This is a genomic window from Mesorhizobium sp. AR10 (assembly GCF_024746795.1).
Lineage (GTDB): Bacteria > Pseudomonadota > Alphaproteobacteria > Rhizobiales > Rhizobiaceae > Mesorhizobium.
Genome location: NZ_CP080524.1, coordinates 6,047,778 through 6,104,513, shown reverse-complemented (window position 1 = coordinate 6,104,513; position 56,736 = coordinate 6,047,778). Strand labels below are relative to the sequence as shown.

The 56,736-nt window shown below is 61.4% G+C and carries 47 protein-coding genes, 2 tRNA genes and 2 pseudogenes (2 of these 51 running past the window's edge); 30 read left to right on the top strand and 21 right to left on the bottom strand.

Going from position 1 to position 56,736, the window contains the following annotated elements; genetic code table 11:
- The 4 genes from LHFGNBLO_RS33275 to LHFGNBLO_RS33260 form a co-directional block, all read left to right on the top strand.
- A protein-coding gene (locus LHFGNBLO_RS33275) for a GumC family protein (RefSeq protein WP_258604388.1) crosses the window boundary here: on the top strand, positions 1 to 737 show its end. 1,597 nt of this gene lie to the left of the window's left edge; 737 of the gene's 2,334 nt are visible here — the last part of the coding sequence; its start codon lies off the left edge, out of view; the stop codon is at positions 735 to 737.
- A gap of 126 nt (positions 738 to 863) precedes the next feature.
- Positions 864 to 1,763, top strand: coding sequence for a bifunctional methylenetetrahydrofolate dehydrogenase/methenyltetrahydrofolate cyclohydrolase FolD (gene folD / locus LHFGNBLO_RS33270; protein ID WP_258604386.1), 900 nt, complete (start codon positions 864 to 866; stop codon positions 1,761 to 1,763).
- 53 nt (positions 1,764 to 1,816) lie between these two features.
- Positions 1,817 to 2,779 carry a GlxA family transcriptional regulator gene (locus tag LHFGNBLO_RS33265; protein ID WP_258604385.1) on the top strand — a complete coding sequence of 321 codons (963 nt, stop codon included), beginning with the start codon at positions 1,817 to 1,819 and terminating at the stop codon, positions 2,777 to 2,779.
- A 112-nt stretch (positions 2,780 to 2,891) separates the two neighbouring features.
- Positions 2,892 to 4,550 carry a vWA domain-containing protein gene (locus LHFGNBLO_RS33260; protein ID WP_258604383.1) on the top strand — a complete coding sequence of 553 codons (1,659 nt, stop codon included), beginning with the start codon at positions 2,892 to 2,894 and terminating at the stop codon, positions 4,548 to 4,550.
- 65 nt (positions 4,551 to 4,615) lie between these two features.
- Here the strand turns inward: LHFGNBLO_RS33260 and edd are convergent, their stop codons facing one another.
- The 3 genes from edd to zwf all read right to left on the bottom strand — a co-directional run bounded on the left by edd (position 4,616) and on the right by zwf (position 8,677).
- On the bottom strand, positions 4,616 to 6,439 hold the full coding sequence (gene edd, locus LHFGNBLO_RS33255; protein WP_258604381.1) for a phosphogluconate dehydratase: 1,824 nt from the start codon (positions 6,437 to 6,439) through the stop codon (positions 4,616 to 4,618).
- 70 nt (positions 6,440 to 6,509) lie between these two features.
- Positions 6,510 to 7,226 carry a 6-phosphogluconolactonase gene (gene pgl / locus LHFGNBLO_RS33250; RefSeq protein ID WP_258604376.1) on the bottom strand — a complete coding sequence of 239 codons (717 nt, stop codon included), beginning with the start codon at positions 7,224 to 7,226 and terminating at the stop codon, positions 6,510 to 6,512.
- Complete coding sequence (zwf, locus tag LHFGNBLO_RS33245; RefSeq protein WP_258604375.1) at positions 7,208 to 8,677, bottom strand: glucose-6-phosphate dehydrogenase; 1,470 nt, start codon at positions 8,675 to 8,677, stop codon at positions 7,208 to 7,210. Before zwf ends, pgl begins: the two co-directional genes overlap by 19 nt.
- 326 nt (positions 8,678 to 9,003) lie before the next feature.
- On the opposite strand from zwf, the gene LHFGNBLO_RS33240 reads away from it, so the two are divergent.
- Positions 9,004 to 9,750: an SDR family oxidoreductase gene (locus LHFGNBLO_RS33240; protein WP_258604374.1), complete on the top strand. Its 747-nt coding sequence runs from the start codon at positions 9,004 to 9,006 to the stop codon at positions 9,748 to 9,750.
- Positions 9,751 to 9,875: 125 nt separating this feature from the next.
- Here the strand turns inward: LHFGNBLO_RS33240 and LHFGNBLO_RS33235 are convergent, their stop codons facing one another.
- The 4 genes and pseudogenes from LHFGNBLO_RS33235 to LHFGNBLO_RS33220 form a co-directional block, all read right to left on the bottom strand.
- On the bottom strand, positions 9,876 to 10,724 hold the full coding sequence (locus tag LHFGNBLO_RS33235; RefSeq protein WP_258610024.1) for an SH3 domain-containing protein: 849 nt from the start codon (positions 10,722 to 10,724) through the stop codon (positions 9,876 to 9,878).
- 249 nt (positions 10,725 to 10,973) lie between these two features.
- A complete protein-coding gene (locus LHFGNBLO_RS33230) occupies positions 10,974 to 12,260 on the bottom strand; it encodes an NAD(P)/FAD-dependent oxidoreductase (protein ID WP_258604372.1) in 1,287 nt (428 codons plus the stop codon).
- Between the two features lie 41 nt (positions 12,261 to 12,301).
- Positions 12,302 to 12,670: a four helix bundle protein gene (locus LHFGNBLO_RS33225; protein WP_258604370.1), complete on the bottom strand. Its 369-nt coding sequence runs from the start codon at positions 12,668 to 12,670 to the stop codon at positions 12,302 to 12,304.
- A 21-nt stretch (positions 12,671 to 12,691) separates the two neighbouring features.
- Positions 12,692 to 14,129, bottom strand: a pseudogene (locus LHFGNBLO_RS33220) (glutamine synthetase family protein).
- A 154-nt stretch (positions 14,130 to 14,283) separates the two neighbouring features.
- On the opposite strand from LHFGNBLO_RS33220, the gene LHFGNBLO_RS33215 reads away from it, so the two are divergent.
- A complete protein-coding gene (locus LHFGNBLO_RS33215) occupies positions 14,284 to 15,000 on the top strand; it encodes an HAD family hydrolase (protein WP_258604369.1) in 717 nt (238 codons plus the stop codon).
- Positions 15,001 to 15,035: 35 nt separating this feature from the next.
- Here the strand turns inward: LHFGNBLO_RS33215 and LHFGNBLO_RS33210 are convergent, their stop codons facing one another.
- From LHFGNBLO_RS33210 to aceA, 3 genes are all read right to left on the bottom strand, one after another.
- On the bottom strand, positions 15,036 to 15,431 hold the full coding sequence (locus LHFGNBLO_RS33210; RefSeq protein ID WP_258604368.1) for a response regulator: 396 nt from the start codon (positions 15,429 to 15,431) through the stop codon (positions 15,036 to 15,038).
- Positions 15,432 to 15,767: 336 nt separating this feature from the next.
- Positions 15,768 to 16,010 (bottom strand): hypothetical protein, encoded by a 243-nt coding sequence (locus tag LHFGNBLO_RS33205; RefSeq protein WP_006202762.1) that lies wholly within the window; start codon positions 16,008 to 16,010, stop codon positions 15,768 to 15,770.
- 62 nt (positions 16,011 to 16,072) lie between these two features.
- Complete coding sequence (gene aceA, locus LHFGNBLO_RS33200) at positions 16,073 to 17,362, bottom strand: isocitrate lyase (protein ID WP_258604367.1); 1,290 nt, start codon at positions 17,360 to 17,362, stop codon at positions 16,073 to 16,075.
- Positions 17,363 to 17,611: 249 nt separating this feature from the next.
- On the opposite strand from aceA, the gene LHFGNBLO_RS33195 reads away from it, so the two are divergent.
- From LHFGNBLO_RS33195 to LHFGNBLO_RS33170, 6 genes are all read left to right on the top strand, one after another.
- A complete protein-coding gene (locus tag LHFGNBLO_RS33195) occupies positions 17,612 to 19,066 on the top strand; it encodes a helix-turn-helix domain-containing protein (RefSeq protein ID WP_258604366.1) in 1,455 nt (484 codons plus the stop codon).
- Between the two features lie 148 nt (positions 19,067 to 19,214).
- A complete protein-coding gene (locus LHFGNBLO_RS33190; protein WP_258604365.1) occupies positions 19,215 to 20,153 on the top strand; it encodes a DMT family transporter in 939 nt (312 codons plus the stop codon).
- Positions 20,154 to 20,503: 350 nt separating this feature from the next.
- Positions 20,504 to 21,601, top strand: coding sequence for a polyamine ABC transporter substrate-binding protein (locus LHFGNBLO_RS33185; protein WP_258604363.1), 1,098 nt, complete (start codon positions 20,504 to 20,506; stop codon positions 21,599 to 21,601).
- A gap of 87 nt (positions 21,602 to 21,688) precedes the next feature.
- Entirely contained in the window at positions 21,689 to 22,828 is a 1,140-nt protein-coding gene (locus tag LHFGNBLO_RS33180) for an ABC transporter ATP-binding protein (RefSeq protein ID WP_258604362.1), read from the top strand.
- Between the two features lie 9 nt (positions 22,829 to 22,837).
- Positions 22,838 to 23,806, top strand: a complete 969-nt coding sequence (locus LHFGNBLO_RS33175; RefSeq protein ID WP_258604361.1) for an ABC transporter permease subunit — start codon at positions 22,838 to 22,840, stop codon at positions 23,804 to 23,806.
- The gene (locus LHFGNBLO_RS33170; RefSeq protein ID WP_258604360.1) at positions 23,803 to 24,621 is read left to right on the top strand and encodes an ABC transporter permease subunit; all 819 of its coding nucleotides are present in this window, start codon (positions 23,803 to 23,805) and stop codon (positions 24,619 to 24,621) included. Before LHFGNBLO_RS33175 ends, LHFGNBLO_RS33170 begins: the two co-directional genes overlap by 4 nt.
- A 36-nt stretch (positions 24,622 to 24,657) precedes the next feature.
- On the opposite strand, the gene LHFGNBLO_RS33165 is transcribed toward LHFGNBLO_RS33170, so the two are convergent.
- Positions 24,658 to 26,508 carry an AsmA family protein gene (locus tag LHFGNBLO_RS33165; protein ID WP_258604359.1) on the bottom strand — a complete coding sequence of 617 codons (1,851 nt, stop codon included), beginning with the start codon at positions 26,506 to 26,508 and terminating at the stop codon, positions 24,658 to 24,660.
- 298 nt (positions 26,509 to 26,806) lie between these two features.
- Here LHFGNBLO_RS33165 and LHFGNBLO_RS33160 point away from each other — a divergent pair, with 298 nt between their 5' ends.
- Entirely contained in the window at positions 26,807 to 28,765 is a 1,959-nt protein-coding gene (locus LHFGNBLO_RS33160) for an acetoacetate--CoA ligase (protein WP_258604355.1), read from the top strand.
- A gap of 367 nt (positions 28,766 to 29,132) precedes the next feature.
- Here LHFGNBLO_RS33160 and LHFGNBLO_RS33155 read toward each other — a convergent pair whose 3' ends face one another.
- Positions 29,133 to 33,002 (bottom strand): PAS domain S-box protein, encoded by a 3,870-nt coding sequence (locus LHFGNBLO_RS33155; protein WP_258604354.1) that lies wholly within the window; start codon positions 33,000 to 33,002, stop codon positions 29,133 to 29,135.
- Positions 33,003 to 33,248: 246 nt separating this feature from the next.
- On the opposite strand from LHFGNBLO_RS33155, the gene LHFGNBLO_RS33150 reads away from it, so the two are divergent.
- The 4 genes from LHFGNBLO_RS33150 (at position 33,249) to LHFGNBLO_RS33135 (ending at position 36,220) form a co-directional block, all read left to right on the top strand.
- Positions 33,249 to 33,704 (top strand): phasin, encoded by a 456-nt coding sequence (locus LHFGNBLO_RS33150; protein WP_258604353.1) that lies wholly within the window; start codon positions 33,249 to 33,251, stop codon positions 33,702 to 33,704.
- 448 nt (positions 33,705 to 34,152) lie between these two features.
- Positions 34,153 to 34,229 (top strand) — tRNA-His (locus tag LHFGNBLO_RS33145).
- A 129-nt stretch (positions 34,230 to 34,358) separates the two neighbouring features.
- Positions 34,359 to 35,720: an integrase gene (locus tag LHFGNBLO_RS33140; RefSeq protein WP_258604351.1), complete on the top strand. Its 1,362-nt coding sequence runs from the start codon at positions 34,359 to 34,361 to the stop codon at positions 35,718 to 35,720.
- A 400-nt stretch (positions 35,721 to 36,120) separates the two neighbouring features.
- Positions 36,121 to 36,220 (top strand) — tRNA-Arg (locus tag LHFGNBLO_RS33135).
- Positions 36,221 to 36,686: 466 nt separating this feature from the next.
- On the opposite strand, the gene LHFGNBLO_RS33130 is transcribed toward LHFGNBLO_RS33135, so the two are convergent.
- From LHFGNBLO_RS33130 to LHFGNBLO_RS33120, 3 genes are all read right to left on the bottom strand, one after another.
- Entirely contained in the window at positions 36,687 to 36,914 is a 228-nt protein-coding gene (locus LHFGNBLO_RS33130) for a hypothetical protein (protein ID WP_258604350.1), read from the bottom strand.
- 951 nt (positions 36,915 to 37,865) lie between these two features.
- Positions 37,866 to 38,411, bottom strand: a complete 546-nt coding sequence (locus tag LHFGNBLO_RS33125) for a hypothetical protein (protein ID WP_258604349.1) — start codon at positions 38,409 to 38,411, stop codon at positions 37,866 to 37,868.
- 352 nt (positions 38,412 to 38,763) lie between these two features.
- The gene (locus LHFGNBLO_RS33120; RefSeq protein WP_258604348.1) at positions 38,764 to 39,294 is read right to left on the bottom strand and encodes a MucR family transcriptional regulator; all 531 of its coding nucleotides are present in this window, start codon (positions 39,292 to 39,294) and stop codon (positions 38,764 to 38,766) included.
- Positions 39,295 to 39,540: 246 nt separating this feature from the next.
- On the opposite strand from LHFGNBLO_RS33120, the pseudogene LHFGNBLO_RS33745 reads away from it, so the two are divergent.
- Positions 39,541 to 39,748: pseudogene (locus LHFGNBLO_RS33745) on the top strand (DUF932 domain-containing protein); the annotation flags it as partial.
- 92 nt (positions 39,749 to 39,840) lie between these two features.
- Here the strand turns inward: LHFGNBLO_RS33745 and LHFGNBLO_RS33110 are convergent.
- Together LHFGNBLO_RS33110 and LHFGNBLO_RS33105 are read right to left on the bottom strand one after the other, a co-directional pair.
- The gene (locus LHFGNBLO_RS33110; RefSeq protein WP_258604347.1) at positions 39,841 to 40,089 is read right to left on the bottom strand and encodes a conjugal transfer protein TraD; all 249 of its coding nucleotides are present in this window, start codon (positions 40,087 to 40,089) and stop codon (positions 39,841 to 39,843) included.
- A 1-nt stretch (position 40,090) separates the two neighbouring features.
- Positions 40,091 to 40,417, bottom strand: coding sequence for a conjugal transfer protein TraD (locus LHFGNBLO_RS33105; RefSeq protein ID WP_258604346.1), 327 nt, complete (start codon positions 40,415 to 40,417; stop codon positions 40,091 to 40,093).
- Positions 40,418 to 40,589: 172 nt separating this feature from the next.
- On the opposite strand from LHFGNBLO_RS33105, the gene traA reads away from it, so the two are divergent.
- From traA to LHFGNBLO_RS33085, 4 genes are all read left to right on the top strand, one after another.
- Positions 40,590 to 43,637 (top strand): Ti-type conjugative transfer relaxase TraA, encoded by a 3,048-nt coding sequence (traA, locus tag LHFGNBLO_RS33100; RefSeq protein WP_258604345.1) that lies wholly within the window; start codon positions 40,590 to 40,592, stop codon positions 43,635 to 43,637.
- 129 nt (positions 43,638 to 43,766) lie between these two features.
- Positions 43,767 to 43,982, top strand: coding sequence for a helix-turn-helix transcriptional regulator (locus tag LHFGNBLO_RS33095; protein ID WP_172225089.1), 216 nt, complete (start codon positions 43,767 to 43,769; stop codon positions 43,980 to 43,982).
- A gap of 425 nt (positions 43,983 to 44,407) precedes the next feature.
- Positions 44,408 to 45,508 carry a sensor histidine kinase gene (locus LHFGNBLO_RS33090; protein ID WP_258604344.1) on the top strand — a complete coding sequence of 367 codons (1,101 nt, stop codon included), beginning with the start codon at positions 44,408 to 44,410 and terminating at the stop codon, positions 45,506 to 45,508.
- A 17-nt stretch (positions 45,509 to 45,525) separates the two neighbouring features.
- Entirely contained in the window at positions 45,526 to 45,984 is a 459-nt protein-coding gene (locus LHFGNBLO_RS33085; RefSeq protein ID WP_258604343.1) for a response regulator, read from the top strand.
- A 116-nt stretch (positions 45,985 to 46,100) separates the two neighbouring features.
- On the opposite strand, the gene LHFGNBLO_RS33080 is transcribed toward LHFGNBLO_RS33085, so the two are convergent.
- On the bottom strand, positions 46,101 to 47,333 hold the full coding sequence (locus tag LHFGNBLO_RS33080) for a GH3 auxin-responsive promoter family protein (RefSeq protein ID WP_258604340.1): 1,233 nt from the start codon (positions 47,331 to 47,333) through the stop codon (positions 46,101 to 46,103).
- Positions 47,323 to 48,066 (bottom strand): hypothetical protein, encoded by a 744-nt coding sequence (locus LHFGNBLO_RS33075; protein WP_258604339.1) that lies wholly within the window; start codon positions 48,064 to 48,066, stop codon positions 47,323 to 47,325. The genes LHFGNBLO_RS33080 and LHFGNBLO_RS33075 overlap by 11 nt, the downstream gene beginning before the upstream one ends.
- Positions 48,067 to 48,448: 382 nt before the next feature.
- Here LHFGNBLO_RS33075 and LHFGNBLO_RS33070 point away from each other — a divergent pair, with 382 nt between their 5' ends.
- A complete protein-coding gene (locus LHFGNBLO_RS33070; protein WP_258604337.1) occupies positions 48,449 to 49,279 on the top strand; it encodes a universal stress protein in 831 nt (276 codons plus the stop codon).
- 640 nt (positions 49,280 to 49,919) lie between these two features.
- On the top strand, positions 49,920 to 50,396 hold the full coding sequence (locus LHFGNBLO_RS33065; RefSeq protein WP_258604335.1) for an Hsp20 family protein: 477 nt from the start codon (positions 49,920 to 49,922) through the stop codon (positions 50,394 to 50,396).
- Positions 50,397 to 51,091: 695 nt separating this feature from the next.
- On the opposite strand, the gene LHFGNBLO_RS33060 is transcribed toward LHFGNBLO_RS33065, so the two are convergent.
- Positions 51,092 to 51,400 (bottom strand): DUF982 domain-containing protein, encoded by a 309-nt coding sequence (locus LHFGNBLO_RS33060; RefSeq protein WP_258604334.1) that lies wholly within the window; start codon positions 51,398 to 51,400, stop codon positions 51,092 to 51,094.
- An 11-nt stretch (positions 51,401 to 51,411) separates the two neighbouring features.
- Positions 51,412 to 51,708, bottom strand: a complete 297-nt coding sequence (locus LHFGNBLO_RS33055) for a DUF982 domain-containing protein (RefSeq protein WP_258604333.1) — start codon at positions 51,706 to 51,708, stop codon at positions 51,412 to 51,414.
- A 421-nt stretch (positions 51,709 to 52,129) separates the two neighbouring features.
- On the opposite strand from LHFGNBLO_RS33055, the gene LHFGNBLO_RS33050 reads away from it, so the two are divergent.
- The 6 genes from LHFGNBLO_RS33050 to ctaD form a co-directional block, all read left to right on the top strand.
- Entirely contained in the window at positions 52,130 to 52,465 is a 336-nt protein-coding gene (locus LHFGNBLO_RS33050) for a hypothetical protein (RefSeq protein WP_258610050.1), read from the top strand.
- A gap of 568 nt (positions 52,466 to 53,033) precedes the next feature.
- The gene (locus tag LHFGNBLO_RS33045; RefSeq protein WP_319944201.1) at positions 53,034 to 53,396 is read left to right on the top strand and encodes a DUF427 domain-containing protein; all 363 of its coding nucleotides are present in this window, start codon (positions 53,034 to 53,036) and stop codon (positions 53,394 to 53,396) included.
- 314 nt (positions 53,397 to 53,710) lie between these two features.
- Complete coding sequence (locus tag LHFGNBLO_RS33040) at positions 53,711 to 54,007, top strand: hypothetical protein (protein WP_258604332.1); 297 nt, start codon at positions 53,711 to 53,713, stop codon at positions 54,005 to 54,007.
- A 228-nt stretch (positions 54,008 to 54,235) separates the two neighbouring features.
- Positions 54,236 to 54,874 carry a DUF6766 family protein gene (locus LHFGNBLO_RS33035; protein ID WP_258604331.1) on the top strand — a complete coding sequence of 213 codons (639 nt, stop codon included), beginning with the start codon at positions 54,236 to 54,238 and terminating at the stop codon, positions 54,872 to 54,874.
- 177 nt (positions 54,875 to 55,051) lie between these two features.
- A complete protein-coding gene (gene coxB, locus LHFGNBLO_RS33030) occupies positions 55,052 to 55,999 on the top strand; it encodes a cytochrome c oxidase subunit II (protein ID WP_258604330.1) in 948 nt (315 codons plus the stop codon).
- A protein-coding gene (gene ctaD / locus LHFGNBLO_RS33025; protein WP_258604329.1) for a cytochrome c oxidase subunit I crosses the window boundary here: on the top strand, positions 55,996 to 56,736 show its beginning. The gene runs 1,791 nt beyond the window's last position; the window shows 741 of its 2,532 coding nt (coding positions 1–741); it begins with the start codon at positions 55,996 to 55,998; the stop codon falls past the right edge of the window. The genes coxB and ctaD overlap by 4 nt, the downstream gene beginning before the upstream one ends.

Below are 56,736 nucleotides of genomic sequence, written 5' to 3'. Positions count from 1 at the left end.
AACGCTATCTTCTGCGCGCCAAGGAGACCGGCGAACAGGAGAACATCAACACGACCAACATCAATCTGATGACCGAGGCTCGACCCCCACTCGAACCAAACGGGCCGTCGCGCGCCGTGGTGGCGCTTGCCGGCCTGCTGCTCGGCTTTGCCTCCGGTGTCGGCCTCGGTGCCATGCGCGGCATCTATGAAAGCCTGCGGGAAACCGCCAATTCCCGGTCGCGCCGCAGGATGGACGAGCGGCGGATACCCTTCGAGGACGAGGCTTATCGGGTGCCCGCACCACCCGCCGCGCCAGTCGAGGCCACCCGCACCGAACGTTCAGGTCCGCTTGGTGCGCTGTTCTCAGCGGTGGGCAAGATCATGCCTGGCAAGGCGCCCAGTGAAAAGCCAGCACCTACGCAGGCCATCCAGCCGCCATTGCCCTCTCACACGCCGCCGCCACAGCCAATACACCCGGCCTCGCACACGCAGCCATATCCCCATGGGCAGGATCCGGGCTATCCGCTGGTGCAGACTGGGCAGATGCAGCCGCCGGCCGGCTACCCCTATCCGCAGCCGACGGCACCCTATGTTGGGCAGGCAGCTTATTCCCGAGCCCCGATGGCCGCAGCACCGCCTCTCCCGAACCCCGCCGAACAGCAGGGCCAGATCGACGAAATCCGCGCCAGCCTGCGCGAATTCCGCGAAGCGGTCCGCGAACTCACCGAAAGCCGCTCGCGCCGCCGCTATTTCTGAGGCCCTCGGCACAGAATAAAACATGCCGGTTTCGAGTTTACGGCATATGACGGCGCATTGGCGGGATTGCCCAATCGATTTTTCGTGAAAATGCCGCTCCAATGGAACGGTGTTGAAGGATAGTTTATGGCCGAACTGATTGACGGAAAGAGTGTGGCCGAAGACGTGGTGCGCACGGTCAAGGCGTTGACCGCCGAATTGACGGCCAAGGGGGCGCAGAAGCCTGGTCTTGCGGTGGTCATCGTCGGCGAGGATCCGGCGAGCCAGGTCTACGTCGCCTCCAAATCCCGTACCGCCAAGGAATGCGGTTTTCATTCGGTCCAGCACACGCTGTCGGCAGAGACTTCCGAACAGGAACTGCTGAAGATCATCGGCGACCTCAACGCCGATCCGGCCATCAACGGCATCCTGGTGCAGCTTCCGCTTCCAGCCCATATCGATGCCGGCAAGGTCATCCAGACGATTGCGCCGGAAAAGGATGTCGATGGCTTCCACTTCATCAATGTCGGCAAGCTCGGCACCGGCGAACTCGAGACTGCCTTCGTTCCTTGTACGCCGGCCGGCTCGATGCTGCTGATCGAGCGCGTGCGCGGCAAGGATCTGTCCGGTCTCAATGCGGTGGTCGTCGGTCGCTCCAACATCGTCGGCAAGCCGATGGCCAACCTTCTGCTCGCCGCCAACTGCACCGTCACCATCGCGCACAGCCGCACGAAGGACTTGGCTGCGCTCGCCCGCACCGCGGACATTTTGGTGGCCGCCGTCGGCCGGCCCGAAATGGTCAAGGGGGACTGGGTCAAATCAGGCGCCACCGTCATTGATGTCGGCATCAACCGTATCGCCGCACCTGAAAAGGGCGAAGGCAAGACCCGCCTCGTCGGCGACGTCGCCTTTGCCGAGGCAGCGAAGGCTGCCGGCGCCATCACGCCGGTGCCTGGCGGCGTCGGGCCGATGACCATTGCCATGCTGATGGCCAACACGGTAGCCTCCGCCTATCTTGCGGCCGGATTGAAACGGCCTTCCTTCTGACCAGAAAGCCGCCAACTTTGCCGAACCTCACTGTCCCTGTAGAACGGCCGGTCATGAATGATCCCGTTCAAGGCGGCCGGCAGTTTGCGTTCCTGCTGGTCGACAAGTTTTCCATGTTTTCATTGGCCGCGGCGATCGATACGTTCCGCTCGGCGAACCGGCTGCTCGGCCACGATTTCTATGGCTGGACGACGGTGTCGGCCGATGGCGATCCCGTCATGGCCTCCAACGGCCTGCCGCTCAAGATCGACTACGCTGTTGCCGATCTGCCGCCGGTCGACATCCTGTTTGTCTCGGTCGGGCTGACGACGGAGTTTCCCGGCAAGAGCAAGGTGCTGGCGGCACTGCGCAGCTGGGGCCGGCGCGGCAACGCGCTTGGCGCACTGTCGGTCGGCTCCTATCTGCTCGCCGAGGCAGGCCAGCTCGAAGGCTATCGCTGCACCATCCATTGGGAAAACCGCGCCGGCTTCGTCGAGCGCTTTCCTGACATCAACTGCACCGGCAACGTCTTCGAGATCGACCGCAAGCGCTATACCTGCGCCGGCGGCACCACCTCGATCGACCTGATGCTTGAGATCGTGCGCAGCGATTTCGGCTCGAACCTCGCCAATGGCGTCGCCAACCAGTTCCAGCACGAGCGCATCCGCTCCGCTGGAGACCGCCAGCGCGTCGGACCGGAACGCGACCTGACCGGCAAGTCGGAAAAGTTACGGCGCATTGTCGAGCTGATGGCCGACCACCTCGACGAGCCGCTGTCGGCGGTACAGCTCGCCAAGTCGGCGGGCCTGTCGGTACGCCAGGTCGAACGCCTGTTCCTGCGCCACCTCAGTGTGACGCCCGGCCGTTACTACATGCGGCTCAGGCTCGAGCGGGCGCGTGAATTGCTGCGCCAGACCAACATGCCTATCCTCGACGTGGCGATCGCCACCGGCTTCACCTCGCATTCCTATTTTGCCCAGAGCTATCGGCTGCAATTTGGCCGGCCACCCTCCGAAGAGCGGCGCACGACCTACTAATTTTCGCGCTCGCTCAGAAGTTTGCCATTGGGCCCCTCACACCGGGCTTGTGCCCTGACGCGGCGTCAAATAGCTTTCCCGCCCAAACCAGGGCGGACTTGAGGAGATTTCCATGGCGGGACTTGCACGGAGCGTCGCTGCGGCGATCCTCCTTTTGTCGATGACGACGCTCGGCTTTGCTGCCGACCGGGTCATCATCGTTCTCGATGCCTCCGGCTCGATGTGGGCGCAGATCGATGGCAAGCCCAAGCTCGAAATCGCCCGCGAATCGCTCAGAACCGTGTTGCAGTCGGTCCCCGCCGACAAGGAAATCGGCTTCATGGCCTATGGCCATCGCGAGAAAGGCAGTTGTGACGACATCGAGCTGATCGTGCCGCCGCAGGCAGGGTCGGCGGGTGCTATTGCCACCACCGCCGACAGCCTGAAGTTCCTCGGCAAGACGCCGCTGACCGCTGCCGTCAAGCAGGCGGCCGAGGCGTTGAAATACACCGAGGACAAGGCCACCGTCGTTCTGATCACCGACGGGCTTGAAACATGCGGCGGCGACCCTTGTGCGCTGGGCAAGGAACTGGAGGCGTCCGGCATCGATTTCACCGCCGACGTCGTCGGCTTTGGTCTGACCGCTGACGAGGGAAAACAGATCGCCTGCCTGGCCGACAATACCGGCGGCAAATACATCCAGGCCTCGGACGAGAAAGCGCTGCAAGAGGCCTTGGTCGAAACTGTCGCTGCACCGGCGCCTGCGCCCGAACCGGTACCGGCTCCCGCACCGGCGCCTGAGCCTGCGAAGCCGGAATTCAATTTCCTGCCGACAGTGGTGCTTGCCGAGGGCGACGATCCCATCACCGAGGGCAATGCTTGGGAAATCTACAAGGCGAAATCCGATGGTGCGCGCGGCGATTCGGTCAGCACCGAATACGGCGCCTACAAGGGCAACCTGGAGCCGGGCGACTACATTGTCGTCGCGATCGACGGCGAGGCCAAGGTGGAACAGAAGATCAAGATCGAGGCAGGCCAGGTCTACCAGCCGCTCTTCACCTTGAACGCCGGCACGCTGATCATTCATCCGCGACCAAGCGAGGGGGCGGATGTCGTCGATGGCGCGGCTGTCGTGATCGACTTTCCGGGCGCCGACATGCCCGCGACCTACTATGGAAACACGAAAGTCGTGTTGCCGGCCGGCGATGAGAAAGTGACTGTCACGATCGGCCAGGGCGTGGCGACCGAGACGATTCCGCTCGCTGCCGGCAAGACGGTCGAAAAGGACATAATCGTTGGCGTCGGACATGTCGTTGCCAACGCCTACTATACTGCCGGCGGCGACAAGGCTGACGGTTCGGGCATCGGCTTCAGGGTAGTCAAAGCCAAAAAGAAGATCGACGGAACGCGCGAAGAGGTGACCTATTCCTATGGTCCCGACAGCAAGTTCGATCTGCCGCCCGATGACTATGTGTTGGTCGCCACGGTCGATCTGGCCGTCGTCGAGCAGCCGTTCACCGTCAAGGTCGGCGAATTCCAGGATGTGAAGGTCGCCATGAATGCCGGCGTGCTGGCAATCACCGCCCCCGGCGCCTCGAAGATCGAGGTTTTCGAGGCCAAGAAGGATATCAACGGCAAACGCAAGTCGCTTGGCTATGCCTACGACCAGAAGTATCAGGCGGCGATACCGGCCGGTGACTACGCGGTTGTATCGGAGAAATCGGACAACAGCTCGAAGGAAGGCACCGTGACGGTCAAGGCCGGCGAGCGAGCCGAGCTGACTGTGCAATAGGATCGCCTGAGCAACGCAAAAAGGGCGGCCACGAGCCGCCCTTTTTCATGGAGAAGGCAATACAGTCACGCCGTTCCGAATGCGCTCGCGCCATGGTCGGCGCGCCCCACCAATTGCCTGAAGCCGGCGAAAAGCTCGCGGCCGAAACCAAATTCATTGCCGATCAGGTCGGCGTCCGCCGTCCGGCGCAGTGCAAAATCTCCGGCCGGCACCAGCACTTCCAGCGTCCCTGCTTCGGCGTCGAGCCTGACGATATCGCCGTCATGGATCCTGGCGATCGGCCCGTCCTCGACCGCCTCCGGTGTCACATGGATCGCCGCCGGCACCTTGCCGGAAGCGCCCGACATGCGCCCGTCGGTCACCAGCGCCACGCGCTGGCCGCGATCCTGTAGAATGCCGAGCACGGTGGTCAGCTTGTGCAGTTCAGGCATGCCGTTGGCTTTCGGACCCTGGAAGCGGATCACGGCGATGAAATCGCCGGTCAGCGTACCGGCCTTGAACGCCTCGTTCAGCCCTTGCTGGCTGTCGAAAACCTTGGCCGGCGCTTCGACGATGCGCCGCTCCGGCTTCACCGCCGAGGTCTTGATCACGGCGTGGCCGAGATTGCCCGAAAGCACTTTGAGCCCGCCTGTCGGCTGGAACGCCTTCTTGAACGGCGCCAGCACCTTCTCGTCGCCGCTTGTCCGTGGAGAGGCCTCGCGCACCACGCCGCCATCGGCCCCGAGCTTGGCCTCGACCGCGTAGGGACGCAACCCTTCACCCCACACTGTCTGCACGTCTTCATGCAGGATGCCTTCGTCGAGCAGTTCCCGGATCAGGAAGCCGAGCCCGCCGGCGGCGTGGAAATGGTTCACGTCGGCGAGACCGTTCGGATAGACCCGCGCCAGCAGTGGCACGGCCTCCGACAAGTCCGAAATATCCTGCCAGGTGATGGCAATGCCGGCCGCGGCGGCCATGGCAATGAGGTGGATGGTGTGGTTGGTCGAGCCGCCGGTGGCATGCAGGCCGACGATGCCGTTGACGATCGAGCGCTCGTCAATCATCCGGCCAGCCGGCGTGTAGGCGTTGCCGAGCGCGGTGATCGCCAGCGCGCGCTTCGTCGCCTCCCGGGTCAGCGCCTCGCGCAGCGGCGTGCCGGGGTTGACGAAGGAGGCGCCCGGCGTGTGCAGGCCCATGATCTCCATCAGCATCTGGTTGGAGTTTGCGGTGCCGTAGAAGGTGCAGGTTCCCGGTCCGTGATAGGATTTGGACTCGGCCTCGAGCAGTTCGGCCCGTCCCGCCTTGCCCTCGGCATAGAGCTGGCGGATCTTGGCCTTTTCGTCGTTGGGCAGGCCCGTTGTCATCGGCCCGGCCGGGATGAACACCGCCGGCAGATGGCCGAAGGTGAGCGCGGCGATCACCAGCCCGGGCACGATCTTGTCGCAGACTCCGAGATAGACGGCGGCGTCGAACATGTTGTGCGACAGACCGATCGCGGCGGCCATGGCGATCACATCGCGCGAAAACAGCGACAGCTCCATGCCCGGTTGGCCCTGGGTAACGCCGTCACACATCGCCGGCACGCCGCCTGCCACCTGCGCGATGCCGCCGGCTTCGCGCGCTGCGTCCTTGATCAGCGCGGGAAATGTCTCGAACGGCTGATGCGCCGACAGCATGTCGTTGTAGGAGGTGATGATGCCGAGGTTCGGCACCCGGTCGCCGCCGAGCGCCACCTTTTCCGACGGGCTGCAGACCGCAAAACCGTGGGCAAGATTGCCGCAGGACAGCACCGCCCGGTTGGCGGTGCGGTTCGACGCCTCGGCGATGCGGCCGAGATAGCGCTCGCGGCCTGGTTTGGAGCGCTGGCGGATCCGCTCGGTGATGGCTTCGATATCGCGTCTGGCGGTCATGTTACAGGTCCTTTCAGGCGAGGTCCCGGAAACCTTCCGGCTATCAGCCGGGACCATCAGCAAGTTGAAATCAGGGTGCCCAGAAGACCTCTACGGGCCTCTCGGCTGCGTCGAACACGGCGCGAATGGGCTTTCGCGTTCCCGGCCCCATCGCGTTCTCGAATGCGGTGCGCTTGTCCTCGCCTTCGATGTGCAGAGCGACGAAGCCGGCACTGACCAGCCGCGCCAGCGATAGCGTCAGGCGTGGCTCACCGGCGCTTGCCGCGTGAACCGGCAGCACGACCCTTGTCGAGGACGGATCGAGCAGTTTCTCCAGGTCGTCAGCGTCTGGAAAGAACGATGCGGTATGGCCATCGGTTCCCATGCCAAGCACGACGACATCGAGCGGCCAGTGCAGCGACCGCAACATCCTGCTGTCGGACGCCGCCGCATCCTCGATGCTGGTGGCGTCCTGGTAGAGCGGCACGAAACGCGCGGCCGCGGCCGCGTCCTGCAACAGATTGGCGGCAACCAGTCCGGCGTTGGAGCGCGGCGAGGTGGCCGGCACGCAACGTTCGTCGACCAGCGTCACCGTGACCTTGTTCCAGGCGATCGGGATGTTCGACAGCGCTGCGAAAAATTTCGCCGGTGTCGTACCGCCGGAAACGGCCAGAACGGCTGCGTCGCGCTCCTCGATCGCCTTTGTCAGGCGGCCGGCAACGTGACCGGCAAGTGCTGCCGCCAGGTCCTGGCGTGCGGCAAACGCATGCCAGTTGTAGGCGGCGTGGTTCAATTGCTCTCGTGCCATGTCCGCCCGTCGCGTTCGATCAGCGCAATGGAGGCCGAGGGGCCCCATGTGCCGGCGGTATACCCTTGCGCCTCCTGCCTCGCGCTTTCCCAGGCGTGCTGGATCGGATCGATCCATTTCCATGCCGCCTCGACTTCGTCGCGGCGCATGAACAGCGTTTGGTTGCCGCGGATCACATCCATGATCAACCGTTCATAGGCATCCGGCGCGCGGCCGTCGAAGGACTGCGCGAAGCTCATGTCGAGCGGGATCTGGCGCAGCCGCATGCCGCCTGGTCCTGGATCCTTGATCATAATGAACTGCTTGACGCCCTCGTCGGGCTGCAGCCGGATGACCAGCTGATTGGCGAAGATCGGCCCGGCGCTGTCGCCGAAGATCGAATGCGGGATCGGCCTGAACTCGATGACGATTTCCGAAACCCGGGTCGCCAGCCGCTTGCCGGTCCGCAGGTAGAACGGAACACCCGCCCAGCGCCAATTGCCGATCTCGGCCTTGATGGCGACGAAGGTCTCGGTGTTGCTGTCCTTGCCGAGTTCCTCGACATAGCCTTTCACCGGCCCGCCGGCGGAGGCGCCGGCGCGATACTGGCCGCGCACCGTATGCTTCGGCGCTTCGTTGCCGTTGATGCGCTTCAACGCCCGCAGCACCTTCAGCTTTTCGTCGCGCACCGCGTCGGCGTCCATCGACGACGGCGCCTCCATGGCGACGAGGCAGAGAAGCTGCAGCATATGGTTCTGCACCATGTCGCGCAGCGCGCCGGCCTTGTCGTAGTAGGTGACGCGATCTTCCAGGCCGACGGTCTCGGCCACGGTGATCTGCACATGGTCGACATTGGCGGAATTCCAGAGCGGCTCGTAGAGCGCATTGGCAAAGCGCAGCGCCATCAGGTTCTGCACCGTTTCCTTGCCGAGATAGTGATCGATGCGGAAAATCTGGCTTTCATGGAAATCGTCGCCAACCAGATCATTGAGCGCGCGCGCCGAGGCGAGGTCGCGCCCGATCGGCTTCTCCAGCACGATGCGCGAATTCGGTGTGATCAGCTTGTGCTCTTTGAGCTTGTGCGAAATATCGCCGAACAGTGCCGGTGCCACCGCCAGATAGAAGGCGCGGATGCGGTCGCTGTCGCCGATCGCCTTCTTCAGCTTGTCGAAGCCCGCGCCTGTGGTCGCGTCCGCGGAGACGTAGGAAAGGCGGGCAAGGAACGTCTTCAGTTCCTTGGTGTCGATATCGGCCGGTTTGACATGGTCGGAAATCGCCTGCCTGGCGAAAGCCTGGAATTCCTCGTCGGTCATTTTCGAACGCGACGTGCCGATGATCCGCGTCGGTTCGGAAAACTGATGGTCGCGCTGGCGATGGTAGAGCGACGGCAGGAGCTTGCGTTCCGACAGATCGCCGGTGCCGCCGAAAATGATGAAGTCGAAAGGATCGACGGGGATGATCTGGCTGGTCATGGTCTGTCCGCTCTGGCACCGGTCGCTGTGACGCGGCTGATATAATCTAATCGATTTAAATTTGCCAGTGCCATGGTGTCACATCTTGGTGTCGGAACCTGCCTCTTGACACTGGCACAACCCGGAGGCTTGTCGGCGGGCGATGGTTCCGGGAAGCCTTCGCAGCTGCAACATAGAGCGGGATCGGAGCGAAAGCCAAAGGAGAAATCGAGGATGGATGGAGATCTTTCGACGACCTTGGCCGAATACGGCGTCTTGATGCCCGCGGGAGCTCGGGGCCATGTCGCTGCCGGGACGATTGTCCTTAAGTCATGAGTGAGAAAAGCATGCGTCTGGAAAACAAGGTGGCCATCCTCACCGGCGCCGCGTCAGGTTTCGGCGAGGGCATGGCCAAGCGCTTTGCCGAGGAGGGCGCCAGGGTGGTCGTCGCCGACCTCAACGCCAAGGGCGCCGAACGTGTGGCCAACGAGATCGGCGAGGCGGCGATCTGGACCCAGACGGACGTCTCGTTGCGTTCCGAATTCGACGAGATGGTCTATGCCGCAAGAAGCGCCTTTGGCCGCATCGACATCATGGTCAACAATGCGGGCTACACCCATCGCAACGGCGACATGCTCGACATCGACGAGACGACGTTCGACCTGATCACTGCCGTCAACATGAAGGCGATCTACCACGCCGCACGCGCTGTGGTGCCGATCATGGACCGGCAAGGCGGCGGCGTCATCCTGACCACCGCTTCCACTGCCGGGCTCCGGCCACGGCCCGGCCTCACCTGGTACAACGCCTCGAAAGGCTGGGCAATCACGGCGACCAAGTCGATGGCGGTGGAGCTCGCGCCCAAGAACATCCGCGTCAACTGTCTCTGTCCGGTCGCCGGCGAGACCGGCATGTTGGAGAAATTCATGGGAGCCGATACACCCGAGATCCGCGAGAAATTCCGCGCATCGATCCCGCTTGGCCGGCTTTCGACCCCGCTCGATATCGCCAACGCCGCGCTCTGGCTTGCTTCGGACGAGGCCGCCTTCATCACCGGTGTAGCGTTGGAGGTCGATGGCGGGCGATGCATCTAGAGCATGATCGCTAACCTCCGGTTCGGAAAAGATCGTGCTGCTCTGACCCGGCCGGGCCACGCATGGCATGCCAGCGCAAACGGTCTTTTTGACCGGGCTCCGGAGCCCGGTGTGGCAGAACAGTTCTAGGCGCCGGTCTTGATGAAGCTCTTGTAGACCCAGCCGCGTTTGCCATTGTAGACGATCTGGCACCATTTCTTGCAGCTCATCACCTGCACCGACGTCTTGGCGGGCACAGTGACCATGGCGGTCGCATTCTTCTTCGGGCTGGCTCGCATGGTTACAGCCTTGAGGATGCGTCCGGTGCTGACCGCGCTCACTTTTTGGGGCTGCGCCTGGGCCTGACTGCCATCGCCCTCGGTCGCAGTCGACAGTTGCGGCTTCGGGGTGGGGATGGCGGCAGTTTGCGCGCCATCAGGATTGTCGTCCGTAGCCGCGTTTTTGGCAGCAGCGACTTTGGAAAGCAGTGTCGTGCCATCGGTCTGCGCTGCCGGTTCGGCGAACGCCGCGGACGGCGTCTCCTGAGTGACCTGGTCTGTCGCCTGATCGGATGACGTTGCTTCGGGGCTGGACGCGGTCTTCGAGTCCGGTGCGGTCCAGCGGGGATCGTTCGGCGCCAGCGCCGCTATCTCGGCTGCTTTGGCAGCCACCGTCGGGGAAACCGCGTCGCTCTTGCGCGCGGCTTGCGGCGCCGCCACAGCGGCAACCGTCGCGGCAGGAATAATTTTCGTCGTTTTCACCGGAATGGTCGGAACGGTCTGCTCGGGGCTTGCAATCGCTTGCCTGTCATTGGCCGGCAATGCCAGCCATAGCGCCACCGCCGCCACGCTGAGCAGCGCTGCGGTGCCGACCGCGGCGATCACCAGATGCGAGTTCGACCGGACTTCCTGCCAGAAAGAGGGCCGCATGTCGTAGCCGAACTGCATGGCAAAGCGCCGTCGTTCCGGCGCACCGAAACTGAAGGGCTCGTTCACTCTTGCCACCTCCATATGCGGGCCGACGTTCTTACGATCAGTGCCGGAAAGCCGGCATTCGATCGGCGTCAGTCCCAAAATTCGCGCGGGCATGCCCGCAGAAATCCCCGTCGACTCGCCCAGAACCGGCATCCTTCGCCGGAGATTGTGGCATCACTGCGCCCTAAGGCGAGGATTCTGCACACTTGTTTACGATTCAGCAATGTGTCGCCCGAGCAACGAATGTTTCAGGCGGTATCATTCGTTGCACTAGATCCGGTCCCGCAGGGCAAACCAGTTGAGCGCCAGGAAGAGCAATGGCGTGCGAAAACGCCGGCCGCCGGGAAAGGCCGGGATGTTCAGGTCCTCGATCAGCTTCAGCCGATCGCGGTTGCCGGCAACGGTCTCGGCATAGAGTTTGCCGAAGAAATTAGACAGCATGACGCCGTGACCGGAATAGCCGCCGGCCGAGATCACATTGGGCATCACCTCGCGCACGAACGGTTTTCGCGGCACCGTGATGCCGACATAACCGCCCCAGCCATGGGTGATCTCGACATCCCTGAGGTCCGGATAGAGCTCGGAAATCTGCCGGCGGATGTGGATGTGGATGTCCTTCGGATCGTTGACGCCATAGATCTCACGTCCGCCGAACAGCAGCCGTCCGTCTTTCGATTTGCGGAAATAGCGCACCACGAAGCGTGAATCGTCGACTGCTTCGCCGCCCGGCAGCACCCTGGAATCCGCGCCCAGCGGCACGGTCGCGCCGATGAAGGAGCCGATCGGCATGATATGCGCGGCGCTCACCGGCTCGAGCGTGCCGCCATAGGCATTGACGCCGATCAGGCATTTCTCGGCGGATATCGTGCCTCTCGGCGTCGTAACCCTGACCTTGCCGCCGCCGGAGGTGATGCCGGTCGATGGCGTCTGCTCGAACAGCTGCGCACCCGCCTGTGCTGCCACCTTTGCCGTTCCGATCACCAGCTTCAGCGGCTGGATGTGTCCGGTGCCGGTGTCGCGGGTGCCGCCGAAGTAATGCGTAGAGCCCAACCGCTCCGCCGTCTCGCTTGCGTCCATGAAGGCGATGTGCGGATAGCCGAAACGGTTGGCCATGATCTCGGCATGCGCCTTGTAGTCGTCGACATAGCGCTGCTTGTGCGCCACCGACATCTGGCCGGGCATGTAGTCGATCTCTATTTTGTTGACGGCGGCGAATTCGAGGAGATGCGCCTTTGCCTCTTCGGCCAGGTCGAACAGCGCCTTGGCGCGCGAGAAGCCGTATTCCGCTTCCAGTTCCTCGGCCCAGGCGCGCTGGCCGGTGCCTAGCTGGCCGCCATTGCGACCCGATGCGCCGTCGCCGAGGCGGTGCGCCTCGACGAGCACGACATTTGCGCCTGCCTTGGCGAGGTGAGCCGCCGCCGACAGGCCGGTGAAACCACCCCCGACGATGACGACGTCGCATGTCCGGTCGCCATCGAGAGCCGGATATTCGGGCCGGGGGCCGGCCGTGTCCTCATACCAGGAGCGGCCGGGGGAAATGGGGGATTGGTAGGGCATGATGCTCAGTAGGGGAGTAGGGGAGTAGGGGAGTAGGTACGCTAGTCGTCTGAGAGTTTCCGGATTAGAAGTCGAAGAAGCTTTCCCGCACTTTCGGCACTCGCCAGTAATGAAGCCGCCGTCGCTTTCGGTGCGATGCCGATACGCTCAGCGATCAGAAGCTGGGTTTCCAGTTCCTTCAGTGATCCTTGGGCTATACGGAGAAATTGCTGATAGGAACCTCGGATCTCTCTGCCATAGCCTTCCGCTATGTTCGACGGCACCGAACTTGCGGCACGCCGCACTTGGCTGGTCAGTCCATAAAGCTCCTCCTTGGGCCAGGATTTCGTCGCGCCGTAAACCGCCACCGCAAGATCCATTGCTTGCTGCCACACGATCAGGTCCTTGTAAGAACCCGTTTTTTCAGCCATTCGCCCTACTCCCCTACTCCCCTACACATTCAGCAGCAGATACTCCCGCTCCCACGGGCTGATCACTTCCATGAAGGTCTCGAACTACCGCGCGCTTGATCGCGGCGTAGGTCGCAGCAAACGACTTGCCCAGCAGCGCGCAGAGTTCCTCGTCAGCCTCGAACAGATCGACGGCTTCAAGCAGGCCACGCGGCAGATCGATCTCGTCCTCGTTGGCGGTGGTCAGCACCGGCGGTTCGGCCTTGATCTTGTTGGTCATGCCGATCAGCCCGCAGGCGAGCGATGCGGCCAGCGCCAGGTAGGGATTGGCGTCAGAGGAGGGGATGCGGTTTTCGACGCGCCGCGCCGCTGGATCGGAGCGCGGCACCCGGAAGGCCGTGGTACGGTTGTCGTAGCCCCATTTGTTGTTGACCGGCGCCGAGGCTGCCTGCGTCAGCCGGCGGTAGGAATTGACGTAGGGGGCGAACATCACCAGCGCGTTGGGCACATGCTTCTGCATGCCACCGATGAAATGGAAGAAGGCGTCGGTTTCCGAGCCGTCTTCGGCTGAAAAGACGTTCTTGCCGGTCTTCTTGTCGATGATCGACTGGTGGATATGCATCGCCGAACCGGGCTGCCCCTGGATCGGCTTGGCCATGAAGGTGGCGTAGATCTCGTGCTTCAGCGCCGCCTCGCGGATGGTGCGCTTGAACATGAACACCTGGTCGGCGAGTTCGACCGGATCGCCGTGGCGCAGATTGATCTCGAGCTGGCCGGCACCTTCCTCGTGGATCAGCGTGTCGATCTCCAGGCCCTGGCTCTCGGAGAAATGGTAGATGTCGTCGATCAGTTCGTCGAATTCGTTGACGCCGGCGATCGAATAGCCGGCGCCGCCGCCGATCGCCCGTCCCGAACGCCCGACCGGCGGCGTCAGAGGATAGTCCGGATCGGGGTTCTTGCGCACGAGGTAGAATTCGATCTCTGGCGCCACAACCGGCTTCAGCCCGCGCCTGTCATAAGCCGCGACCACGCGCTTGAGCACGTTGCGCGGCGTGAACTCCACCGAGCGGCCGTCCTGGTGGACGAGATCGCAGATGACCGCCGCCGTCGGGTCTTCTTCCCATGGCACCACGGTCAGTGTCGAAAGGTCCGGCATCAGCTTGAGGTCGCCGTCGTCTTCCGGGTAGTGGAAGCCATTGCCGTCCTCCGGATAGCCGCCGGAAATCGTCGTCATGAATACCGCCGAAGGCAGCGCCAGCGAGGTGTTCGAGGTGAACTTCTTCGACGGCATCATCTTGCCGCGCGCGACGCCCGCCTGGTCGGGCGTAATGCATTCGATGTCCTCGATGCCGCGCCATTCCAGCCAGGCGCTGACTTCCTTCCAGTTTTTCACGCCACGTTGATTTTTCACGAAAGCAGGCGTGCGGACGCGTCCTCCGCGGCTCGACGGACGGACTTCCTTTTTTGCAGGCGGCATCATTCACCAGATTGGGTTGCGGATTTTGGAGTATAGCCGTGCGCGGTGATGGAAGGGAAGGGGAGCCGGGTTGCGTTCGCTCCACAGTTGAAAATCGTTCCAGAAAGGCTCTAGTTTCGATCTCCCTTAAACTCAGTACCTCGGTTGAATACATCGAATGCAAGACAGCAGCAAATTGACGACGATCGGCTTCGATGCCGATGACACGCTGTGGCAGAACGAGCAGTTCTTCCGCATGACCGAGAAGCGCTTTGCCGCGCTGCTCGGCGAGCATGCCGAGGAGGCGCACATTTCGGCAAGATTGCTGGAGGCCGAGAAGCGCAACCTCGCAATCTATGGTTTCGGCATCAAGGGATTTACCCTGTCGATGATCGAGACGGCGATCGAGGTCACCGAAGGCCGCGTCCCGGCCTCGACCATCGCCGAGATCCTTGCCGCGGGCCGCGACATGCTTGGCCATCCGATCGAGGCGTTGCCTCATGCGCGCGAGACGGTGGAAAAACTCGCCGGCGCCTATCGCCTGCTACTGATCACCAAAGGCGACCTCTTCGACCAGGAACGCAAGCTGGCCGGGTCCGGCCTGGGCGATCTGTTCGATGCCGTCGAGATTGTCAGCGACAAGAGCGCCGCCACCTATAGCAGGATCTTCAGCCGCCACGGCGACGGCCCCGAGAAGGGCATGATGGTAGGCAACTCGCTCAAGTCCGACGTGGTGCCGGCCATCGAGGCCGGCAGTTGGGGCGTCCACGTGCCGCATGATCTGACCTGGGTGCTGGAACATGTCGAGCCGCCGCTCGACGCTCCACGTTTCCGCCAGATCTCCGACCTTGGGGAGTTGCCTGCGCTGATCGAAAGCATCGGCAAAATCGGTTGATGGCGCGTCTCGACGTTTCGGCCAACTCGAGCGGACTACGAACAGCTACGCCCCAGTCCGATCAGCCGATCGATCACCGGCTGTAGTCTTTCGGTGGTGATTGGTTTGGTGACCACCACATCGACCACGCTCGACAGGCCCAGGCTCTCCGCTGTGCCATTCTTGGTTGAAAGCAAGATCACCGAGGGAAGCGACTTGCCCGACATCCGCCGCAGCGCGTCGATGCCGGCCATCAGGGCGTCGCAGTCCTTGTTGTCGACGCCGCCATCGAGGACAACAGCCCCCGGAATCATAGACCGCAATGTCTTTGCCGCCATTTCAGGCGACTCTGAGATCGGCTTGAGCCCGGACTTTTCGACGATCTTCGACACCACAACCCGGTTGATCGGCGATTTTCCGACGACGAGCACATGGGAGAAATCCATGATCATCTCGGCGTTTGCGTTCCGGTCCCTCACATTCGGGTGTGTTACAGTCTCTGTCTGGCGATCTGCTGGACACATGGGCAGGGCTGGCCGCTCGTCTCGGGTTTCAATGCAGGGTTGAAATCTGAGAGCCAATTGGCGTGAGATCGCCACCTGTGTCAAGCAGAAATGGCAGTCTTCTAGAATATAGCGGCAAGCATTAAAATTTAAGGCAAGTTTTGTTCTTGGCAGTAGTGAATTGGTCGTGCAAAGGCAAAGTCACCCGCGCAAAAGCCGCGCGGGTGAACCCAAATTTTGCCATGCGCAAAGTGCCCAAAGAGCGCTCGGCGCCGTAGGGTGCGTTCAGCCGTGGCTCTGCTGGGTGACGATAACCGGGATCAGCAGGTCGCCCCAATTTCCGTCGCCGCCATGGTGGCGTGCCGAGCGCACGAGCTCCACCGAGACGCCCGCCTCGACCGCTTTCATTACCGACTGGTTCAGCCTGTGCAGATCGTTGGCCAGCATGCGGATGGTCGCCTGCTGATCGACGCTCATTGTGGTCGACTGCTCTTCGGCTCGTTCCTTGACGCGGCTTATCGAAGCCATTGGTCTTCTCCCTGTTCTATGCCCCTTGGGGCGTTTCCTCAGTCTGTGTATTCGTGTCGCTTCTATTCCGCTGCTGGCTTGAACTGGGCGTGCTCGGTCGATTCACACATGGCCGTGGTCGAAGACTGGCCGCCGGTGATCGCCATCGACACAGCATCGAAATAGCCGGTGCCAACCTCGCGCTGGTGCTTGGTCGCGGTGTAGCCGTTGGCTTCCGCCGCGAATTCGGCTTCCTGCAACTCGGAATAGGCCGTCATCTGCCGCTCCTTGTAGCCGCGTGCGAGTTCGAACATGCCGAAGTTGAGCTGGTGGAACCCGGCCAGCGTGATGAACTGGAACTTGTATCCCATGGCGCCAAGTTCCCTCTGGAACTTCGCGATCGTCGCGTCGTCAAGATTCTTCTTCCAGTTGAACGACGGCGAGCAATTATAGGCGAGAAGCTTGTCCGGGTGATGCCTGCGCACGCCCTCGGCGAACTTCCGGGCTTGTGCTAGATCGGGCTTCGAGGTCTCGCACCAGATCAGGTCGGCATAGGGTGCGTAGGCGGCCGCCCGCGCGATGCACGGCTCGATGCCGTTCCTGACCTGATAGAAGCCTTCCACCGTGCGGCCTGCGTCATAGTCGACGAAGGGCTGGTCGCGCTCGTCGATGTCTGAGGTCAGCAGCTTTGCCGCTTCCGCATCGGTGCGCGCGACGACCAGCGTCGGCGTGCCCATCACGTCTGCCGCCAGACGTGCGGCGTTGAGGTTGCGGATGTGTGCGGCGGTCGGGATCAGCACCTTGCCGCCAAGATGGCCGCACTTCTTTTCCGACGCTAGCTGGTCCTCGTAGTGGACGCCGGCCGCACCCGCCTCGATGAAGGCCTTCATGATCTCGAAAGCGTTGAGCGGTCCGCCGAAGCCGGCTTCCGCATCGGCAACGATCGGCGCGAACCAGGTGTCGACCGAAAGCCCGTTGCCTTCGGAGGTCTCGATCTGGTCGGCGCGCTGCAAGGTGCGGTTGATCCGCTTGACCAGTTCAGGCGCCGCGTTGGCGGGATAGAGCGACTGGTCCGGATACATGGCCGATGCGGTGTTGGCGTCGGCGGCGACCTGCCAGCCGGACAAATAGATCGCCTTCAGTCCGGCGCGGACCTGCTGCATGGCTTGGTTGCCCGACATGGCGCCGAGCGCGTTGACGAAATCCTCCTCGTGGATGAGCTTCCACAGCCGGTTCGCACCCATCTCGGCGAGACTCTGGCGGATCTGAACCGACCCCCGCAGCCGCTTCACGTCAGCCGGCGAGTAAGGCCGTTCGATGCCGTCGAAGCGACCTTCCGGTGCCGAGGGGACGAGGTTGTAAAAATCGGTCATTGGTCACTCCAGAATTTTCGATAGCCGTTTTCGAAGCGGCAGCTTCAAGGGAGGTTTTACACCGCTTGTGTGTGACATCATTTACATTGCGCCGCGAAGAGAGCGAGAGAAACCGCGAGATTTGCCGGAAAATAAGAGAAAACCTGTGTTGTGTTTGACCGTAAAGCCTTGTAAATTTGTCAAGGTTGTAAAAGACCGACATAGGGGTGTCGTTCCGGAATTGTGTAAATTCCTGTCAAGGATAGTCGATTGGCCGACCAGAAGATCTTCGCGGGGCCGCGCATCCGCCGCATCCGCAACGCCAAGGGCCTGACCCAGACGGCGATGGCCGAAGGGCTCGGCATCTCGCCGTCCTATCTCAACCTGATCGAGCGCAACCAGCGGCCGCTGACGGTCCAGCTGATCCTGAAACTGGCATCCGTCTACAAGATCGACCCGCACGAGTTGCAGGGCGAGGCGAGGGGGTCGATATCAGCCTTGAAGGAAGTGTTTGCCGACCCGCTGCTGATCGGCGAACTGCCGGGTGACCAGGAATTGATCGAGCTTGCCGAGGCGGCGCCCAACGCGTCCGCCGCGATGATAAAGCTGTTTCGCGCCTATCGCGAGCAGGCTGAACGCCTATCCGATCTCAACGAACTTCTGGCGCGCGAAGGCCGGGCCACCGCACTCTCCGGCGCGCGGCTGCCGATCGACGAGGTGCACGAGATTTTCGAGCGCCGGCCGAACCATTTTGCGGCACTCGAGGAGGAGGCCGAGGCGTTCACGTCGGTGCTCGATCCCGGCGACGATCTGTTCGCTGCCCTGAAGGGTTGGCTGAAGCGCGAATACGGTATCGTGGTCAAGGTGCTGCCGGTCGCCACCATGCCGAACTGGCGCCGCCGCTACGACCGCCACTCGCAGCGTCTGTTTCTGTCCGAGCGCCTGTCGCCATTCGACCAGTTGCGCGAAGTGGCGATGGAGGCTTGCCTGATCCGCATGACGGTCGCGGTGGCCGGCGAGATTCAGGCGCTGAAGCTGACCACGGACGAGGCGCGTCGGCTCGCCCGCTTCGAGCTCGGCCGCTATGCCGCCCACGCGCTGATGATGCCCTATCAATCCTTTCATGCGGCAGCACATCGCGCGCGCTATGACATCGACGTGCTGCGTTCGCGCTTCAACGTCTCCTTCGAGCAGGCGGCGAACCGTCTGACTATGCTGCAGCGGCCGGGCACGTCGGGCGTACCGTTCTTCATGCTGGAGGTCGACAATGCCGGCAATCGCTTTCGCAAGGCGGGCAGCCAGGGCTTTCCGCAAAGCCGCTTCGGCGGCGGCTGTCCGAAGCTGCCTGTCCACGCCGCCTTCACACAACCCGGTCAGATCTTTGTCGAGGCGGTGGAAATGCCCGATGGCGCCGAGTTCCTCTGCGTTGCCCGCACACTGGAAGGACCGCAAGGCTCGTTTTCGGAGCGTCCGCGCCGCACGGCGTTGCTGCTGGGCTGCGATATCGGCTTTCGTGACGAGATCGTCTATGGCGGGGCGCTGCCAGCGGTGGCTGCGGGTGCATCCGGGAAGGCCGGACAGGGCGCCGCCCCGGCCACGCCGATCGGCCCCGCCTGCCGGCTGTGCGAACGCATCGGTTGTCTCGCCCGCGCCGAGCCGCCGGTGACACGTCCGCTTGGCCTCGACGAGATGGTGACGGGCTTGAGCGCTTTCGATTTTCAGTAAGGTTGCGACAAGGCCCACCGCCTTTGCCACAACGGGTCGCCGTTGGCTGGATCACGCCCGGCCTTCGTCTTTGCGCTACGCCAAAGAGGCACGTTTCTGTCGTCCGTGGCGCATCGTGCCGCCCCAGAAATCGCCGACAGTCGCACCTATGACCGATACCGCATCACCAAGTGTCGTTTCGCCGCGAGAGGAGCGCATAGGCTTCCTGCTGATAATCCTGTCGGCGCTGATGTGGAGCTTCGGCGGCACCATCGCCCGTTTCATCGATACCGGGGACAGCTGGGCGGTCGTTTTCTGGCGCTCGGTCTGGGCCGCTGCCTTTCTGCTCTGCTTCATGGCCTGGCGCGATGGCTGGCGCGGCACGCTGCGATTGTTCCGCGACATGGGCCTGCCCGGCCTTGCCGTGGCCGTCTGCTTCGCCACGGCGTCGACGTCATTTGTCGTCGCACTCGCCTACACCACTGTCGCCAACATCCTTTTGATGCAGGCCGGCGTGCCGCTGCTGGCGGCATTGCTTGCCTGGGTGCTGTTTCGCGAGCGCGTAACCGTCGCGACCTGGGTGGCCATCGCCGCCGTCATCGCCGGCGTCGCCATCATGGTGTCGGAATCGCTCGACGGCGCCGTATCGCCGATCGGCGACGGCCTGGCGCTGTTGATTGCCGTCATGTTCTCGATCGCCACCGTCATCACCCGGCGCTTCGCCCATGTGCGCATGACGCCGGCGACCTGCCTCGGCACGATGCTGGCAGCGGCTTTCGCGGCGTCGCAAACCGCGCAGTTCGCCGTTTCCGGCCACGACATGGCTTTCCTGTTTGCCTTCGGCGTGATCAATCTCGGCCTTGGCCTTGCCTTCTTCGCCACCGGCGCCCGGCTGGTTCCGGCGGCAATCGCAGCGTTGCTCGGCACCTTCGAGCCGATCCTCGGCCCGATCTGGGTCTGGCTTGTCCATTCCGAGGTGCCTTCGATGCGCACCATCATCGGCGGCGCGGTCGTGGTCGCCGCGCTGCTGGTCCATATCGGGCTGGAGTTCAAGCGCCAGACGAGGCCGGCGCGGCCGGGCGTCACCGGCGTACCGTCCCCTAATTGATGCGGCGCACGCGTTTGCCATTGACAATGCTGCTGCCGCCCGGGCAGGCTGCGGCCACGGCAACAACAAGACAGGCGTATCTTGCCAAGTCTCCCCGCCGGTCCATTCGCGACCGGATCCCATCGTCGTATTCCTGCCCGTGTCATGGCGAAAGCCACTGACGGCGCTGGAACGCCACTCAGGCCACGACAAGGGCACAAGGCCCAATTCAGCCGCACATCAAACGCCTCCCAACGTGTCGGCAGTTCGCGCTTTGCGCTTCCTGGAATGGTCAACCATCTGAAACAAATGCCCGGCCGCGCCAACGCTGCGACGAGCCGGCGACGGAACACTCATCAAAGGAGAATAGCATGATCCGCAAAGCGCTCTGGCTTTCGGCAACCTCGGCATTTCTGGCTTTTTCCACCCCCGGCGCTCATGCCGAGGATCGCGTCGTCAACGTCTTCAACTGGTCGGACTATATCGACAGCTCCATCATCGACGACTTCACCAAGGAGACCGGCATCAAGGTTGTCTATGACACCTTCGATTCCAACGAAATCCTGGAAACGAAACTGCTTGCCGGCGGCAGCGGCTACGATGTCGTCGTACCCAGCGGAAATTTCCTTGCGCGCCAGATCCAGGCGGGTGTGTTCCAGAAGCTCGACAAGTCGAAACTGCCCAACATTTCCAACATGTGGGACACCGTTCTGGAGCGAACCGCCAAATACGACCCCGGCAACGAATACTCGATCAACTACATGTGGGGCACGGTTGGTATCGGCTACAACCTCAAGAAGGTGCAGGCAGCACTTGGCACTGACAAGATCGATAGCTGGGATGTGTTCTTCAATCCGGAAAGTCTGGCCAAGTTGAAGGACTGCGGTGTCTATGTGCTCGACTCGCCGGCCGACATCATACCGGCGACGCTGAAATATCTCGGTCTCGACCCGAACAGCACGTCACTCGACGATATCTCCAAGGCCGAAGAAACTCTGCTGAAGATCCGGCCCTACATCCGCAAATTCCATTCGTCCGAGTACATCAATGCCTTGGCCAATGGCGATATTTGCCTGGCGGTCGGCTGGTCGGGCGACGTGTTCCAGGCGCGCAACCGCGCAGTCGAGGCCAAGCAGGGCGTTGAAATCGGCTACGCAGTGCCGAAGGAAGGGGCGCAGATGTGGTTCGACCAGATGGCTATACCGGCCGACGCACCGCATGTGGCGGAGGCGCTCGAATTCCTCAACTACATGATGAAGCCGGAAGTGATCGCCAAATCGTCGAACTATGTGCTGTATGCCAACGGCAACAAGGCGTCGCAGCAGTTCATAGACAAGGCGATCCTTGACGATCCGGCGATCTATCCGGACGCTGCGACCTTGGAAAAACTCTATACCGTCTCGCCCTACGATCCCAAGACCCAGCGCCTCATCACGCGCAGTTGGACCAAGATCGTCACCGGACAGTAAGCGAGATTGACAGACCCCGGCAGGTTCTGCCGGGGTCAGGTATTTGGGGACTAGAATTTCGGGGCAACCAGCAGGACGGAGAGGGACATGAAATCGCTTGGCAGCATCCGCAGGGATTTCGCGCCATGGAATGATCCGAACGCCAAGCCATACATTCAATTCGACAATGTCACCAAGAAGTTCGGTGATTTCACCGCCGTCAACAATTTGACGCTGACCATATTCGAGCGCGAGTTCTTCGCGCTGCTCGGCGCATCGGGCTGCGGAAAGTCGACGCTTCTCCGGATGCTGGCCGGCTTCGAGGAACCGACCGCCGGTCGCATCCTGCTCGATGGCCAGGATTTGCGCGGCATCCCGCCCTATCGTCGTCCCGTCAACATGATGTTCCAGTCCTATGCGTTGTTCCCGCATATGACGGTCGAGAACAACATCGCCTTCGGCCTCAAGCAGGACGGCATGCCGAAGCCCGAGATCGCGGCGCGCGTCGCCGAAATGTTGAAGCTGGTCAAGCTGGAGCAGTTCGCCAAGCGCAAGCCTCACCAGCTGTCCGGCGGCCAGCGCCAACGCGTCGCGCTCGCTCGCTCGGTCGCCAAGCGGCCCAAGGTTCTGTTGCTCGATGAACCGCTTGGCGCGCTGGACAAGAAGCTGCGCGAGGAAACGCAGTTCGAGTTGATGGACCTGCAGCAGAATCTCGGCCTCACCTTCGTCGTCGTCACCCACGACCAGGAAGAGGCGATGACCATGGCCGACCGCATCGCCATCATCGACAAGGGCGAGGTGATGCAGGTGGCGACGCCGGCGGAAGTCTACGAGGCGCCGGGCTCTCGCTTCGTCGCCGGTTTCGTCGGCAATGTGAACATGTTCGAAGGCAAGATCGCGCGCGGCGCGGCGGGCGCCGCCAGCATCGATGCCGGCAATGGCATCACCATCCGCACCGAGAATGCCGGCGATGCCGCCGCTGGCGCTGCCGTCACCTTCGCCATCAGGCCGGAGAAGATCAAAATATCGTCCAAGAAGCCTGCAGATGCCGTCAATGCGATCGAGGGCGAGGTCTATGACATCGCCTATCTCGGCGACATGACCGTCTACCACGTCAGGCTGGATGACGGTCAGGTCGTGCGGGCCAGCACCATGAATGCCGCACGCCTCACCGAGGATCCACTGAGCTGGAACGATCGTGCCTGGGTTTCTTTCCGGCCCGACGCCGGCGTCGTGCTGACGCGGTAGGGGGCGGTCATGTCGAATGCCGCTGTCACCGTAACAACCCCGGCCATCGATGCGGACAAGTCCGCTCTGGCCAGGCTGAGCGCCGCTTTCGTAAGCCGTCTGGTCATCATCATCCCCTATGTCTGGCTGCTGTTCTTCTTCCTCATTCCGTTCATCATCGTCTTCAAGATCTCGCTGTCGCAGACGGCGATCGCCATACCGCCCTACACGCCGGTGCTGGATTTCAGCGGCGGCATTTCCGGTTTTTTCGCCCAGCTGAAACAGCTCAGTATCGACAACTACACCTGGCTGACTGAGGACGCGCTTTACTTCAACGCCTATGTGACAAGCGTCATCGTCGCCGCAATCTCGACGGTCCTGACCCTGATCGTCGGCTATCCGATCGCCTATGGCATGGCGCGTGCGCCGGCGACCATCCGCCCAACCCTGCTGATGCTGGTGATCCTGCCGTTCTGGACCTCGTTCCTGATCCGGGTCTACGCTTGGATCGGCATCCTCAAGCCCGAGGGGCTGCTCAACCAGTTGCTGCTCGCCACCGGCGTCATCAGCCAGCCGCTGATCATCCTCAACACCTACACGGCGATCTTCATCGGCATTGTCTATTCCTATCTGCCGTTCATGGTGCTGCCGCTCTATTCGTCCCTGGAAAAGATGGATTATTCGCTGATCGAGGCGGCCAAGGATCTCGGCTGCCCGCCGACCGCCGCCTTCTGGAAAATCACCTTTCCGCTGTCGCTGCCCGGCGTCATCGCCGGCTGCCTTCTGGTGTTCATTCCCGCCGTCGGCGAATTCGTCATTCCCGACCTGCTCGGCGGGTCGCAAACGCTGATGATCGGCAAGACGTTGTGGAACGAGTTCTTCGCCAACCGTGACTGGCCGGTGTCGTCGGCCGTCGCCGTCATCTTGCTGCTGCTCTTGATCGTGCCGATCATGCTCTTCCAGCGAGCCCAGGCCCGCGCCCAGGAGCAGGACAGATGAACACGACTTGGAGCCGCTTCAACATCACCTCGATCGTGCTGGGCTTTGCCTTTCTCTATCTGCCGATCGTCCTGCTCATCGTCTTCTCCTTCAACGAGTCCAAGCTGGTCACCGTCTGGGGCGGCTTCTCGACCAAATGGTATGTCTCGCTGTTTCACAACCAGGGTCTGATGGACGCCACCTGGGTCACGGCTCGCGTCGGCGTCATCTCGGCCACCGTGGCGACCGTGCTTGGCACGCTGGCGGCACTCACCTTGACGCGGTACACGCGCTTCAAGGGCCGGATACTGTTTTCCGGCATGGTGTTTGCGCCGCTGGTCATGCCGGAAGTGATCACCGGCCTGTCGCTGCTGCTGCTCTTCGTCGCCGTCGGTCTCGACCGCGGCTTTCTCACCGTAACACTTGCCCACATCACACTGACCATGTGTTTCGTCGCCGTCGTGGTGCAGTCGCGCCTGGTCACGCTCGATCGTTCGCTGGAAGAAGCAGCGATGGATCTTGGCGCGCCACCGGTGAAGACCTTCTTCCAGATCACGCTGCCCGTCATCATGCCGGCGATCGTGTCCGGCTGGATGCTGGCCTTCACATTGTCGCTCGACGATCTGGTCATCGCCAGCTTCACCTCCGGGCCCGGCGCCACCACGCTGCCGATGAAGATCTACAGCCAGGTTCGCCTCGGTGTGACGCCGGAGATCAACGCCGCCTGCACCATCCTGATCGCCGTAGTCGCGATCGGCGTCATCATCGCTTCGCTCGCCAACAAGCGCCGCGAGGTCCAGCGCCAGCGCGACGAGCAGGCTGCGCAGCGGGGCTGATGGGCGCGGGGTAGGCAAGTCTGAGAGGGTAGCTGCCTACTCGCCTGAAACGCCCCGGCTGACCGGCGAAATGAACGGCGTGCTCCACGTGCCGCCGACGAAGAACGAAGACTGGTTGGGACCCTGCTCATTCGTCTGCGTCGCTGCCTGTTCCGGCTGGATGACGCCGCCCGACAGCGCCAGCCCGCGTCCGGCATAGGACGCGATACCGGAAAGCCAGATCTTGTATTTCGCCGAATTGGCCTCGGCCTTGTCGAGCCTCGCCACGCCCTTGGAAATGCTCGCCTTGAGTTCGGCTCCGTCGATCGGCAGCGTTCCGTTCGCGACGTCGTCGAGGGCGAAGAATCCGCCTTGTTCAGCGTGTTTGAGAAAGGCCGGCAGGTTGAGCCCGCTCAGTGCACCCGGTCCGAACGTCGCCGAGACCGAGCCGTCGGCGTTTTCGAAGATGGAGTTCCAGGATTTGCCTGGCCCCTTGAGGATGACAGAGACGGTCCCGGTGCTGGCCGGCACAAGCCGTGTCATGCCCGCCGCGGTTCCGAAAGCGGCGCCATCGATGTCGGAGGCGAGAAGCCGGATCTCGACCTGCGTACCTTCCGGCTTGCGGTCGAAACGAAGACTGCTCTGGATGTTGCCGCCAAAAGCCGACGCATCCGAAATATCGAAGACCGCAAGGCCGTTCTTGACCTGCGCGGCGGCGGCGACGTCGGCAAGCTGGATGGCACCTGCGGTGGCATGCGCTGCCGACACTCTGAGATCGAGATTGATACGGTCGGCGAAGCTGCTGTCGATTTCGCCGGGGCCGGTTTCGCCGGCGGGCGCGAGCGGCGTGAAGGCTGACAGAAACGACCTGAGGTCGAGCGTATCGAAGGCAAGCGTGCCGGAGATCACCGGCAGCGCTTCACCAAAGGAGAGGTCCAGCGCCCCCATTCCCGGATTGTTGTCCAGTGCCACCGCGGTGTTCTCGAATTTTATCCGGCCCGTCGTCGCCGTGACCTTGCTGGAAACGGAGACGGAGCCGATCGCCGCACCGAGTGCGATGCCGGCCTGCGACCATTCGAGCACGCGCCTCAGCGAAGGGGCGGCAAATTTCGCCTGGCCGTCGAAATAAGCATTTTCGGACATGCTGGCCATGCCGTCGAACGAGAAGGTGGCCGGTGCTGCCTTGAAGGAAAGCGAGATCGGCGCAGCACCCCCGGCAAACAGCACCAGCGGGTTCGGGGAGGCGGCGTCCACGGCGACGCTTTCGCCGCGCCAGATTCCGGTCGCCGATAGCGTCGCATTGCTGTTCATCGCCGCCCAGTTCGCCTGGCCGGTCAGGCTGCTCAGGATCTCGTCGTCCTTGCCGCCGACGGAGGCGATCACGCGTCCGTCCCTGAACTCCACGATGCCGAACGGATCCGCCGGCAGCTTGCTCAGATCCGGCTTGGCGGGATCGGCGTTGACCACGCCGCGAGCGGTGTCGATCGAGCGCGTGATGCGTCCGCCGGACGGTATGGCAGGCAGGAACAGGCCGTTTGCGATGCGCTGAACCCTGATCGTCGGCCGCACCAGCCGCGCCGTCGAAAACGCCACGTCGCCGCGCAGCGCCGCCATGGCGGAAAGGTCGACCTCGACCCGCTCGGCCTCGATCACCGGCGGCGCGTCGGTCTCCGTCCATTGCGAAAGCGTCACGTCGGTCAGGATGGCCCGGAACTTCGGCCACACCTCGATGCGCGGCGCGCCGTCGATGGTGACCCTGAAACCGCTCCACGCACTCATCTCCCAGGCGATGCGGTCGCGCACGATACGGGTCGAGGCAATGAGCGGCAGGGCGGCGACGACCAGCGCGATGACGAGCACGGCAACGCCGATCGCCCATACTCCGCGCCGGATCAAAGGTGATGGCATATCGCCCCGTATGCTTCCATTCCAACAAAAATCGCCCAACGGGTGTAACCCAAGGCTTAGGCATTTCAAGTCTTTATGGCCCGGCGATGGCATTTGCGCACATGCTGCGCGGTCGACCGAACAAAATCTTGCTCTGCTGCGCCGCGATATGCATAAGCGAGGGTGCCCAATGCATGTCGCCCAAAAGCCTGCCCCGAGAGGTGCGCGGCGTTTTTGGGACAGCGACCGGCATGAAGCAGAGTTTAAAGCGCGTCGTTAGGAATCCCTTCAAACGCGACGCGCTTTAAGAGGAACGATCATGGCTGCCGAAGTACCACTCTGGACCCCGACACAAGACCAGATTGACGCCGCGCCGCTGACCGCCTTCATAAAAGCAGCCGCCGCGAACGCCGGCACATCTTTCGCCTCCTATGCCGAACTTCACCGCTGGTCGATCGACGATCGCGAGGCGTTCTGGGCTCTGGTCTGGGAGTTCTGCGGCATCGTCGGTGACAGGGGCGAGCCCGTGCTGGTCGACGGCGATCTGATGCCTGGTGCCGCCTTCTTTCCCGACGCCACGCTGAACTTCGCCGAGAACCTCTTGAAGAAGACAGGCTCGAGCGACGCAATTGTGTTTCGCGGCGAGGACAAGATCGAGCGTCGACTGTCGTGGAATGAGTTGCATGGGCTGACCTCGCGCCTGCAGCAGCTTTTCCTCTCGCTCGGCGTGAAAAAGGGCGACCGAATCGCCGCGATGATGTCCAACATGCCGGAGGCCGTTGCCGCGATGCTGGCCGCCGCCTCGATCGGCGCCGTCTGGTCGTCCTGTTCTCCCGACTTCGGCGAGCAGGGGGTTCTCGACCGTTTTGGCCAGATCGAGCCGGTCGTCTTCATCGCGCCGGACGGCTATTGGTACAATGGCAAGGCGATCGAAGTCGCCGACAAGATCGCTTCCGTGGCGGCAAAGCTGCCTTCCGTACGCAAGATCCTGATCGTCGACTATCTCGGCACCTCGGCCGATGTGGCAGTGACCATCGACAAGGCCGCGGCTCTGGAAGAGGCGCTGTCGCCCTTCGCTGCCAAGCCTGTCACCTTTGAGCGGCTGCCGTTTTCGCATCCGCTCTACATCCTGTTTTCTTCCGGCACGACCGGCATCCCCAAATGCATCGTCCATTCGGCCGGCGGAACGCTGATCCAGCATGTCAAGGAACAGCGGCTCCATGCCGGCCTGCTCGACGGCGACCGCTTCTTCTATTTCACCACCTGCGGCTGGATGATGTGGAACTGGCTGGTCTCGGGCCTGGCGTCCGGCGCCACCTTGCTGCTCTATGACGGCTCGCCCTTCTACCCCGACGGCAATGTTCTGTTCGACTTCGCCGATGCCGAGAAGATGACCTATTTCGGCACTTCGGCGAAGTTCATCGATTCCGTGCGCAAGGCCGGCCTGGAGCCGATCCGCACCCATGATCTTGCCACCGTGCGGACGATCTCATCCACCGGCTCGCCGCTGTCGCCGGAGGATTTCCGCTTCGTCTATGACGGCATCAAGCAGGACGTGCATCTGGCCTCGATCTCCGGCGGCACCGACATCGTCTCCTGCTTCGTGCTTGGCGTTCCGACAGAACCGGTATGGACCGGCGAGATCCAGGGAGCGGGCCTCGGCCTTGCTGTCGATGTCTGGGACGATGACGGCAAGCCGGTCCGGCAGGAGAAGGGCGAACTCGTCTGTACCAGGGCGTTTCCGGCGATGCCGATCGGCTTCTGGAACGACCCTGAAGGCAAGAAGTACAAGGCAGCCTATTTCGAACGTTTCGACAATGTCTGGTGCCACGGCGACTTCGCCGAATGGACCGCCCATGGCGGCATGATCATCCACGGCCGCTCCGACGCGACACTCAATCCGGGCGGTGTGCGGATCGGAACGGCGGAGATCTACAACCAGGTCGAACAGATGCCGGAAATCCTCGAGGCGCTGTGCATCGGCCAGGATTTCGACAATGACGTTCGCGTCGTGCTGTTCGTGCGGCTGGCCGCTGGTATCGCGCTCGATGCCGATCTGGAAAAACGCATCCGAACGAAAATCCGCACCGGGGCAAGCCCCCGCCACGTGCCGGCGAAGATCGTCGCCGTCGCCGACATTCCACGCACCAAATCGGGCAAGATCACCGAGCTTGCGGTGCGTGACATGGTGCATGGCCGCACCATCAAGAACAAGGAGGCGCTCGCCAATCCCGAAGCGCTCGAACTGTTCCGCAACCTGCCGCAGCTTGCCGACTAATGCATGCCGCCCAAAAGTGTGTAGCGGTTTTGGGATAACGGCATGAATGCCTAAATGGCCTTCGGCATGGTTAACGAAATATGTCGGTGGAATTTACCTAGATTTCACGAGTGGTACACTTTCGTAAATTTTTCGCCACGCCGGTAAGGAGTTGTTAAGGGCCGGCGTCGATAGTCGCACGTAACTTGAGGGAGAAATCCCGTTCCTCGAAGTCCCTGAGGATCTGCATTCGCTCAAGCCCCGTTGTGACAGCAATCCATCACTTAAGGCGTCCTTTTGGACGCCTTTTCTTTTCTCGTGGCCATTGTTCAGGATCGCAGATCCGCGCAGCAAGAAGCTGGAGCCGACTTTCGGAAGCGGGCGCTCTTTAATCGGCGAGCACACGGGTCGACGGAAAGCCGACTTCGACCAGAGTTCCTTCGCCGGGCGTCGACGTGATGGTGAACCGGGCCCGGTTTGCCTCGACCATCGCCTTGGTCAGCGGCAGTCCGAGACCCGTACCGTCACCGCGCCCACGCTTCAGTGCATTGATCTGCTTGAACGGCTTAAGCGCCTGCTCGATCTCGGCCTGGCTCATGCCGATGCCGGTGTCGCGCACGCGCATGACGACATCGCCGGAGGGTTCATAGGCGGTCGAGACGATCACCTGGCCACCGGCTTGCGTGTAGCGGATGGCGTTCGACAGGATGTTGAGGGCAATCTGGCGCACGCTGCGCAGATCGGCCACCACTTCCGGCAGCCGCGAGGCGAAGCTGGAACGGATGATGACACGCTCGCGATTGGCCTGCGGCTGCATCATCGCCACCGTTTCGCCCAGCGTGTCATTGAGCGACACAGCCTCGTAATCCATCTCCTGCTGGCCGGCTTCGATTTTCGAGATGTCGAGCAGGTCGTTGACCAGGTCGAGCACATGGTTGCCCGACCGGTTGATGTCGCGCAGATAGTCGCGATAGCGGTCGTTGGCCACCGGCCCGAATTTCTCGTCCACCATCAGCTCGGAAAAGCCGATGATGGCGTTCAGCGGCGTGCGGATTTCATGGCTGATGCGCGCGAGAAAATCGGTCTTCTGCGAAGAGGCGCGTTCGGCCACCGCGCGCGCCTGCGTCAAATCCTCTTCGGCCCGCTTCCACTGCGTGATGTCGCGCACCACGGCGCAAAATCCGCTGTCATTGGGCAGCCTGCCGATGGTCATGAACAATGGAATGAAGCGTCCTTGCGACTCGCGTCCGATCACTTCGCGGCCGTCATTGAGCACGCTCGCCACGCCAGGCTCGGAAAGTCCGTTGAGATAGTCGCGCGCCGCGCGCTGGCTTTCTATGGCAAACAGCGAGGCGAAGGGCTTGCCTGTCACCTCGTCGCTGTCGAAACCGAACAGCGCTTCCGCCGGTCGGCTGATCGAACGGATCGCTCCGTCGCGGCCGATCAGCACGACGCCGTCGGTGGCAGTGTCGATGATGGTGCGCATTTCGGCAATGCGGCTCTTGAGCTCCGGAATGTCCGGTTGGGTCGGCTCGTCGGCAGCGCTATGTAGAGCCGCAGCCGGTGCCTCGTCCTCGCCGGAGCGGCGCACGACCAGCATCAGTGCCTTGCCGCCGCGCCACGGAACCGAGCGCAGGATGGCCTCGATCGGGAACTCCTGCCCGTCACGCGTCTTCAGCTTCAGCGCGCGGTCGGCTCCGTCGGAGCCTCCCTCATCGGAATAAGGATCGGCAAACAGCGCGCCGAGGCCACCGGCATCGCTCAGGTCCTCAAGCGTGTCATAGTCGGTCAGGCTGAGGAATTCCTCATTCGCATAATGAAGCTCGTCGCCGGAATGGATCAGCAAGGGGACCGGCAGCTTGCCGAGGATCGAGGTATCAGGGGCTTTGGTTTCGTCTCCGGCCGAAAATGCCGATGGCACGAACCCTTCAACTTTGAGCGGCGGCACTTTGAGGCGCGGCCGCTCGACAGGAGCCGTCTCCGTTCCGCCGACGCCGTCATCGGCGGGCAAGACAGCCTCGATGTCGGGCCGCACCCAATCCTCGCTGTCTTCGGCGTCGCGGAAATCGGCCGATGTCATGCTGTCGTCGTCTGCGTTTGCACCGGCTGCAACGGGCGTCTCGGCAGCGATAGGCGGCACGCCGGCATCGGCGGCCTCTTGTGCTGCCGCCTCAGTTGGTTCGGAAACCGTCGCCTCGTCGCTGCCGTCGGCGACATCGGTTGGTTCCTGATTGGCATAATCGAGCAAGGAGCCCGAGACTGCCGGCCCGGTGGGTTGGTCGGCGACGCTTTCGCGAGCGGATTCGTCCGGCTGCTCGCCGTCGAGCCGCGCGAGATCCTTCTCGTCTTCCGCATCGCTTTCCAGCGGCTCAGCAGAAACCGCTTCGCTCTCGGGACCGGTTGCCGGCATTTCGCCCGCCGGAACGGCTTCGTTCAATGCCGGCTCGTCAGCCTTCCCGGTTGCTTCGGCTCCTGCCTGGGCAGTCGGTTCCGCCTGCTTTTCGGCATCGGATTGTTCAGCCAACGGCTGCTCGGCCGTGCTGTCTTTCTTGAGCCGCTCGCCGATCTCGCGGAATGCGCTGCGCTCGAGTGTCGACAGGCCCCTCTCATTTGCCGGCTGCTTGTCATTGGCCGGCTGCCGATGCTCGGCCAGCCGGATCACCTTGTCGGCGAAGCGCCGCTCCTGCTTCGGCACGATGGTTAGCGCCGGCACCTCGCCCTTGAACGGGTCAGCCGCCTTGGGCGCTTCCGTCACGGTCTCATCGACTGCTGGCTCCGCTGTCGCGGGTACCTCGCCATTGGGGACAAGCGCCATGCCGATCGCTTCGGAATCGACCACCGCATCGCTGGCGCGGGCAACGCCGAAACCGCGAAAGCCCTCGAAGGCGCGACTGCGGCCGTAGACGGGCAGTGCCGCCAGATCGACAGGAATTTTCAGGTCGGTACCGGCTACCGGCCACTGCACCGAGCGCCCGGACCAGGTGTCGCGTCGTTCGAGCAGGCCGGCGATCTCGCCCGAGGGGTCGAGGCCGAAGGCCGCCGCGACGTCCTTGAAGCGGCGGCCGATCACGTCGGCGGCCGGCTTGCCGACGATGTCGGCAAATTCCGGCGACAGGGAACTGAATTTGCCGTCGGCGTCGGTGCGCCAGACGAAACGCAGCGGGGGCGCCGAACGGTCGATCGCCGGGGTGGAGCCGCGTTTGGCCGGCGAAGCGGTCGGGATGCGGTCTTGGCTCAGCCCATCGGTCGAAACTTCCGTCCCGGCCGGCTCTCTGGCCTCCGCGTTATTCTGCTGGCTCGGCTGTTGCGCATCATCCTCGCCGGCATTGAAGTACCAGTGATCGTGTTGGGCCGGCGTTCCAACTGCAGGCCGATCGCTGTCGGCTGCTTGCGGAGTTTGCATGGTCGTATCGGCAGCGTCGGCCGGCACGTCGTTGTCTTCAACAGTTTTTGCGGCAGCCGGTTGATCAGTGGTTGGGGCAGCAGTCGTCGGCTCGTTGTCCTGTTGCGTCTCCGGCTGGTCAGCGGCATCGGCCGCCGCCAATGCCGCGGTAACGCCTTCGACCTCGCCGACACGCTCCACAGGACTTTCGTCAAGCTGGTCTTCGTCGATCACCACCAGCAGGTGCCGTGTGTCGGTCAGCTGGGCAAGACCGGCTGGATAGGAAGCGGTGCCGCCCGGGACGAGGCGCTTGACGATGCGGTCGTTCTCGGCGGCCACGTCGGCGACAAGTGCGGCCAGCGTCTGCGGCAAGATACCGAGCGCCGCAAAACCATCCGAAGCGGCTTCTACGACGCCCGCAGCGTCGACAAAGGCGATGAAATGCCCGTCTTCGGTAAAGCCGCTGATGGCGCGCCTGGCAATCTCGTCTGCACTGCGTGAGCCGGTCTGCGCCGCCGGCACCGCCAGCATGATCGCATTGTCACCATCCGGCATCGTCACCGCGCTGGCCAGGAAGCCGACGGCGCGGCTGGTCAAGCCGGTCGCCAGCCTGACCGTGATGGCACGATCGCTGCCAATCTCCGGAAAACCGCTGGTCGCCATGATCTGGCGCCTGGCGATCAGCGGCAGCTGCGCCGAGGCGCCGATGATGGCCTCGATGTCCGGATAGCCGAACACCGCCGCTCCTGGTCCGTTGGCCCAGATCACCTGTTCGAGGTCTGCGGACAGGATGGCGATCGCGTCGCCGGCGGCAAAGCGCTGGCGGACCGAGTCGAGCACGGCGACGTCGAGGAAGGAGTAGTTTTCGGACGGCATGCGCTTGGCGAACCCTTACAGAGCGGGCAAATTGCAGTTAACGCTTTGTTAATAAAAGCCGGCGGGGCGAAGGTCCACAAGCCATAACGTGCAGCGGTCGGAATCTGGGCGCTTGGTTAACGCCTGAAAGAATTTATGGTGCACTGCAACAAAGATATTGCAATGCACAAAAAAACCTATATATTGCCATCATACATGAACGAGACGGCTTTCTGTCAAAGCCGCCGCCACTGAAAAGGATGGAAAATGTCCAGGACCAAAACTGACACGATCGAAAACGTTGAATTCCCGAGCTTTGACGCTTCCAAGGCCACCGACCAGATCCGCGCTTTCGCCGAAAAGGGCGTTGAGCAGTCGAAGGAAGCCTATGCCAAGATGAAGACCGGCGCCGAGGAGACCCAGAAGGCTCTGGAGTCCACCTTTGAAACCGCCAAGACCGTTTCCAGCGACCTGTCGCTGAAGACCATCGCCGCTTTCCGCGCCAATGCCGAAGCCGGCTTCTCGCATCTCGAAGCTCTGATCGGCGCCAAGTCGCTGTCGGAAGTCGTCGAGCTGCAGACCGCATTCCTGCGCAAGCGCGTCGAGACGACCGTCGAGCAGGCCAAGGACTTCCAGACCGTCGCTTCCAAGGCGGCCGAGGACGTCTCCAAGCCGATCAAGACCGCCTTCGAGAAGGCCATGAAGGAAATCAAGGTCGCCTGACATTGCGCATGATCTGAGGATGCAACAAAACGTCGCATTTTATCAGACAAATAGATGTGCAATAAGTTGACCAACTGAATACCCGGCGAGTGGAACCTCCTCCCTCTGCTCTCCGGGGTGACCAGCCAGCACCTCCTCCCGCTGGCTCGTAACAGGAAAAGGCCGGCACCTCCTCCCGCCGGCCTTTTTCTTTGTCCGGCGAAAGTTGAAGCCGAAGTGGGAAGCGGCCTTTTGCTCCAGCGCCGCGCGTCCTCTTGGACGTGCAAAGGACGCTGTATGACTCTTGCATCTGCGCGTGATCCTTTCCGAAAATCGGAACCGATTTTCGGAGCCATGCTCGGCCAAAAGCCTTGAATTAAACTCCGATAGCCCGTATGGACGCATCGCCGAACGACAGAGCGGATCCCGGAGAATGAACTTTTCACCTCGATCCCCCTCAGGCAAACGTGCCGTTGTAGCTCAGATGGTTAGAGCGCCGGATTGTGGATCCGGAGGTCGCTGGTTCGATCCCAGCCAACGGTACCATCGGTTTTCTCACTAAGTAATTGAATTTATTATAGAGTTTTCCGCCGCTGGTGATCGCCCTTGCGACCATTTTCCATTTTGTGTTACCTATTGTGTTACCTATTGTGATACAAATGGTGTTTTAGAAACGTGGGAAGACGACGCGAAGAGCATAATCCTGACCGCTTTCTGCAACTGAGGGGCGATCATTTCCATTACTATCGCCGGGTGCCCAGAGAGGTCAGGGACCTCGACGAGCGTGGCGTGTTCGTGCGCCGCGCCCTCGATACCACCGACCGCATAAAGGCGCGTACCGCCAGAGATCTCCACGAGGCTGCCGACAATGCGTTGTGGGCTTCGTTGATGTTGGGTGAAAGTCCACAGGCGGCGCGTGTCCGATACCGCCAAGCCGTCAAGCGCGCCGAGTCTCTGGGATTCGTCTATCGGCCGCTCGCCGAGATCTTGGTCGCCGAGCCCCTCGATACGATCCTGCAGCGCGTAGAGAGCACGATAGGCGAGCCTGCCAAATCACCATCTGTCGACGCGGTTGGCGGCGCGGTCGCCCGCCCTGACGACAAGATATCGGAAGCGCTGAAGCTATACTTCAACGAGATTGCCCGCGACGAAATCCGCACAAAAAGTCCTGACCAGAAGAAGCGCTGGAAGGCAAAGCGCGAAATGAGCGTCGATGTCTTCATCGGCCTGGTCGCAGACAAGCCAATGAGCGAGATCACGCGCGACGACGCGCGAGCGGTACATAAATATTGGCTGGACCGTGTTGCGCCCGACAAAGGGCGACCGGACCGTTCAGCGTCGACGGGCAACCGAAACATAGGCAACCTTCGAACCCTCTACGCCGACTACTTTCGCCATCTCGGTTTCCCCGAACAGAAGAACCCGTTCGCCGATCTGTCATTCACCGACAAATCGAAGCGCAGTCGGCCGCCGTTTCCGACCGACTGGATTCGCGACAAGATATTTGCGCCTGGCGCGCTTGCGGCGCTCAATGAGGAGGCGCGGGGAATCGTGCTTGCCTTCGCTGAGACAGGCGCCCGACCAAGCGAACTCGCGAACCTGCATGCCGGTGTCATCCATGTTGACCACGAGGTGCCGCACATTTCAGTCGAGCCGCGCGACGATCCCGACGATCCACGAGAGATCAAGACCGCCTCGTCGTTGCGCAAGGTGCCGTTGGTCGGCGTGGCGCTTGAGGTGTTCAAAAAGCATCCCAGAGGCTTCCCGCGGTACAAGGATCGCGAGGCGTCGCTGTCAGCCCTGCTCAACAAGCACTTCAAGAGCCACAACTTGTTCCCGACCGATAATCACACCGTCTATTCCCTGCGCCATTCATTCGAAGACCGCATGAAGAACGGTAGGCTGGACGAGGAGCTCCGGCGCATGCTGATGGGCCACACGATCGACCGTCCGAAATACGGCGAGGGCGGCGACATGAAGATGTGGCAAGAGGAACTTATGAAGATCGTTCTGCCGTTCGATCCAGCGATCGTTTGACACGCTGGCGCACTGCGGCGAGGCGTTCCTCCTTCGCTCGATGATCCTGCAGGGCGCGTTCCAAAAGCTCGTATAGCGGGAGCCATGCCTCTCCATGGTCGCCTCTCGCCACGATAATCTCGGCGACGCGGTCGAGCGCTCGCTCAATCCGCTGCGCAGTCATTGGTCGAAGCGTGGGGGAATATCGCCTCACGGCTTCGCCTTTCTGCAGGGCCAAGAATGTAGCATGCCCTATGCGTAGGCGGACTTCCCTGGTGCAGTGAAGGGCCTGCGTTCGGCTCGGGCTTTAATCGGCGGCTGCGGCGTGCAAATGGGAAAGGCTCTCTGCCCGGCGGGGGTTAGTAGCGGGAGAGCGCTACATCGCGAGACCCACTATCGAAGAGGCGTTCTTCTGCTATCTGACGCGCGTAGCTTAGGCGAAAATTTCCAAATTTGGGGACAGAGTTAGCCTTGCCCTCCGAAGGCAGAGATCACAGGTTTGAATCCTGTCGGGCTCGCCAGTTTCAACATAGATATCAAATGGTTAGTCCAAGACGATTTTGGCATCCTTGCTCGTTTTGCGCGCAAGCACCACGGAAGCACAAGAGAACGTGCCAATTTCGACGCACCCTTCTGTGGAAAAAGTGCCATTGAGTTCTGCCTGAGGATGATGGGGTGACCGATGGCCGCCCTTTTTTGGGACGGATAGGATGCTTCGGCTCATGAGGCCGGGGCGCTTAACGATGGTAGCGAGGCGATACGGATAGCGATGGCTGAACTCCGCTACCGCTCGAAGTCGAGTGAGGAGCAACACGCGCTGGACATCAAAATCTGGGCGAATGCCTGCCGGACTTCCCGCTGTGGGCGATCCAGAGCGCAGCCGACCGGTGGAGCCGCGTTGCCCGTGATGGCGATGACCTCGGGCACTTCCTGTCCGACGTGAGACTGGCGATCGGCACTCCGTGCTGGACCACCAGCGGCTATTGGTCAGCCTGTCCGTTTGAGATCCTGATGGCGCGCCCGCGCAGCAATGAGCAGCATGGTCTCGTCATTCATACCGCTCTGGAAAAGGCGGACAAGATCGGCTGCAAGCCTTTCGGCTTCCGGCGAGCCGGGCACCACCTGGCATTCCTGGCACACCTGGATGAAAATCCTTTTCAGGGCTTCCAGGTCGGACGGATATAGGGCGGGGTCAATGTTCATGCGGTCAATCATGTCTGTGCCTCCCAATGCCAGCAATGATCAAGGGTCGAAAAATACCCCTGCCAGTGAAGCCTGTCATCTAAATTTGCTCTGACAGTGGCCCTGTTTTGAGCCGTCGACGGCGTGAAGCTGGCTGCCGAATGCCAACTGCTTTATGCAAAGCGGTCAAACAGCTTTTGGTGACCTGTGGAACGAAATCTTTGGCGGACTTCTTACAGCGCCTTTCCGAAGCTGCCTTGCCCGCACTGCGCGACGGGCCGCCTTAACCTGATGAAGGATAGCCTGCAAATCTTGGAAACCGGATATTCCAAGAAGGAGCAGGATGACCCCGAATGGGAGTTGCATTGGCTAACCGAACGCTTCATCGGCTTCTTGGAGCCGAAGCCGGTGATACAAGTCGCGTTGACGTGCGCAGCGCCGTAATGATCGAATAGCGCGTAGGACAGGATAGCAGCCCTTCGGCGGACATGCGGGAGCATCAAGTCAGCAGCTTCGATGCCATGCTCTTGAATCGCGATGAAAGCGGGTCGTTTGCCTGTAAATGGCTGGCCGCCTTGCGCATCGCTTCCAACATCGGCTTGGACGTATCGTCTTCGCGCTCACTCCGCATCACCACAAAGCAGCCTCCATCGTTTCCGCCCCCGCCAGATACATGGATGTTGGGACCGAATGCTGCACAACATGCTCTGTACAAAGCCTTCTGATCTTGAGAGGAGCGTTAGCCAGAAATTCGGCGCAAGGTCGACGCTCCAGCTTGAAGTCTGGGCCATCGGCGATCGAAGGAGCGCCGTCCTGTAGAATGGACGCGCTGGCTCGGACAAGATGCGCTTGATGAGCAGTGTTCGACGGCAATCGGGAGTTTAGCGAAACTATCAACACCTCCTGCCGCTTTAGATTCGCATAAGCAGTTTGAGCCGGCTCGATGAACCCCATGAAGCGGTAAAAATCTTTGCGATGGATCTGTCATCCGGCATCAGCGGAGAGACTCTTGCACTCGACCTCTGCAGCAAAGTTCCCACGGCTGTATGGTAAATCGAACCTGGCTTTGCCTTCCATATCAGCGAACTGGACATCGTAGCCGCTGTCCATAAGGCGCTGAGCCAGATCAAGCTCCAGATACAAGGACGCGAAGCCGGTCTCGGCCTTTATGGCGTCTCGGAGCCTACCTTCCAGAACCAGTTTACCTTTTGGCGATAGCTGCGAGTGAACCTCTACGGTGATGGCAGCGAAATTTAGCGCCGTCAGGATTAACTCATCAGCAAGCTCTGGCAGAAGCCGACCTTCCTTCGCGAGCACATCAGCCTGGTAGCTTATCGCCATCTCCAGCCAATGGTAGTCAGCCACGATCTTCCAGCGAAAAGGCGACTTCCGTTGATCAAAATCGAGCTGGTCAGCGCGTTTAAACCACCGCTCGCGGCCGACCAGCCCAACGAAACGGTCGATGTATCCCGCGAGCTCGTCCAGCGCAGATGGCAATCTTAAGAGCATGGTGGCCAGTACTCCCGTCATCGTCCGATCTCGCTGCCGTGCTTGCGAGAAATTCGGAATCGGAACAATTCGCGCGCCCTGTGTGGCCGAAATCGATTCGCGAAATCCTACCAAGCTATTCAGGTGGCCCGATTTCGTGAGCCTCGCCTTCCAAAATAATCATTCAAGGTGAGAAGCTTACTCCGGCCAGGCCGCCGTCGGAGTGACATTGCGCCGGTCGACCATGACATGACGACGCTTGGGCGCTCCAGGATCGGTCATCTGGTCCCGCCGCACCGCAGAGTGACCCGACAATACACGAAGCCCCGCCGCAAGGCGGGGCTTCGCCATGTTCAGGTCAGGCGCAGCCTAGGCCTCTTTCAGATGCAGCAGGTTACGCTTTGGCCCGCGCCTTGCGCGCGTTCTTCACCGGCGACTTGATTGCAGCCGCAGTTGTTCTCGCTGCCGCCACACGCACGACCGGTTTCCGTTTTTCTGCCGCGGCAGACGTGTGCGCTGGCGCTTTGCGCCCGAGTCCAATTGATTTCGCCAGAACCGACCGGGTCGCCGCATAGTTCGGCGCCACCATCGGATAGTCGGCCGGCAGATTCCACTTCTGGCGATACTGGTCGGGGGTCAGGTTAAAGTGCTTAAGATGTCGCTTGAGCGATTTGAATTTCTTTCCGTCTTCCAGACAGATGAGGAAGTCGGGCGTCACCGATTTCTTGATCGAAACTGCCGGCTCCTGCTTGACCACCGGCTCTACAGCTGGCGTGCCGATGCCATTCAGGGCGGCATGGATGTCGCCGATCAGTTTCGGCAACTCGCCAACCGGTAGTGGATTGTTCGATACATAGGCGGCGACAATGTCAGCCGTTATCGACACGGTATCCAGTGCATTGTCTTGTTCGAGAACAGTGGTCATATAATTTCCTTCTTTTGGAACGGATGAATTGAGCGACGTTTGATTTTTCTGGCCTGCCCACGACGCAAATAGTACGTTTCTTCGGAAAATCCACGTCTCTTGCGCAACAAGACAGGAGTAAGTTTCGCGTCTGTCGTCCCATCGGCTGAGGTGTCCTTGCCGATCTCATCTAAAGCGAGGAGCTTCCCTCGCTTTTCCGCTCGTTCCAGCTGTGCAGAGCAATGCCGCTGGCTCTGGCTATAGGGTTTCTATCAACGCGCAGTGTGCATGATCGCATCTGTGGGGCGTGGGAGGTTTCAAGGGGAACACGTTCTGGCATTTGAAATTTGCTCATAAGGCAGCGCCTGCTTTGACGAGCTTCGCCAACTCAAGCCTTGCGCCCTTCATCATCAGGATCAAGGCCCCGCGAGAGAAGATTGTCGCCGGTCGCAAGGAAGATCGCGAAAGCCTCCTTGTGCAAGCGCTTGACTGCGCCGTCGGCGCTGGCGCACCGGCGGAAGTCTGCTGTTCGGGCTTCGTGCCGACCGCTGCTTGCGCCAACTGTGGCTACGTTCGCCGTCCCATCTGCTCCTCACGCCGTTCACCATCGAACGCCTGCCTTCCTTTCGCGGCCCACAGGTCGCGCGCATGCTCACCTTCATCGCTCTGCAGCTTGGCGGCGATCCAGAGGAGCGCTCCGTAGATCGTAGCGCGATCGTCGTTGGTCAGATCAACGATGCCTGCCTTGACCACGAGCCCGCCGAGCTCGATCAGATGTCGGGTGCGCCGGCGTCGCTCGACCTGCCAGGTGCGCATGTCATTGCGAGCCAGAACCGCCTGCCGGCGATTGTGTGCTGCCCGGTTGCGCTGGAGCGTTGCGAAGGTTGCGCTGAGACGCCGGAGCAGTTCGCCGGGGCCTGCTTTCGAAAAACATCACTCCACGCTTGGCCCATGCTTCACGCTTTGAGGTGTCTTTGGTTTCAGTGATTGCGAGCAGCGCGCCTGCCAGTTCGTCGGTGCTGAGCTGATCGGCGCCGGTGGCGATCACCAGCTCGCCAAGTTGCTGCACCTTTCGCGTTTTGAGCTCGCGGGCCCTGTCTTCCAGCGCCTTCAGTTCGGCGTCGAAGTCACGTGGTTTTCGCATTGCTATCTCCATTGATTGTTGATGCGGCAATGATAGGCGAGAGCTTGCCGGAAGGCTTGAGGGTTGCCGAGACAGCCCGGGACGGGCTGGTCCATCCCGAGATTTTTTCGAGGGATGGCGCGCTTATACGTCGTGCCGACGTGCGGTTTGACGTGCAAATGATTTGGTCGCGATGGCGATCTATCATCTTCACGTCAAGGTCATTGGCCGCCAGGCGGGCTCAAGCGCAGTCGCGTCAGCCGCCTACCGCTCGGCTTCGCGGTTACGCGACGAGCGCATCGAACGCAGCCATGATTTTTCGGCCAAGCGCGGTGTCGTCCATTCCGAGGTGATGCTGCCGGAGAACGCACCCGAAGCCTGGAGCGACCGCGAACGGCTGTGGAACGATGTCGAGGCGTTCGAGGTACGCAAGGATGCGCAGCTTGCCCGCGAGGTGGAGTTTGCGCTGCCGCGTGAACTCAGCCAGGCGCAAGGCATCGAACTGGCGCGCGACTTCGTTCAGGCCGAGTTTGTCAGCAAGGGCATGGTCGCTGATCTTAATGTGCACTGGGACAGGGCAGAGGATGGCAGTCCCAAGCCGCATGCTCATGTCATGCTGACCATGCGGTCCGTGGACGAGAATGGTTTTGGTGCCAAGGTTCGAGACTGGAATGCTACCCAGCTGGTCGAGCGCTGGCGCGAGCGATGGGCGGAGCTGGCCAATGAGCGTCTGGCCGAACTCGATATCGACGCCCGCATCGATCATCGCAGTCTGGAAGCGCAGGGCATTGCCCTGGAGCCGCAAACCCAGATTGGTGCGCCAGCCCAGCGCATCGACGGCAGTGGCCTAGACGCTGGTGACGTTGAAGCAGATCGCGCCGAACTGCATCGCGAGATCGCGCGCAACAATGGTGCGCGCATCATTGCCGATCCATCCGTGGCGCTGGATGCCATCACCCATCAACAATCGACCTTCACCCGAAAAGACATCGCGAAGTTCTCGCATCGACACAGCGACGGAATGGAGCAGTTCAACGCGGTCGTGGCAGCCATCAGCAATGCACCCGATCTGGTCGAACTCGGCAAGGACGGACGCGGCGAAGATCGCTTCACCACCCGGCAGATGATCAAAACCGAACAGCGCCTTCACCGCGCGGCGGAGCGTATCGATTTGGACCAGCGCCACGCGGTGAGTGACGCACATCGCGAGGCAGCACTGGCGCGGGCTGCGCAACACGGGCTTATCCTTTCAGGCGAGCAGACCGATGCGCTTGCGCACATCACCGATGGTCGCGGTCTCGGTGTCATCGTCGGCTTTGCCGGAACGGGCAAGAGCGCCATGCTGGGCGTTGCGCGCCAGGCATGGGCAGCGGCGGGTTATGAGGTTCGAGGCGCGGCACTGTCCGGCATTGCCGCCGAGAATCTGGAGGACGGTTCAGGCATCCCTTCGAGCACCATCGCCAGTATGGAGCACAGGTGGGGCCAAGGCAGGGATCTGCTCACCACGCGCGATGTCCTGGTGATCGATGAGGCCGGCATGGTCGGCACGCGCCAGTTGGAGCGCGTGCTCTCCCATGCGGCGGACGCTGGCGCAAAGATCGTCCTCGTCGGCGATCCGCAGCAGTTGCAGGCAATCGAAGCCGGCGCTGCATTCCGCTCTATCCACGAGCGACATGGCGGCGTCGAAATCGGTCAGGTGCGTCGGCAGCGCGAGGACTGGCAGCGAGATGCAACGCGCGACCTGGCAGCCGGCAGAATCGGCGCCGCGATCAGCGCCTATGACGCGCAAGGCATGGTGCATCAGGCTGCAACGCGCAATGAGGCGCGCAGCAATCTCGTCGCGCGCTGGGATCGCGACAGGCAGGCGCATCCAGAGGCAAGCCGGATCATCCTCACCCACACAAACGACGAGGTGCGCGCCCTGAACCTGGCCGCGCGTGAGCGCATGCGCGCTGCCGGCGATCTCGGAGATGATGTTCAGATAAGCGTCGAACGCGGTGCAAGGTCCTTCGCCAGCGGCGACCGCGTCATGTTCCTGCGCAACGAGCGCGGGCTCGGCGTCAAGAACGGTACGCTTGGCATCGTGGAGGGGCTCAGCACACAGAGCATGACCGTGCGCACCGATGACGGCCGTTCGGTCCGCTTCGACCTGAAAGACTATGCCCACATTGACCACGGCTATGCCGCGACCATTCACAAGGCGCAGGGCATGACAGTCGACCGCACCCATGTGCTCGCCACGCCGGGCATGGATGCGCATGGCAGCTACGTCGCACTGTCGCGGCATCGAGACAGAATGAACCTGCATTACGGCAGCGATGACTTCAGTACGCGGGAGCGGCTGGACCGCGCGCTGTCACGGGACCGCGCCAAGGACATGGCGTCGGATTACGAGCAGATCAACCCGGCGCAGACCTATGCCGAGCGGCGCGGCATCGCGTTCCGCGAGCGCCTGGTCGAGATCGTGCGTCGGATCGTTCCGGAGAAGCTGCGCGACAGGATCGGCGGACTGCTGGACGGGTTGCGCTCGCCCGGAGACGGTGAGCCCATGCAGGAAGGTGGACTTGGGCCGGGAAGGGAGAGTGTTGGAGCGCAGATCGGAGAGGGCGCTGCCACGCCGGAAAGGGAGAAGCCAGGGCCGGATGCACAGCGCAACACGGAAGCACCGCTGGATCCGGAAGCTGCGTTGCGCGGCGCTCGTACCAAGGCGCTTGTGCGTCACGCGCGCGCGCTCGACGCGATCCTCAGTACTGGAAATGTGGACGGGCAGGGCAGTCCCGAGCAGATGCGCGAATTGAGGGATGCCCGTAGCGCTTTCGAGAAGGTTCGGCCTCATGGCTGGCGCGATGCAGAAGCGGCCTATGTGAAGAATCCCGAACTTGTCCGCGAGGCGGAGGCCGGCCGCGTCAGCCGCATCGTGCTTGCTCTCCAACTTGAGACGGAAATCCGCACTGGGATGGACATCGATCCCGGCCGCCGCGCCGACCGGTTTGTGGAGCGCTGGCAGAAGCTCCACCGGACCAGCCAGGACCAATACCAAGCCGGCGACATGTCGGGCTACAAGTCAACGCGCTCGGCCATGTCCGATATGGCTAGGAGCCTTGAACGCGATCCGCAGCTTGAATCCATGCTTGCCAATCATAAGAAGGCGCTTGGCATTCAGGTCGAATCCGGCCGGCGTCTGGGTGTGGAACTCGCGTTTAGCCACGGCATTGGCAGCGGCCGTGGCATAGGAATCTAAACCCTCCGATTTGCCGCCGTTCCCACGCCTCAGATCGACGCGATGACAAATCTCATTGCGCGCCCACCTTGGGTTGTCCTGTCTGGTTCCAACATGCGCCAAATGCTCTCAGCGAAAGGCAAGGCAGCCATGCCTGAACTGGATCGTATCATTCGCCTTAAGACCGTCCTCGCGCGGACCGGCTTGTCCCGCTCGACGATGTACCGAAAAATCGGCGAAGGCACGTTCCCGGCCCAGGTCAAGATCAGCTTAAACGGTGCAGGATGGAGGGAGTCGGACATCAATCGGTGGGTCGCTGATCCTGTCTCATGGCACACCAGTGCATCACGAAAAAACAGCGACTAGTGGCGGTGGAGTGGCACGTTGCGCCCATCGTTGAACAGTCCTCTCTGATGTAAGTTCAACGACTGGGAAGGGGCCGACAAAGGACGGGCGGCTTTTAGGAAGCCATGTCTGATATGCTCAACATAATCACGGACACCTCGACATACCTCTCCAAGGTCCATACGCGCTCTCGTTCCCCGTGAACGTTTATGAATCGGAACGGGAACAGAGAGTAATCAAATCGGCCAGCGTTGGCCCGGAATTTCGACGGCAGGGGTATTTCGAGGTGTCCCATTGTTTCATTGGCGCAACTTTTCACGCCCTCATCCGTTATGGATTTACGTGAGCGCTTCCAAGGCTGTCGATCAACGCCCGTTCTGCCGCTCGCGACCTCCCGGCCCCTTGGCTTTCGCTCCGCGAGCCTTCCGGTTTACCGAAGGCTGATCATGTCTGCCAACAAACATAGTCCCGAAGACGTAGCGCTCAGCCTGACCTTAGCTATCGTTACGTCTTCGCCAGCGCCGCTGTTGCTTCTGGACGGTCAGCTCACCATCATCGCGGCGAGCACGTCTTTTTGCTCGGTTTTCGGCGCCGACGCGGCGCAGCTGACCGGCCAACCGCTTTACACTTTGGATGACGGCAAATGGGATAATCCCCAACTGCGATCCTTGATGACAACGACACTGGCGGGGGATGGTGCGGCTGACGCCCATGATATCAATCTCCAACGGCCGCAGCGGCCAGTTCAGCATCTGATCGTCCAGGCCAGACGGCTGGACTATCTGGATCTGGAGCAAACGCGTATCCTCGTCGCCGTTTCAGATGTCACGCACGCGCGGGCCGATACGACGCTGAAGGAAGAGACCGCCCGCGAAAATCGCGTCCTGTTGCAGGAGGTTCGCCACCGGGTCGCCAATAGTCTGCAGATCATCGCCAGCGTATTGCTACGCAACGCGCGAACCACCACGTCGGAGGAGACGCGCGGCCATCTCGAGAATGCCCATCATCGGGTGATGTCCGTGGCCGCGCTTGAACGGCTGCTGTCCACCTCGAAAGACGGCGACATCGAAGTGCACGCCTATTTCACCCAGCTCTGTGAAAGCATCTCGGCTTCGATGATCGGCGACGTCGATCAGATTTCACTTATTGTCGAAGGTGGAGACGGTGTGGTCGAGGCCAGGGTGTCGGTGAGCCTGGGCCTGATCGTCACCGAACTCGTGATCAACGCGCTCAAGTACGCCTTTCCCGATGGACGGCCAGGAAAGATAACCATCGACTATAATTTCCACGGGCCGAATTGGATCCTGTGCGTGCGCGACGACGGCGTCGGCATGCCGCTGACCGCGCCGGTGCGGACCGGCCTGGGTACGAGCATCGTCGCGGCGCTGGCCCGACAGTTGCATTCTTTGGTCGAGATAACGCCCGAGCACCCGGGAACCCAGGTTTCCATCACGCATACCCAGGTCGCCCTGGTGGAAGGCGAGCCCGAAGCGGCGGGCGAGCCGCGTGCAGCGGTGCGTCTGGCGTCAGTCGCGATCGGCAGCTAACAAACAGAGGAATGATCATGACGGCAGCGCAAAACAGCAAGACGACCGAGACCCTGATGATTGTCGAGGACGAAGCGCTTGTAGCAACGGTCCTGCGGGACGAACTGGAGGATGCAGGATATAAGGTCCTCAACCTGACGGACCGTCACGCCGAGGCGCTTGAAATCGCCAGGGCCGAGAAGCCCAATCTGGCGTTAGTTAACATCCGGCTCGCCGGGCGTGACGATGGCATCGAACTCTCCGAGCATCTGAAAGCTCTCGGGATACCGGTCTTGCTGATCAGCGGCCAGGTCAGCCGGGCTAGCTCGGCAAAGACCGTCGCAATCGCGTCGATGCCCAAACCCTATGACGCCGCCGAGATGGTGCTCGCCGTGGCCCATCTTCTCGCTCGCCTGAACGGCGACGGGTCACTGCCAAGGCCAGCGCAACTGGAGGTGTTTGATGAAGGCGGCTTTGATCTCGCGCCGGCCGCCTAATGCAACTTGCAGATCTTGGGTCTCCTCAGCAACGAGGGCAACGGCTTGATTTGAGGCGCATTGCTGACATTGATTGAGAAGATAATCCTAAAGGCGCCTGTGGATGCCGCCTTCGTCTAAGTGTTCGCGGTACCGCGTGACAAGCGCACACCAGGGCCACCGCCATTCTCTGGAATGAATTCTATTCCGGCTGCTTCGAGCGATAGCTTCAGCGCTTGCAGGATTGATTCAGATGCTGGTTTCGAACCACGTTCGAACTGCACGATCGTCCTCAAACTTACCTTGGATAGATCCGCCAGTTCCTGTTGAGAAATGTCGAGAAGCCCACGGGCCGCGCGAACTTGGGCCGCACTTACTTCATTGTTCAAAACGCCCTTTTGCACAAAAAGTGCAAATATGCTTGTTTTAGGTAACGCCCGTTGGAGGTGGTTCCCCGCTTCCAACAGTCTAACCACGCCCACGCTTTGCGGAGCTCGGATCATGGCTGATTCCGACAATAACACGACTTTGCCTTTCGTCACCCGCAGGAAGGTGCTTGCGGGAACGGCAACCGCAATGGCGGCGACGCAGTCTACAATGCGCCGGCGCGCCGCGTCCGCCGGCTGCACGGCGCCCAGCCTGTCAGCGAGTTCCGGCAACAGGCTCCCGGCATCGCGCTGCATCGCGCGCAGGATCTCAGTGAGATAGGTCGGACTCCAGACCCAGATTAGGGCTAGATCTTCGGCGGCCAGAAGGTGCAGGCAGGTCTGCCTTTGCCAACTGGCGAAGTCGGTGAGCAGTCGCAGCTCCATCGGCACGGCGGACAGTTCGATTAGGCTGTGGCGCAAGGCGCCGAAATAGGCGAAAGGCACCGGACTGCCCAGCCTGTGCGCACCGACGCGCTCGCTTGCGCTGCGGCCTACCGGGCTCAGCGCGAAATAGCTGTGCCCCCGCGTAACGCCCGGCCGGCGCGCTATCAGGTCCGACATCCAGGGATAGAGACAATCGGAGTAGGCCTGCAGGCCCGTGTCCGTATAGGGGATGTATTTCGCGCCACCGGAACTGCCACCGGTTTGTTCGAGAAACCGGACCGGCTCGGCGGTCAGCACATTCTCTTCCCCGCCGACGACACGATTGATGTAAGGCGACAAGGCTTCGTAGTCGCCGATCGGCACCAGATCGCGAAAGGACTCGGCCGAAGTGACGTTGGCGAAGTTGTGGTCACCACCGAACGCTGTCGGGAGATTGGCCTCTACAAGCCGCCGCAAGAGGGCTCGCTGCGTGGCCTCGACATGACCGAGCCGCGCCCGAAAGCCGGCATGTCCGGCCGCGGTCGCGCCGGCAATCCGTGCCCAGACTTCAGCGCCCATCTTTCAGCCCTTCGGCAAAACTCGCGGCAGCATAGCGCTTCAGATTGCCAATCTCGAACTCCGCGAGGCAAGCGAGTTCGACACCTCGGAAGTAGGAAGGATTGGCCCTTAGAAAGAACGCGGCAAAACGGTTGCGGAGTGCTGTTTGCTCGACATCGGCCCACTGGTCCCGCAAGTGGCCTTGCGACGGGCCGAAGTCGATCAGTCCGGTCGATGGTTCGAAATGACGCCCGTAGCGGGCAGTTGCAATCGCATCGCGGATTGTCTGCAGGCGGGCCGAAACCGGGCCATCGATGGCTGGAACGAAGTCGCAGAAAAAATTGGGAAGAATGCGAAACGTCCTATGCCCGCCGATGATGGAGAACCAGAACAGCCGGCCCCCCACCTCCGCCTTGGCGGCGCCGGCCGCGCGAAAGAAACTGCGCAGCAACACGGGGTCGCCCCAGCGCGCCGGATGGAGAACGGTATCGCCGGAGAAGAGATAGTGGACAGTCTCCCCGCCGACGGTTTGTGGCCTGACAAGGTATGTCGAGAAGCCGATGATCTTCCGCTCGTGCCGGATGATCACGGCGGCGTCCTTTTCGGCGAGATCGCGTTCGAAACCCTTGCGATCAACCGCCTCGTAGTAGGACTCGTACAAGGCAAACATCTGGTCGCGGTCGGCAGGCGCCAGATTCGGGACCGGTATATCTACGGAGCGGGTGGAATCGTTTTCATCTGCAGTACTTCGCACGCAATCTTACCACCCATGTCAGACCCGATAGATCGAATATCAGTCACGGGCAGAAAAGTTCAACTGCACTAGCCGAATCTTTGTGAACATTTGTGTCGGCATTCCGGGTGACGGCACCCTGCGACATCGGAGTTGCCTCAATTCTGTTTCGACTGGTGCAACGTGCTTGTCCCCAGCAACATTCCAGATTGCGGTCAAACTGCGTTGACGAATGTCAGTTTTCAGGCTCGCGCCTTGGATCAGGTCATTGGGCGCGAATGAGCAGAAAAATTGGCCGGCGCTGACAACTGTCAATGAAACCGGGCAGTGCCTCCTAGAAGCTGATCGACATTGGCGACGATGTCGCAGCGCGTCGAACGTTTCTAAGCGTCTGGAGGCAGCCATGATCAAGGTTGTATTGGTGCGGCTCGACGGGACAACCAGCGACGAATTCCGGTTGGCCGCGTCCGAAAGCCTGGTCACGTTGTTTGACGCTCATATCGTCGGCCTTTTCCTGAACGTGCTGCCGGAACCGGCATTGGCCGAGGCCAATGTGAGCGTGGAGTATTGGACACGCTTGCTTGAGCAGGCGAGGCAGCGTGGACGGGACATGGAAGAGGATCTCGGCAAGCGTCTGCGAGGTATCGCTGCATCGGCCGAGTTGCGCCACTTCGACGTCTACGCAGAGGAGCAGGCGGGGGTAACCGCCCGCGAATGCCGGACCGCCGACGTGTTCCTCGGCCTGCGGTTGAGCGAAGTCGACAAGACTGTGGTTCGTGATGTCGTGGAGGAGGTTCTCTTCGAATCGGGCAAGCACTTGTTCCTCGTTGCCGACCAGAAGAGCTTCGAGCGGGGCTTCGAGCATGCAATCATTGCCTGGAATCGGAGCCGCGAAGCGGCGCGGGCCGTCGCGGAGGCGTTGCCATATCTTGCGAAGTCACGACTGGTCACCATCGTCGCGGTCGAGCATGGAGAACCCTTGGAAAGGCCGGCAAAACGGGGGGAAGAACTTGTCCCCTATCTAGGACGACACGGGATTGATGCGTCCGTGCATGTCGCGAACAAACGCGGGCTCGATATGTCTTCCGCGCTGCTCAACGTGATCGGCGAACAGAGGGCCGATCTCGTCGTCATGGGCGGCTACGGGCATTCGCGGCTACGCGAATGGCTGCTCGGCGGGGTAACCTACAAGCTCCTGCGGAAATCGCCGGTGTCTCTGGTGATTGCGCACTGAGGGCAATCGCAGATACTGCAGCTGCATCGCGTGCCCCGTTACCAGGGCGCGCGGCAAGCGCCCAAAATCTCGCCCGTCGAGCAATGACCATGGCGAGGGCCGAGCAGCCGGTCGCCGAGTCGAAATCGCCGGACGTCGCACCGCACTTCTGGGTGAGAATGCCTTCCCCAACGGCGTCAAAGCAGTGGGAGGTAAGGTGGTAGCGGGAGAGCGCTACCGCCTTTCCCCCCCACTCTGAAACCCTGCGATATTTTCTACGGTGTTGGGCGCGATGGACCTGTCTCGGTGCCGCAAAGATTGTGCGGGGAGCGGAAAGTCTGATCCGAAGCCGACGTACGTTGTCCAACGACGCGAACGGCGGCTTCGCGTCTCATCTCCGTCGTTGAGTTCAATCCAGCGTTTGCCCGAAAGCAGGTCGCGGTTGTCAGCGCCGCCGCATGCTCCTCAAGGCCGTCGTCTAGAGCGCACCGCGTAAATCTAAAGTGCCAGATAAGGCGAGCAAAAAATTGCGTTCCAGCTTCTTGAACGATTTCTGGGTCATTCCTAAATCGTCTGCCGTCGAGGCTTAGGCTCGACATAGGCGTCGCGGTGACGCTGCGGCGCCGCTTGTAACCCATGTTGCTTCACGGAGGATATGGCTATGAGAAGCTTTGATTATACCCCCCTTTATCGCACAACGGTCGGCTTTGACCGTCTCTTCGATATGCTCGACAACAGCGTGCGCTCGGACTGGCCGCCCTACAATATCGAGAAGACCGGAGACGACGATTACCGGATTACCATGGCCGTCGCGGGATTCAGCACTGACGAAGTCGAGCTCACTCAGCACGGGCCGGAACTGATCGTAGTCGGCCAGAAGCAGACCGAAGAGAGCGATCGCCAGATCCTGCACAGAGGCATGGCGACGCGTAACTTCAAGCAAGTCTTCAAATTGGCGGACTATGTGAAAGTCGCGAAAGCCACGCTGGAGAACGGCCTGCTGTCTGTGGATCTCGTCAGGGAGATCCCAGAAGAAATGAAGCCCCGTCGCATTGGTCTCCGCTCGTCGAGCGATGCAAACCCCACGCAGCAACCGCAGATCAGTGAGGATACCGAGCGGCGGCGTAAGGTCGCCTGAGCGCTCGAATGTACGCAGACTGCGGTCCCGCCTCCCGGCCGTGCCGGGAAGCTCAGATTGTGGAGAAGGAGATGACAACCGGATACGAATTTTTGTCAGAACGTAAAGGCAAGGTTGTACTAAAGCAGCCTACGCATCCTGACGACGTTGTGGGCCACTCCGGACTGAGTGTCGCTGAGAAACGTGCGCTGTTGGCCTCTTGGGCATCCGACGCTCGGGCGGTTCCCGGCATACCTCTTTTGCGGCAGCTGGATGATGGATCGATAGTAATAGTCGACGACATCCTGCGCGCTCTGAAGGCTCTGGACGGCGCCTCGGACGACAAGGGTCAAAATCGGAGTCGCAATTGGGGAGCGCCTCATAATCGCCGACGTCAGGGGAAGTGGTACCCTTGGCCGCATCGTCGCAGGCGGGATGACGACGACGATCCTCCACCTTGTCCGGCCCAACGCGCAATCGTTCCAAGGAGAGGCGGTGGCGGGGCGATCGCTTCTCCAGAGCCGGCATTTGTTTAAGGGGACGTCAAACGCGACTGGGAAAGATGGAGGCTTCGGAATCGAAAAGGGGCGCTGTGGCTACAGCGCCCTCACAATTCTGCAACCTCTCGGCGTTTACCAGCCTTGCCGGCCGTACCAGTCGTCGATATCGCGTTGAGCCCAGGCAGGAGTGTCGCCGCTTTGAGCTCGCGCTCCGAGTCAAGCATCAGCAAACTTCACGATGCGGGTGTTGTCTCCGTCTTCAAGAAGCGGGGCAGAAGGCGGTGCACAAGCATAGATACCTATCCGACGGGCCCAGCTAGCGAAAGCCTTCCGTGCTACCTCGACAGGGCAACGCCCGTCATAAGCCGCACAACATTTTTCGCTGGCGTCCATATGCAGGCCGCCGCGCCGTTCCACCGGCCATTCCTCGAGAAATTCGATGGCATCCATGACCGAGCCGACAGATCTAACTCCGAACGGCGCGTCTTCAACGAACACAACCTCGCTGAACGTATCCGTGGTCATCGCAGCGCCGCTCAAGAAACAATGCCGCCCCGGCTGACGCCGTCGCGCAGCGGCAGAACGTCCAAGCGCGGCGCAAGGATGTCGGCGCGCTTGGCAAAGCCGACGAACACGCTCCTGGCTGTCTCGGCGTCGACGCGGCCCTGCATGCATTCCCGGCAGGCCTGGACCGCCAGGTTGTAGGGTGATCCTCTTTGCTGGCTCGGCCAGTCGTCGAGCAGCGCCAACGCTTCCGTGACAGTTTCGATCCTGGCTGGATATCCGAGCCCGACCAGCACCGCTACGGGCTCTTTAAACAGGTTCGCTTGCATACGTTCCTCCGCTCAATCTCGGCCGCTCTGCGGCGGCGCAGAAACAAACATCAACAACGTGTGGCGGGGCGCGACATTCGCCCCGTGCAGAATATTGGAACGTCTGATTTCGAGGTCAAGAGGGCGGTCGCGAAATCAAATCCATGAGCGGAGAAGCGTTCAAACTGTTCTTAGAAAGACGCCCGCGTCGTCCATCGGAAGCGGCGAAGACGCTCGGATTGAGTTCAACCGGCGCATATGCATCCGCTTCGGCCGGAGCGCTTTTTGCATTGGGACGGGAACTTCGATTGCCACGGCTTGTTGAGTCGGACGCAGCAGGTTCTCATCGGTTCCGGCTGCTGACCAGGCTTCCCTCAAGTCGTGGTCGGCCCGCGCCTTTGCGACAGGGGCGCGGGCTGTTCTCCCAAATGGAGGATGCCTTATGACAAAGACCATTCCTGAAAAGAAAGCCCGACAGGGCGGATGGGGCTTCCACGGTTTTGCGATCCTGATAGCTGCACTGCTCCTGACCGCAATCGCTTGGGGTATTGCTGAGTTGTACGGCGAGCAATCGAAGACGCCAGCCACGGAGGAGAGCGGTAGTTCCACGGTTCCCTCCGGCCTGAATCCCGCGGAAAACGATCCGGTTAAATCGAAAACCGACAACATAAACGTCGAGCCAGTCGGCACGAACCCTCAGGTCGACAAGAACCCAACGCAATCGAGCACGGGCGGGGATCGGCCGGGAACCCAGCCAGCACAGCCGGCAGTTCCATAAGTGTCGTCGGATCATTAGCCTCGCAACGCCCGCGCTTCGCTCCAGTCGCTACGAGACTATCCGGAAGAAAGCCGGCCCGGTTGGGAGCCGCTTTTTGGCCCGTCCAAACACGCAGTGATGGCGGCAGTGCAGAAAAAAGGAACCGCTCAAAGGCATCTCGCAGCTCGCGAGACCTTATCGCTTCAGAAGGGAGTTTGCGATGACCGAGGAGGAAACGAGGCGCCCTGTGCTGACCCCGCAAAGCCTACGTGCGCTGGCGCGCGAATGCGGCGTCACAGAGCAGCAGATTCGAGAGATAATTGCATTGGTCGGCACGGACCGAGCGTCAATCCTAAGGGAAGCTCGGGTTCTGAAGAACAAATGATAGGCGAAGCCAACTTTATATGCCGGAGGCGCTCGGTGTCATCGGCCGGTGCGCTGACCAGAAGCTATTCCGACGCCAATCCGCCGCGAACTCGATACGGACGACTCGGAGGAAAGCCTAAAGCGCCTAAGTGATCTCGAAGCTGGAACCCTGATGACTACACAACGTTTCGAGAGACAGGGGCCAGCCTAGAGGAGAAGTCCAATGCAAGCCTCAGCCGAAAATGCCGCCGGCCGTTCCGGCGCGCTTCTGATAACGCCGTTTGATGGAACTGTGACGGTCAGGTTTTCCGACGCGATCATTGCCTCAACCGAGCGGGCTAAAGTGCTTCATGAGGACGGACGCGACCCAGTCTTCTATGTGCCTTTCGACGACATTTATTTTGATCTGCTGGAGAAGACCAACACGGCGACGAGCAGCTCGTCGAAGGGCACCGCGAGTTATTGGCGCGTTCACGCGGTCGGCGGATCGGCTGACAATTTCATGTGGGCCTACGAGACGCCCGAGAGCCCCGCACTAGCCATCGCTCGCCACACGGTGCTTTCGATCCCGACAAAGCGCGGATAGATGCCGACCCTACCGAGGACAAGCGCCATTCGCCTCACGTCCCTTAGAGGGTTGGCCGATTACGAACCTTCCTCAGTCTGCGAACTCTTCGTGAAGGATGAGCAGGCAAAGCTACGGGCGGAGGTTGCTGTAGCGCAGCGCTGTTCTCCGAAGGTCGCGGCAAAGATTTCGGACCGGCTTATCGCTGACGAGCCCCAGTGTTCCAAGACCATTGGGTTTTCGGCCATGACAGCCGGGAACTTTTCCCAAAACCCGCCGTTTGCCAAACAGATCGTTGAGGTAACGATCAGCAAAAAGAGGAAGGGTTCCTAGCAATGACCAAGATGGTTGTTTTTGGCGCCTTGGCGCTTTCTTTGCTCGGCGGCGCTGCTCTTGCCGCTGGCGAAACCGGCACGTCCGCTCTGGATGACCCTGCAAAGATGCAGCCGTTCTATACGGACTCCACCATGAAGTCGCTACGCTCCGAAGACGAGTTCATAAAGGCATGGAAGGCGTTGACCGATGAAGATCGGACAGCCATGACGAAGAGTTGCGACGAGGAGGCGGCAAACGCCCATCCGGAATTTTGTAGCAGCGTCAAGAAAAACGGTGCGGGCTCGGCAAACAACTGAGCACTGTACGTTTAATGCCCCGGCGTCTTCCTTTCGGCAGGGCAAAGGCGCCGGACAGCATTTGCGAGCTTTAACCGCGCGGGTTGCATCCCCGCGGCCCTCTTAGTTTCACCATGAGAGCGACGGCGACTGATGTCGGCACCGGGATTGGCAATTGTCCATTGGTGTGCAGCACCTTTTTTCGCCGGGGCGGGCGCTGAAGACAGCGCTGCCAAAGGAGAGACAATCATGAGGGTCTTTTTCCGAGATAACGGACTAACGATAGCGCTAGTGACAATGTTTCTGGTGAGCTGCCTAGGCATGATCTGGTCGGGTCATGCCGCCCACAACGAAGAACTCCAGCAGCATGGTAGCGCAGCGATTGGCGTGCTGAGCTACTTGGTAAGTGGTGGATTCCTTTCGGCGCTCTTCGAAAACTGGGAGAGCGAATTCCTGCAGATGTCCGCCTACGTCATGCTGACAGCCATCTTGTTCCAGCGCGGTTCAGCCGAATCCCGCGATCCGGATGACCCCGACCGGCCTGAGGACGAGCTATCCCTGGCCACTCGGAGGCGCAGTCCGATCCTGTCATGGCTCTATTCCTACTCGCTTGGCATCGCTTTGGCTCTGCTCTTCATCGCGTCCTTCGTGCTTCACTGGTGGACGAGCTTCGTAGCAACGAACGATGAAGCGCTTCGGCACGGCGGCGAGGCCCAATCCGTCGGAAGCTATCTGTTTGGGGCGCAGCTTTGGTTCGAGTCGTTCCAGAATTGGCAATCTGAGTTTATGTCGACGGCTGTCCTGGTCGTGCTGTCGATTTTCCTTCGGCACAAAGGGTCGCCGGAATCGAAACCCGCCGGCGCGACGAATGAGGAAACCGGCGCATAGGTTGTCGAGCACGGGCCAAGACCGCTTGCGTGAAGTTTTGGCGCAACCACTCGGTGGCGGGCGCGTTTGTGCGCAAGGGTTGCATCGATCGGAGGGATGGGTTCGCCAACGGTTCCAGGCACAAGCGCCCAGATTACGAAACGCGCTGCGGTGCGCTTGCTCCCGGTGTGGCTATGCTTGGGCGCCTGTTCCAGCTGCTCGGGCGTCCAGTCGGCGCTCGATCCGGCCGGGGAGGAAGCGCGCCAGGTCGCTCAACTTTTCTGGCACATGGTCATTGCTGGCGGTTTTATTTGGCTGATAGTCGTCGGCCTTCTCGTCTACGCGACGGGCCATGGGCGCGCTGCCATAGGCGAGCATATTGCAGGCCGGTTGATTTTCTGGGGCGGCGCTGTCATTCCTTCGCTGCTCCTCTTTCTGTTGCTCGGCTATGCCCTTTGGCTGATGCCAGGACTGAGACCTTTCGCACGAGCCGGCGAAACCGGTCTCAGGATCGAGGTCACTGGGGAGCAATTCTGGTGGAGGGTCGCCTACCGCCTGGCAGACGGCAGCGCTCCTGTTCTCTCCGCTAACGAGATCAGGCTGCCTGTTGGTGAGCGCGTCGAGTTCCTGCTGAAGAGCACCGACGTCATCCACTCCTTCTGGATTCCCGCGCTCGGTGGCAAGATGGACATGATCCCAGGGCGCGAGAACCGGCTGTCGTTGCTGGCGACGAAGCCTGGCACCTACCGCGGCCCCTGCGCGGAATATTGCGGCACCTCGCACGCGCTGATGGCCTTCACCGCCGTCGCCATGGAACGCGGTGCCTTCCGGGAATGGCTAGCTACGCGCTCGAAACCGTCGGCCGGCGCATCCTTGCCGGGACGCGACTTCTTCCTTCGCAACGGCTGCGGTGCTTGCCACCGCGTGGCGGGCACGAAAGCTGAGGGCAGTGTCGGGCCGGATCTCTCGCATGTGGGCTCGCGGGAAACGATCGGTGCCGGCATTTTGCCTGCTGACGAGGAGGCACTCCGGAGCTTCATCGCCCATCCGCACTTGATCAAGCCCGGATCGAAGATGCCCGAGTTCAGCATGCTGCCCCAACAGGACATCGCCGAGATCGCCGCCTGGCTGAAGAGGCTCGAATGACCACAGTCGTCAAAGCCCGCGTCAAGCGAAAGCCCTCGCCAGCCATAATGAAGGCCGAGGAGGAACAGCTGCGCCGCGTCTGGGAGACGCCGACCGGCTGGCGCTACTGGACTTCGGTCAACAACACGCAGGTTGGCCTCTGGTATGGCGGCGCGGCCTTCGCCTTCATGCTGTTCGCCGGCGTGCTGGCGCTTCTTGTACGCACGCAGCTCGCCGTGCCGGAAAACGACTTCCTCTCGGCCGATTTCTATAACCAGGCCTTTACGCTGCACGGCACCGTGATGATGTTCCTGTTTGCCGTGCCCATCTTCGAGGCCGTCGCGATTTTTCTGCTGCCGCCGATGCTCGGAGCGCGCGAGCTGCCATTCCCGCGGCTCGGGGCCTTCGGCTTCTGGAGCTTTCTCATCGGCGGTGTCTTCGTCTGCGGCTCGATCTTCTTCGACGCGGCTCCGTCCTCAGGCTGGTTCATGTATCCGCCTCTCGCCACCGACAAGGAATATTCCGGCATCGGTGCCGACATCTGGCTTCTCGGTCTCTCCTTTATTGAGGTCGCCTCGATCGCCGCCGCCGTCGAACTCATCGTTGGCATCATGAAGTGCCGCGCGCCCGGCATGCGCATCAACCTGATGCCGCTCTTCGCCTGGTATCTGCTGATCACCGCAGGCATGATCCTGTTCGCCTTCCCGCCGCTAATTGCGGGCGACATCCTGTTCGAGATGCAGCGTATGTTCGACTGG

Excerpts from the sequence above, each read along its gene's own strand:
- folD (WP_258604386.1), top strand. The coding sequence starts at position 864 with ATGGCCGAACTGATTGACGGAAAGAGTGTGGCCGAAGACGTGGTGCGC.
- LHFGNBLO_RS33265 (WP_258604385.1), top strand. The coding sequence starts at position 1,817 with ATGAATGATCCCGTTCAAGGCGGCCGGCAGTTTGCGTTCCTGCTGGTC.
- LHFGNBLO_RS33260 (WP_258604383.1), top strand. The coding sequence starts at position 2,892 with ATGGCGGGACTTGCACGGAGCGTCGCTGCGGCGATCCTCCTTTTGTCG.
- edd (WP_258604381.1), bottom strand. The coding sequence starts at position 6,439 with ATGACCGCCAGACGCGATATCGAAGCCATCACCGAGCGGATCCGCCAG.
- pgl (WP_258604376.1), bottom strand. The coding sequence starts at position 7,226 with ATGGCACGAGAGCAATTGAACCACGCCGCCTACAACTGGCATGCGTTT.
- zwf (WP_258604375.1), bottom strand. The coding sequence starts at position 8,677 with ATGACCAGCCAGATCATCCCCGTCGATCCTTTCGACTTCATCATTTTC.
- LHFGNBLO_RS33240 (WP_258604374.1), top strand. The coding sequence starts at position 9,004 with ATGCGTCTGGAAAACAAGGTGGCCATCCTCACCGGCGCCGCGTCAGGT.
- LHFGNBLO_RS33230 (WP_258604372.1), bottom strand. The coding sequence starts at position 12,260 with ATGCCCTACCAATCCCCCATTTCCCCCGGCCGCTCCTGGTATGAGGAC.
- LHFGNBLO_RS33225 (WP_258604370.1), bottom strand. The coding sequence starts at position 12,670 with ATGGCTGAAAAAACGGGTTCTTACAAGGACCTGATCGTGTGGCAGCAA.
- LHFGNBLO_RS33215 (WP_258604369.1), top strand. The coding sequence starts at position 14,284 with ATGCAAGACAGCAGCAAATTGACGACGATCGGCTTCGATGCCGATGAC.
- LHFGNBLO_RS33210 (WP_258604368.1), bottom strand. The coding sequence starts at position 15,431 with ATGATCATGGATTTCTCCCATGTGCTCGTCGTCGGAAAATCGCCGATC.
- LHFGNBLO_RS33205 (WP_006202762.1), bottom strand. The coding sequence starts at position 16,010 with ATGGCTTCGATAAGCCGCGTCAAGGAACGAGCCGAAGAGCAGTCGACC.
- aceA (WP_258604367.1), bottom strand. The coding sequence starts at position 17,362 with ATGACCGATTTTTACAACCTCGTCCCCTCGGCACCGGAAGGTCGCTTC.
- LHFGNBLO_RS33190 (WP_258604365.1), top strand. The coding sequence starts at position 19,215 with ATGACCGATACCGCATCACCAAGTGTCGTTTCGCCGCGAGAGGAGCGC.
- LHFGNBLO_RS33185 (WP_258604363.1), top strand. The coding sequence starts at position 20,504 with ATGATCCGCAAAGCGCTCTGGCTTTCGGCAACCTCGGCATTTCTGGCT.
- LHFGNBLO_RS33180 (WP_258604362.1), top strand. The coding sequence starts at position 21,689 with ATGAAATCGCTTGGCAGCATCCGCAGGGATTTCGCGCCATGGAATGAT.
- LHFGNBLO_RS33175 (WP_258604361.1), top strand. The coding sequence starts at position 22,838 with ATGTCGAATGCCGCTGTCACCGTAACAACCCCGGCCATCGATGCGGAC.
- LHFGNBLO_RS33170 (WP_258604360.1), top strand. The coding sequence starts at position 23,803 with ATGAACACGACTTGGAGCCGCTTCAACATCACCTCGATCGTGCTGGGC.
- LHFGNBLO_RS33165 (WP_258604359.1), bottom strand. The coding sequence starts at position 26,508 with ATGCCATCACCTTTGATCCGGCGCGGAGTATGGGCGATCGGCGTTGCC.
- LHFGNBLO_RS33160 (WP_258604355.1), top strand. The coding sequence starts at position 26,807 with ATGGCTGCCGAAGTACCACTCTGGACCCCGACACAAGACCAGATTGAC.
- LHFGNBLO_RS33155 (WP_258604354.1), bottom strand. The coding sequence starts at position 33,002 with ATGCCGTCCGAAAACTACTCCTTCCTCGACGTCGCCGTGCTCGACTCG.
- LHFGNBLO_RS33150 (WP_258604353.1), top strand. The coding sequence starts at position 33,249 with ATGTCCAGGACCAAAACTGACACGATCGAAAACGTTGAATTCCCGAGC.
- LHFGNBLO_RS33130 (WP_258604350.1), bottom strand. The coding sequence starts at position 36,914 with ATGATTGACCGCATGAACATTGACCCCGCCCTATATCCGTCCGACCTG.
- LHFGNBLO_RS33125 (WP_258604349.1), bottom strand. The coding sequence starts at position 38,411 with ATGACGGGAGTACTGGCCACCATGCTCTTAAGATTGCCATCTGCGCTG.
- LHFGNBLO_RS33120 (WP_258604348.1), bottom strand. The coding sequence starts at position 39,294 with ATGACCACTGTTCTCGAACAAGACAATGCACTGGATACCGTGTCGATA.
- LHFGNBLO_RS33110 (WP_258604347.1), bottom strand. The coding sequence starts at position 40,089 with ATGCGCACCTGGCAGGTCGAGCGACGCCGGCGCACCCGACATCTGATC.
- LHFGNBLO_RS33105 (WP_258604346.1), bottom strand. The coding sequence starts at position 40,417 with ATGCGAAAACCACGTGACTTCGACGCCGAACTGAAGGCGCTGGAAGAC.
- traA (WP_258604345.1), top strand. The coding sequence starts at position 40,590 with ATGGCGATCTATCATCTTCACGTCAAGGTCATTGGCCGCCAGGCGGGC.
- LHFGNBLO_RS33095 (WP_172225089.1), top strand. The coding sequence starts at position 43,767 with ATGCCTGAACTGGATCGTATCATTCGCCTTAAGACCGTCCTCGCGCGG.
- LHFGNBLO_RS33090 (WP_258604344.1), top strand. The coding sequence starts at position 44,408 with ATGTCTGCCAACAAACATAGTCCCGAAGACGTAGCGCTCAGCCTGACC.
- LHFGNBLO_RS33085 (WP_258604343.1), top strand. The coding sequence starts at position 45,526 with ATGACGGCAGCGCAAAACAGCAAGACGACCGAGACCCTGATGATTGTC.
- LHFGNBLO_RS33080 (WP_258604340.1), bottom strand. The coding sequence starts at position 47,333 with ATGGGCGCTGAAGTCTGGGCACGGATTGCCGGCGCGACCGCGGCCGGA.
- LHFGNBLO_RS33070 (WP_258604337.1), top strand. The coding sequence starts at position 48,449 with ATGATCAAGGTTGTATTGGTGCGGCTCGACGGGACAACCAGCGACGAA.
- LHFGNBLO_RS33065 (WP_258604335.1), top strand. The coding sequence starts at position 49,920 with ATGAGAAGCTTTGATTATACCCCCCTTTATCGCACAACGGTCGGCTTT.
- LHFGNBLO_RS33060 (WP_258604334.1), bottom strand. The coding sequence starts at position 51,400 with ATGACCACGGATACGTTCAGCGAGGTTGTGTTCGTTGAAGACGCGCCG.
- LHFGNBLO_RS33055 (WP_258604333.1), bottom strand. The coding sequence starts at position 51,708 with ATGCAAGCGAACCTGTTTAAAGAGCCCGTAGCGGTGCTGGTCGGGCTC.
- LHFGNBLO_RS33050 (WP_258610050.1), top strand. The coding sequence starts at position 52,130 with ATGACAAAGACCATTCCTGAAAAGAAAGCCCGACAGGGCGGATGGGGC.
- LHFGNBLO_RS33045 (WP_319944201.1), top strand. The coding sequence starts at position 53,034 with ATGCAAGCCTCAGCCGAAAATGCCGCCGGCCGTTCCGGCGCGCTTCTG.
- LHFGNBLO_RS33040 (WP_258604332.1), top strand. The coding sequence starts at position 53,711 with ATGACCAAGATGGTTGTTTTTGGCGCCTTGGCGCTTTCTTTGCTCGGC.
- LHFGNBLO_RS33035 (WP_258604331.1), top strand. The coding sequence starts at position 54,236 with ATGAGGGTCTTTTTCCGAGATAACGGACTAACGATAGCGCTAGTGACA.